Annotated in this window: 45 protein-coding genes and 2 tRNA genes; 28 read left to right on the top strand and 19 right to left on the bottom strand. The window is 39.7% G+C overall.

Annotated features, from left to right (window positions below):
* Nucleotides 1–533: 533 nt before the first annotated feature.
* The 3 genes from ACIQXP_RS00765 (at nt 534) to arr (ending at nt 3,136) form a co-directional block, all read left to right on the top strand.
* A complete protein-coding gene (locus ACIQXP_RS00765; RefSeq protein ID WP_387504378.1) occupies nt 534–926 on the top strand; it encodes a hypothetical protein in 393 nt (130 codons plus the stop codon).
* Nucleotides 923–2,092, top strand: coding sequence for a hypothetical protein (locus tag ACIQXP_RS00760; protein WP_387504379.1), 1,170 nt, complete (start codon nt 923–925; stop codon nt 2,090–2,092). Before ACIQXP_RS00765 ends, ACIQXP_RS00760 begins: the two co-directional genes overlap by 4 nt.
* Before the next feature lie 603 nt (nt 2,093–2,695).
* Nucleotides 2,696–3,136, top strand: a complete 441-nt coding sequence (gene arr / locus ACIQXP_RS00755; protein WP_387504515.1) for an NAD(+)--rifampin ADP-ribosyltransferase — start codon at nt 2,696–2,698, stop codon at nt 3,134–3,136.
* Nucleotides 3,137–4,235: 1,099 nt separating this feature from the next.
* Here arr and ACIQXP_RS00750 read toward each other — a convergent pair.
* Both ACIQXP_RS00750 and ACIQXP_RS00745 read right to left on the bottom strand, forming a co-directional pair.
* The gene (locus ACIQXP_RS00750; protein ID WP_293744893.1) at nt 4,236–5,582 is read right to left on the bottom strand and encodes a hypothetical protein; all 1,347 of its coding nucleotides are present in this window, start codon (nt 5,580–5,582) and stop codon (nt 4,236–4,238) included.
* Nucleotides 5,583–6,659: 1,077 nt separating this feature from the next.
* Nucleotides 6,660–7,334 carry a hypothetical protein gene (locus tag ACIQXP_RS00745; protein ID WP_387504380.1) on the bottom strand — a complete coding sequence of 225 codons (675 nt, stop codon included), beginning with the start codon at nt 7,332–7,334 and terminating at the stop codon, nt 6,660–6,662.
* 154 nt (nt 7,335–7,488) lie between these two features.
* On the opposite strand from ACIQXP_RS00745, the gene ACIQXP_RS00740 reads away from it, so the two are divergent.
* Nucleotides 7,489–7,818, top strand: coding sequence for an ORF6N domain-containing protein (locus tag ACIQXP_RS00740; RefSeq protein WP_472977850.1), 330 nt, complete (start codon nt 7,489–7,491; stop codon nt 7,816–7,818).
* A gap of 268 nt (nt 7,819–8,086) precedes the next feature.
* On the opposite strand, the gene ACIQXP_RS00735 is transcribed toward ACIQXP_RS00740, so the two are convergent.
* The 3 genes from ACIQXP_RS00735 to ACIQXP_RS00725 form a co-directional block, all read right to left on the bottom strand.
* A complete protein-coding gene (locus ACIQXP_RS00735) occupies nt 8,087–8,521 on the bottom strand; it encodes a GNAT family N-acetyltransferase (protein ID WP_293744890.1) in 435 nt (144 codons plus the stop codon).
* Nucleotides 8,522–8,615: 94 nt separating this feature from the next.
* Complete coding sequence (locus ACIQXP_RS00730) at nt 8,616–10,853, bottom strand: S41 family peptidase (protein ID WP_387504382.1); 2,238 nt, start codon at nt 10,851–10,853, stop codon at nt 8,616–8,618.
* Nucleotides 10,854–11,016: 163 nt separating this feature from the next.
* Nucleotides 11,017–11,241 (bottom strand): helix-turn-helix domain-containing protein, encoded by a 225-nt coding sequence (locus ACIQXP_RS00725; protein ID WP_387504383.1) that lies wholly within the window; start codon nt 11,239–11,241, stop codon nt 11,017–11,019.
* Between the two features lie 330 nt (nt 11,242–11,571).
* Between ACIQXP_RS00725 and ACIQXP_RS00720 the strand changes: the two genes are divergently transcribed.
* The gene (locus ACIQXP_RS00720) at nt 11,572–12,483 is read left to right on the top strand and encodes a HEPN domain-containing protein (protein ID WP_387504384.1); all 912 of its coding nucleotides are present in this window, start codon (nt 11,572–11,574) and stop codon (nt 12,481–12,483) included.
* A 4-nt stretch (nt 12,484–12,487) separates the two neighbouring features.
* Nucleotides 12,488–13,075, top strand: a complete 588-nt coding sequence (locus ACIQXP_RS00715; RefSeq protein ID WP_387504385.1) for a hypothetical protein — start codon at nt 12,488–12,490, stop codon at nt 13,073–13,075.
* 100 nt (nt 13,076–13,175) lie between these two features.
* On the opposite strand, the gene ACIQXP_RS00710 is transcribed toward ACIQXP_RS00715, so the two are convergent.
* The 7 genes from ACIQXP_RS00710 to ACIQXP_RS00680 form a co-directional block, all read right to left on the bottom strand.
* The gene (locus ACIQXP_RS00710; protein ID WP_387504386.1) at nt 13,176–14,198 is read right to left on the bottom strand and encodes a hypothetical protein; all 1,023 of its coding nucleotides are present in this window, start codon (nt 14,196–14,198) and stop codon (nt 13,176–13,178) included.
* On the bottom strand, nt 14,183–15,739 hold the full coding sequence (locus ACIQXP_RS00705; protein WP_387504387.1) for an ATP-dependent nuclease: 1,557 nt from the start codon (nt 15,737–15,739) through the stop codon (nt 14,183–14,185). Before ACIQXP_RS00705 ends, ACIQXP_RS00710 begins: the two co-directional genes overlap by 16 nt.
* 53 nt (nt 15,740–15,792) lie before the next feature.
* Complete coding sequence (locus ACIQXP_RS00700) at nt 15,793–17,232, bottom strand: hypothetical protein (RefSeq protein WP_387504388.1); 1,440 nt, start codon at nt 17,230–17,232, stop codon at nt 15,793–15,795.
* 480 nt (nt 17,233–17,712) lie between these two features.
* Nucleotides 17,713–19,026 (bottom strand): gluconate:H+ symporter, encoded by a 1,314-nt coding sequence (locus tag ACIQXP_RS00695; protein WP_387504389.1) that lies wholly within the window; start codon nt 19,024–19,026, stop codon nt 17,713–17,715.
* Between the two features lie 7 nt (nt 19,027–19,033).
* Complete coding sequence (locus tag ACIQXP_RS00690; RefSeq protein WP_387504390.1) at nt 19,034–20,749, bottom strand: IlvD/Edd family dehydratase; 1,716 nt, start codon at nt 20,747–20,749, stop codon at nt 19,034–19,036.
* Nucleotides 20,750–20,870: 121 nt separating this feature from the next.
* Entirely contained in the window at nt 20,871–21,707 is an 837-nt protein-coding gene (locus ACIQXP_RS00685; protein WP_387504391.1) for a fumarylacetoacetate hydrolase family protein, read from the bottom strand.
* Nucleotides 21,708–22,449: 742 nt separating this feature from the next.
* Nucleotides 22,450–23,340, bottom strand: a complete 891-nt coding sequence (locus ACIQXP_RS00680; protein ID WP_387504393.1) for an AraC family transcriptional regulator — start codon at nt 23,338–23,340, stop codon at nt 22,450–22,452.
* Nucleotides 23,341–23,902: 562 nt separating this feature from the next.
* On the opposite strand from ACIQXP_RS00680, the gene ACIQXP_RS00675 reads away from it, so the two are divergent.
* Both ACIQXP_RS00675 and ACIQXP_RS00670 read left to right on the top strand, forming a co-directional pair.
* A complete protein-coding gene (locus ACIQXP_RS00675; protein ID WP_387504395.1) occupies nt 23,903–27,076 on the top strand; it encodes a SusC/RagA family TonB-linked outer membrane protein in 3,174 nt (1,057 codons plus the stop codon).
* Between the two features lie 13 nt (nt 27,077–27,089).
* Entirely contained in the window at nt 27,090–28,640 is a 1,551-nt protein-coding gene (locus tag ACIQXP_RS00670; protein WP_387504396.1) for a SusD/RagB family nutrient-binding outer membrane lipoprotein, read from the top strand.
* Nucleotides 28,641–28,691: 51 nt separating this feature from the next.
* Here ACIQXP_RS00670 and ACIQXP_RS00665 read toward each other — a convergent pair whose 3' ends face one another.
* A complete protein-coding gene (locus ACIQXP_RS00665; protein WP_387504397.1) occupies nt 28,692–29,936 on the bottom strand; it encodes a glycoside hydrolase in 1,245 nt (414 codons plus the stop codon).
* A gap of 236 nt (nt 29,937–30,172) precedes the next feature.
* On the opposite strand from ACIQXP_RS00665, the gene ACIQXP_RS00660 reads away from it, so the two are divergent.
* From ACIQXP_RS00660 to ACIQXP_RS00630, 7 genes are all read left to right on the top strand, one after another.
* Nucleotides 30,173–30,796, top strand: a complete 624-nt coding sequence (locus ACIQXP_RS00660) for a Crp/Fnr family transcriptional regulator (RefSeq protein ID WP_387504398.1) — start codon at nt 30,173–30,175, stop codon at nt 30,794–30,796.
* A gap of 60 nt (nt 30,797–30,856) precedes the next feature.
* Nucleotides 30,857–31,654: a sulfite exporter TauE/SafE family protein gene (locus ACIQXP_RS00655; RefSeq protein ID WP_387504399.1), complete on the top strand. Its 798-nt coding sequence runs from the start codon at nt 30,857–30,859 to the stop codon at nt 31,652–31,654.
* 69 nt (nt 31,655–31,723) lie between these two features.
* Nucleotides 31,724–33,127, top strand: coding sequence for an MBL fold metallo-hydrolase (locus tag ACIQXP_RS00650; protein ID WP_387504400.1), 1,404 nt, complete (start codon nt 31,724–31,726; stop codon nt 33,125–33,127).
* A 127-nt stretch (nt 33,128–33,254) separates the two neighbouring features.
* Nucleotides 33,255–33,818, top strand: a complete 564-nt coding sequence (locus tag ACIQXP_RS00645; protein WP_293744873.1) for a YeeE/YedE family protein — start codon at nt 33,255–33,257, stop codon at nt 33,816–33,818.
* Between the two features lie 13 nt (nt 33,819–33,831).
* Nucleotides 33,832–34,332 carry a DUF6691 family protein gene (locus tag ACIQXP_RS00640; protein WP_387504402.1) on the top strand — a complete coding sequence of 167 codons (501 nt, stop codon included), beginning with the start codon at nt 33,832–33,834 and terminating at the stop codon, nt 34,330–34,332.
* Nucleotides 34,333–34,392: 60 nt separating this feature from the next.
* The gene (locus tag ACIQXP_RS00635; RefSeq protein ID WP_387504403.1) at nt 34,393–34,731 is read left to right on the top strand and encodes a MarR family winged helix-turn-helix transcriptional regulator; all 339 of its coding nucleotides are present in this window, start codon (nt 34,393–34,395) and stop codon (nt 34,729–34,731) included.
* 14 nt (nt 34,732–34,745) lie between these two features.
* The gene (locus ACIQXP_RS00630) at nt 34,746–35,273 is read left to right on the top strand and encodes a GNAT family N-acetyltransferase (protein ID WP_387504404.1); all 528 of its coding nucleotides are present in this window, start codon (nt 34,746–34,748) and stop codon (nt 35,271–35,273) included.
* 367 nt (nt 35,274–35,640) lie between these two features.
* On the opposite strand, the gene ACIQXP_RS00625 is transcribed toward ACIQXP_RS00630, so the two are convergent.
* Complete coding sequence (locus ACIQXP_RS00625; protein WP_387504405.1) at nt 35,641–36,879, bottom strand: site-specific integrase; 1,239 nt, start codon at nt 36,877–36,879, stop codon at nt 35,641–35,643.
* Between the two features lie 265 nt (nt 36,880–37,144).
* Here ACIQXP_RS00625 and ACIQXP_RS00620 point away from each other — a divergent pair, with 265 nt between their 5' ends.
* On the top strand, nt 37,145–37,555 hold the full coding sequence (locus tag ACIQXP_RS00620; protein WP_293744868.1) for a response regulator: 411 nt from the start codon (nt 37,145–37,147) through the stop codon (nt 37,553–37,555).
* Nucleotides 37,556–37,789: 234 nt separating this feature from the next.
* Here the strand turns inward: ACIQXP_RS00620 and ACIQXP_RS00615 are convergent, their stop codons facing one another.
* Nucleotides 37,790–37,969 carry a hypothetical protein gene (locus ACIQXP_RS00615; protein WP_293744867.1) on the bottom strand — a complete coding sequence of 60 codons (180 nt, stop codon included), beginning with the start codon at nt 37,967–37,969 and terminating at the stop codon, nt 37,790–37,792.
* A 493-nt stretch (nt 37,970–38,462) separates the two neighbouring features.
* Here ACIQXP_RS00615 and ACIQXP_RS00610 point away from each other — a divergent pair, with 493 nt between their 5' ends.
* Complete coding sequence (locus tag ACIQXP_RS00610) at nt 38,463–39,191, top strand: YoaK family protein (protein ID WP_387504406.1); 729 nt, start codon at nt 38,463–38,465, stop codon at nt 39,189–39,191.
* Nucleotides 39,192–39,350: 159 nt separating this feature from the next.
* Here the strand turns inward: ACIQXP_RS00610 and ACIQXP_RS00605 are convergent, their stop codons facing one another.
* Nucleotides 39,351–41,285, bottom strand: coding sequence for an LTA synthase family protein (locus ACIQXP_RS00605; protein ID WP_293744865.1), 1,935 nt, complete (start codon nt 41,283–41,285; stop codon nt 39,351–39,353).
* A gap of 394 nt (nt 41,286–41,679) precedes the next feature.
* On the opposite strand from ACIQXP_RS00605, the gene ACIQXP_RS00600 reads away from it, so the two are divergent.
* The 8 genes from ACIQXP_RS00600 to ACIQXP_RS00565 all read left to right on the top strand — a co-directional run bounded on the left by ACIQXP_RS00600 (nt 41,680) and on the right by ACIQXP_RS00565 (nt 52,824).
* Complete coding sequence (locus ACIQXP_RS00600) at nt 41,680–42,357, top strand: response regulator transcription factor (protein ID WP_387504407.1); 678 nt, start codon at nt 41,680–41,682, stop codon at nt 42,355–42,357.
* Nucleotides 42,354–43,619 (top strand): sensor histidine kinase, encoded by a 1,266-nt coding sequence (locus tag ACIQXP_RS00595; protein ID WP_387504408.1) that lies wholly within the window; start codon nt 42,354–42,356, stop codon nt 43,617–43,619. Before ACIQXP_RS00600 ends, ACIQXP_RS00595 begins: the two co-directional genes overlap by 4 nt.
* Before the next feature lie 355 nt (nt 43,620–43,974).
* Nucleotides 43,975–44,787, top strand: a complete 813-nt coding sequence (locus tag ACIQXP_RS00590; protein ID WP_387504409.1) for a phosphatase PAP2 family protein — start codon at nt 43,975–43,977, stop codon at nt 44,785–44,787.
* A gap of 33 nt (nt 44,788–44,820) precedes the next feature.
* Nucleotides 44,821–46,068, top strand: a complete 1,248-nt coding sequence (locus ACIQXP_RS00585; RefSeq protein ID WP_387504410.1) for a TolC family protein — start codon at nt 44,821–44,823, stop codon at nt 46,066–46,068.
* A 2-nt stretch (nt 46,069–46,070) separates the two neighbouring features.
* Entirely contained in the window at nt 46,071–46,997 is a 927-nt protein-coding gene (locus ACIQXP_RS00580) for an efflux RND transporter periplasmic adaptor subunit (protein WP_387504412.1), read from the top strand.
* 2 nt (nt 46,998–46,999) lie between these two features.
* A complete protein-coding gene (locus ACIQXP_RS00575; RefSeq protein WP_387504413.1) occupies nt 47,000–50,023 on the top strand; it encodes an efflux RND transporter permease subunit in 3,024 nt (1,007 codons plus the stop codon).
* Between the two features lie 247 nt (nt 50,024–50,270).
* The gene (locus ACIQXP_RS00570) at nt 50,271–51,623 is read left to right on the top strand and encodes a Gfo/Idh/MocA family protein (protein WP_387504414.1); all 1,353 of its coding nucleotides are present in this window, start codon (nt 50,271–50,273) and stop codon (nt 51,621–51,623) included.
* A gap of 115 nt (nt 51,624–51,738) precedes the next feature.
* Nucleotides 51,739–52,824 carry a phosphotransferase enzyme family protein gene (locus ACIQXP_RS00565; RefSeq protein ID WP_387504415.1) on the top strand — a complete coding sequence of 362 codons (1,086 nt, stop codon included), beginning with the start codon at nt 51,739–51,741 and terminating at the stop codon, nt 52,822–52,824.
* Between the two features lie 751 nt (nt 52,825–53,575).
* Here ACIQXP_RS00565 and ACIQXP_RS00560 read toward each other — a convergent pair.
* Genes ACIQXP_RS00560 through ACIQXP_RS00550 form a run of 3 tightly spaced genes read right to left on the bottom strand, consistent with a single transcriptional unit; the run spans nt 53,576 to nt 55,130 of the window.
* Nucleotides 53,576–53,743 (bottom strand): type II toxin-antitoxin system antitoxin, encoded by a 168-nt coding sequence (locus ACIQXP_RS00560; RefSeq protein ID WP_090986935.1) that lies wholly within the window; start codon nt 53,741–53,743, stop codon nt 53,576–53,578.
* A gap of 2 nt (nt 53,744–53,745) precedes the next feature.
* Nucleotides 53,746–54,267 carry a hypothetical protein gene (locus ACIQXP_RS00555; RefSeq protein ID WP_387504416.1) on the bottom strand — a complete coding sequence of 174 codons (522 nt, stop codon included), beginning with the start codon at nt 54,265–54,267 and terminating at the stop codon, nt 53,746–53,748.
* 5 nt (nt 54,268–54,272) lie between these two features.
* Nucleotides 54,273–55,130: an SPFH domain-containing protein gene (locus ACIQXP_RS00550; RefSeq protein ID WP_090987012.1), complete on the bottom strand. Its 858-nt coding sequence runs from the start codon at nt 55,128–55,130 to the stop codon at nt 54,273–54,275.
* A gap of 190 nt (nt 55,131–55,320) precedes the next feature.
* Here ACIQXP_RS00550 and ACIQXP_RS00545 point away from each other — a divergent pair, with 190 nt between their 5' ends.
* The 3 genes from ACIQXP_RS00545 (at nt 55,321) to ACIQXP_RS00535 (ending at nt 57,668) form a co-directional block, all read left to right on the top strand.
* Complete coding sequence (locus ACIQXP_RS00545; protein WP_293744906.1) at nt 55,321–57,327, top strand: HD family phosphohydrolase; 2,007 nt, start codon at nt 55,321–55,323, stop codon at nt 57,325–57,327.
* An 81-nt stretch (nt 57,328–57,408) separates the two neighbouring features.
* Nucleotides 57,409–57,495: transfer RNA gene (locus ACIQXP_RS00540), tRNA-Ser, on the top strand.
* A gap of 99 nt (nt 57,496–57,594) precedes the next feature.
* Nucleotides 57,595–57,668, top strand: a tRNA-Pro gene (locus ACIQXP_RS00535).
* Nucleotides 57,669–57,671: the final 3 nt, after the last annotated feature.

Genomic DNA, 57,671 nt, shown 5'->3' with positions numbered 1-57,671 from the left:
TTTTTTGTTTTGGATTGGTTAAAATTTGAATAAAAATCTTTAACACGCGGCCGAATCTTATTTTCCTGTCAAGAAGAAGTCATCTGGCTTGATCTGCAACTTCAAGTTAATTGCCTCTTTATCAATTCCAAAAGCAAATCTACTCCTTGTCTGCTTATATTGCCCCTAATAGATTATACATTCTGGCGCTTACAAGCAATAATATCAAAAACAGTTCAACCTTCATCATAACTACTGCATTAGCGTAAATAAAATTAAAAATACCGACATGTAGGTATTCTCAATCGAAATAACATATTGTAAATTAGAAAACTAAGAATTAACAGATTAATTTTAAGTAATTTACAATAAAATACTACCCTGCCTGGGTCGAAAATTTTTAAAGGGGATTACCTTATTTAAAATACATTGTGAGCTGTAAAAAATTAATGCCTGGCTTCTTTAAGTTATCTTAAAAATAAATTGCAATTACTTAATAAACACCTTATGCCTAAATAGTTAACTTTATTTAATCACTCTAAACAACCCTCAAAATGTCAAATACTTACAACATTGGTACAAGTAATGGCCAAGTCAGTCTATCAGTAGACATCACAACTGTTGGCCTTGCCGCTAGCAGAGCAAGCGTTTTAATAGTGTCTGATAATAGTCCCGGAGTTCCCGTGGCCCATTCAGTAGATGCAACTGGCGATATTGCCAATCAAGCCATAGGTAAAGGTACTTTCTTGAAAGGAAAACGACTTACCGTATTTACCTTGGTAAATCTGACCGGTACCGACCCCGAAAGTCGAGCAACCGAAGCAGCAGCAATAAGAGGCAGCTACACACTTTCAGGAGGTAATGATGGTACCAAAACCTTTAATAGTCCGTTAAAATCCTATCAAGATCCTAGCTGTTATGTTATTTTTATTATCGACCTTGTATGAAAAAGTTCGTGTTCACTCTGGCATTAGCAGCGGTATGCTGTAATGCCATCGCGCAAAGTTCTTCAGAAACTTCAAGCAAATCCAGTACGCTTAAAAGTTTAAGTGTACCGGTTTCGCCGGCATTTTCACTTACCGATATCACACCTACCTTGGTCCAAAACCCAACCACCCCTAAATCGTTTGCATTAGGTGTAGTGCAATCCGTTGCAAACGGTGGCTCATACTTTCCTGATAATTTTTCAGCGCAATTTGCGCCGGTTTGGTGGGTTGATCCCGAAGGGATTAGCATATATTCTTATTTAGGTTTAACGCGGCCAGAATCCGGCAAAGTTTTAGACGATACCAGGCAGAATATCTTCTCCGGATTGAAATTCACTTCCCTTTCGGTTGGTTTTATAAATAAAGACCTTATCCCTGACAATATAGAAAAATCACAAAAAGTTTTCTCAATAGGTGCCCATACGACCTTATTGAGGGCATATCATAAAGATCACACCAAAGCACTTAATAGCGCAATTAACAGCTGGCATGAGCATGCACTGGAAGACATCTCAAGCAATCAGGATTTAATTGATGCTATATCCAGGCTCAATGCCAGCGATAAAAACTACCAGGATCAGATAAATGCATTAACAGAGAAAATAAGGATCAAGCTTTCAGCTCCCGATCTTAAGACAATAAATGATCTTATTATACAAAAACCTGTATTTGCATGGGACGTTTCTGTTGCTACTGCCGGATATGGTATCAGCAGTGATGCGATAAAAATAGGCCGTTCGGGTGTATGGACCGGTTTATCGCTTAATTTGAAACTGGATAAAAAAGCAACTAACTATTTTTCTATAAATGCATTGGGCCGCTATCTGTACGATCGTTATCAGGTAAATGACGAAAATGTAATCGGGAAAGCCCATAATCTTGATGCAGGGGGCAATTTAGGGTTTGAACTCAACCGATTAAATATTGCTGTTGAATCGTTATACAGATTTACAAATGGGGTTTCTGATTCAAAAAACAGGACTGTAGGTATGATTAGTGTGAAGGTATCGGACAATATATTTATCAATGGAACTTTCGGCAAAGATTTTTCAGGGCCAAATAAGCTTATTTCCCTTTTTGGAATTAACTGGGGCTTTGGCAAAGAAAAAGTTGCCTTACCCGAATAAATAAACTGGCGGGTATCAAATGCCCGCTCGTTTATTTATTAAATTTAAAATTCAGCTATATCCTTGTCTATCTGTAGAATTCCGCTGGGCTCTACTGATTAGCAAATAGAAAAGAGTCTGTGACGCACTTTTATTTGAGTTTATAAGTTCAATTTTATTCTAATGCTTAGAACTACGCATAAAGAAAACGAACAGTCAGAGAAAGTTAAAACTATTTCCCTGAGATTATATCCTACAAAATAGGGTAGGGCATTGTAAAAAGCAATTTTTGCGTTATTTTGTTGAAAATCTTCAAATATGGAATTTAGTCCCAACCATCCTCTCATCATGCTTTTAATGAAAGGTATGCACCTGAATGAAACCGGGAATGCAGAAGAAGCCGCTAAAACATTCCTCCAGGCCTGGAATGAAGCAGCAGACGATTTTGAAAAGGCTATCTCAGCCTGGTACATGGCCAGCCTGCAAACCGCTATTCCCGGTAAAATTGATTGGTATAAAACGGCATTAGAGCATGCCTTGAATGCCGGTAATGAATCACTAAAAGGATCTTTTCTAACGCACATATATTCGTCCCTTGCTGATCATTATCAATTGCTCGGCGATATGGAAAATGCAGAAAGGTATGATAGCTTAGCTTCAGCATCCATAAGCCAACCTATTGATAAAGGACCTTTTTATCATGGAACAAGGGCAGATCTCCAAATTGGAGATCTTTTAACCACAGGCCGCACTTCCAACTATCAGTCAGAACTGGTGATGAATCATATTTACTTTACGGCCTTGGTGAACAGCGCCGGACTTGCAGCTGCGCTGGCGCTTGGAGAAGGTGCTGAACGGGTTTATATCGTTGAACCCACAAACAGTTTTGAGGATGATCCGAATGTGACCAACAAAAAGTTTCCCGGGAATTTAACGCGTTCTTACCGTACCCAGGCACCGTTAAAAATTATTGGTGAGGTAACAGAATGGTTAAAACAAACACCTGAGCAAATACAACAATGGCGCAGGAAGTTGGCTAATAATAGAGGAGAAATTATTAATTGATGACACTTAGATGATATGGTTTTCATGATGTTTTTTCGAAAATAGTATTGGTTCGAAAACCAGTGTATCATAAAAAAAACCACACATTGAGAATGATAAAATTTAGTCTACTTAAGTTTTGTTATGGATGGTTCGGTAAGAATGTTTTGGGGGGCTGCGGTAATTAAGCCGGAAGATATTTATTATCAGAATATATGGATTGGCAGAAGAAATTGGTGGTGAATTTATTCTACTACTACAGATAGATCTATGTAATAAGCGAATTAGTCTACCAAATTATGGTGACAATTGTTTATACTTTGGTATTCATAAGGATGATTTGAAATTTAAAAACTTCAGTAATACAAATCTTGTTATCCAGAGTACTTAAAATCATACATTCAATTATATTTACGACGCTGGTGTGTATTTCAGTAAAAGTAAAAAGCAGAAAAAATAAGGCTAAAAATGTCCAAGAATTAAATCCGTAAAAGAAATCTTAAGTTGGTTGAGAACATTAAGGTTCATGCTTCACTAGTGCATCTAGGGTTATTTTTGTTATGGAACTATTGATAACTAGTAGTGGTCCAAATAAAGCATTTGGTGATTTGAAGTAAGCTTTAATGTGAAGATATTGAATCATTGGAAGGACTTTCCAGATATAATTGTAAGATAGACGTAATCATATCCTTCCAGTTGTAAATACAATCTTTTATGGGCTCGGCTTATTTCCAGGCAATGATCACCTGCTTATCATTTGAGCAAACAAATATTATTGGCGGAGAGGGCTGTACAACAGGAGTCAGTATGTCGGTTGGGACTAAAGGTACTTTCTTTGACATATTTCTATAAAGGAATTTTGTAATAAATATTATGCTGGCAGCAGCAGCTTTTACTTCAAAGGGATGATTAACAAATGGAAATCATTTCTTTTTGGTTTTTATAGCTAATTGTTTTTTGCCCTAAACTTTCAACCAAAACAAAATTTAATATAATAAGAGTTTTTTAGTGGCCCTTTAATGAAAAACTAATTATTATAATTCTATCTTGATGTTCCTCGATATGAATACAAAAAAGGGATGATCTTTCGACCACCCCTTAACCAAACAAACTAAAATTATTAATTTGCAGGAACCAATGTCGGCTCAAAAGGATTATAGGGATCCCATGGGCCTAATGGTGCATCTGGATTATTTGTGGCAGTATTTATTGCAATCACAACACCGTTTGATACTTGATAATATTTGTTAGTGGATAAATCCTCTTGCAAAATATAATATCCATCAGGTAACTTCCGAGTTAGTGAAGAATCGAAATAGTAAAAATTATTGCCTGCATATATTCTAGTTGTGATAAATGGTGGTCTATAATTAGATCCAATATGGGTGTACTGATTTGTGTAATACACGAAATCTGTAGTTAGTGGTGACGGAAAATTATATGTTGGTGTTACACCACCTCCTGGCAATGTACCTCCGTCTACGCCATTAAACATATCGTCGTTCAGAACTGCCATGCTCGTTTTAATAAGCCTAAGCGTGCTTGCTGAAATTGCAGCTTGCAAACCTCTAGAAATTCGATCATATTGGCCACTTGAGTCTAAGGTTCCTGCCATGTATTGATTATATACTTGCCAACCCCAAGATAATAAATAAGCAACCAGATCTACTTGTACAATCGGCGTTTCAGGATCGTCAGGAGTAAATGGCGGGAGTAACAAATTACCAGTTTTATCAATAGACATCAGCTTATGTTGAGCAACTTTGGATGCAATAGGAAGTACTTGAGCGGTATTAGAATGCCAATATTGGTTTGAGCTTATTGCTATCTCCAAGGCTCCTAAAAAAGCTTCACCTTCATTTATATCCCAAATTATGTTAATGTATTTATTCTTAAGTTGGTTCAGTTTGTTTGAAAAATAAGGTCCGGCGACGGATTGATTCATGTTGAGCGAATATCCGTCCATAAAGATATCCTGAATTTCCTTGATCATTCCTGCCTCTCTTATGCTTAAGATATTGTTTTGTCTCAAGCTTAAAACTGTGGAATCAACTTTTGAATCTATCTGTTGTGAGGTTTGAGCATATACAATGGAGATGACCTTAGGAACAACTTCAGTGATTATACCCCGGCCAGATCCACTAAATTCTGGTTGGGCAAGGACATAATCGTAAATTGCATTGTTCAAATTTTTGACATCAGAGGATTGATAATACGAAAGTGTAGGCGTCGGATTACTTGGTATTGTAGGAAACAAAGATTGTTGAAGATTAGGTCTAAAACTGTTTCCTTTAACCTTAAGTGCTACAGTCACGCCGTCATTATGCATTCGCCCTACAACACTTGTAAGTCTTTTTAGATTTCTGTTGTACCGGTCCAGATCGGGGCTCGATATTTTGTCCATTTCCTTTTTGCAGGAAATAATGGTCATGGCAACGCCAAGCATCATCAATAGATGTTTTTTCATAATAAAGTTTAAGGATTAATACTTAATAATACAATATATTGTTAATTAATATTTGTTTAATGTAGTATTTTCGTTACGGGTGAATTTTTCAGAACTGCAGGTCATTTCTAATCATTACAAGTAGGCCTATTTATTTTAGCAGGCCGAGTCTTAGTTGGTATTTCGATAAAAATGGCCGCCCGTTCCGCATTTAAACTGTTACCCCATTTCAATTTTAAATGATCACGTATTCAGGGGCAAACTGGCCGTTCTAATCTTTCGATCAGCATTTTTCGCGACTGGCTTTCTGGAATAATTTTCAATTTCTGCTCAAAACAAAGACTCCCGGGGATAATCTGCAATTCGGGATGGACTATGGTCACTCCAACTTTAACAACCCTGAGCGACAAATGAATTCTGTTCAAGACTGCAATAGTTAAAAATTATTCTACTTCAATGTCGGCTACTTAAAAATAAATAACCTTGAGGTCTTTTAGAAATAAGTAATCATTATCCTATAATTACTCTATAAGAAAATTCATTGTTTTTATAAGAAAGGAACAAGATCTTAGTGATTTTGAACATTTTTGCTTAATACAAAAATGCATTTCATTAAATGTGAAAAGCATAAAAAATAATAAGTCGTTAAATATCAAATAAATAACTTATATTTGTTTAATAACAAATTGTTCTTTAAAGTTAGTCATATCGTATCAAAATAACTGGTGCCCAGTTTGGTGCCCACTCAGAAATGACGATTAACTATTATTTATAACTTGCTCATTTAGTACCAGTTGGATTATTTAGTTATTATCCCAGCGGGATCACAGAAACCTTCAAGCCTAAAGCTTGGAGGTTTTTTGTTTTTATACTGGCTTGACTTCGAGCAGAAGGGGAGACCGGGTTCGATTCAGGAAGGCTGCGGCAATGTGTTCGGGCCAATGCAAGCTTGATCACACCAAAAGACTATCAAAATGTAGAAAACCCTGCAATCGAACGATTAGCAGGGCTTTTTGCTTTTAGGGAATTGCCAAAATTCGCATGAATTCACAAAAATTGGTGAGTGATTCGGTGAGTAAGGCAAACTGGTTAATTGAATTATTTTTTTTGAAACTTTTCAATATCTGCTCTGATCGACTTTCCCTCAGCGCTATTTCTTAACCTTGGAGATAGCATTGCTAGCATCGCTTGAGGTGTGTTTCCGAATACTTCTTTAATTTTTTCGATGGGGAGCACCTTCAAATATTTAGGTACAGACTTTAAATAATCCAAGCCCACGGGTGAATCTGGATATTTTTTAATGAACTCCGCCAGCTTCAATTGTTTCGCGTTTCCATTCCCGTCCAGCTCTTTCACCTGCTTATTCAATTGCCCCTTCCCCGATATTGTAAGATAATTCATCTCTTGTTCTTTGAGGATATTCAGATCCACATCTTCAAGTATAATAACTTTTAACTTTGGGGTTCCGCCAGGTACCCAAGTCTTATTGCGTAGATTTTTTTCAATATCCTCTACCTTGATGTCACCACGGGCATCTAAAAATATTAAACCCCAACGCAGTAGTTTTTTCTCAAGATCAACGGCAGATGAGAATTTAAAACTACCGTTTATTAATGGCACTTTCATAAAAAGATCTTTGTCGCCTTTGCTGTAAAGATAGGCGTACTTTGACCCATTAGGTTCTTTTACTTTGCCCTGGATGTCAAATTTGATCTGCTCAGCGAATAACCCGGTACTGCTTAAGAGCATACATAAAAAAAATAAAGTTCTCATAATGTTACTACTAATATAAAAGCTAATATAAACTAATTATTTAGTTTTATTTATTTTTTTGGCAAAATGTGTAAGTACGTCTCGCATTGACACTGTTACACCGTTTTCAAAATAAGATGTTTGCGCTGATCTTAGGTCAGGATTTAAAAACTTGATGTTCCAAAATGGAACATCAAGTTGGGGCGGAACACGAAAAGCCCCCAAAGTATTTACCGAACAAGGTGTAGCTATGCTTTCTGGCATACTTAACAGTGACAGGGCGATAGCGGTTAACATTCAGATCATGCGCATATCTACCCGGATCCGTCACATGTTTATGGATAATACAGAAATCCGTTTGGAGATTGAAAAAATCAAGAACAAGCTAGACAATCAGGATAAAAATATGGAGATCGTATTTCGTTATCTTGATCAACTTCTTGAAAAACAGGAGCAGCCTAATCCTACATGGAAAAGGATTGGATATAAACCCGATGATCTTTAAGCATTCGCGTTAAGTTTTAAGGTCCAAAATTGGTTCTAAGATGCCAATTTATGTATAAGATTTTAAGAGATTAAGTTGAAATATCCTTTCTCTAACAACATCTGGATGGTTCTCTGGTTCTTCATTTATTAAATTTGCATTAGCTTCACCAAATTTGAAATCTATTGTATCAATCATATAGGTACTGATATTAAAAATATGATTTTTATCTTTATATGATAGATACCCAGGCAGTTCGTAGATGGCACAAGAAGCATTTAAGGCATCTTTATCTACAAATCATTTCATCATGAAATACAGTTTGCCCAATTGTAATGAAACCCAATCGTTCGTATAAAGCCTTAGCCCTATTGTTTACTTTAAAAACCTGTAATTTGATCTGTTTCGACCTTGATCTTGCCTGCTCAATTAATTCACGCAATATTTTTGTACCTAAGCCCTTACCTTGAGCATTTTGGCGCAAGAGAAGGCTTTGAAGGTAAATATTTGTATCATCTTCTGAAGTCACCATAAGCCCAACAGCCTCATTGCTTTCATCAAAAAAGATCTTAGTTTTTTCAGGATTGAAGTCTTTAATGTGAAATTCTAGCTGAACGTCATCATCCCAACCCCATATTTGCGCTATATATGGCTTGATTGATGTTTTTTTGATTTGAAAGGCTAAATTAAAATCAGCATTTGTAGCATTTCTAAAATGTATCATACCTAAAGATTATTTATTTTCGTATAAATCTTTATCAAAAAACTCGCTCAAGCTCACGCCAAAACAATTTAAGAAGTTGATCCACAATGGCTATCTATTGGTTGATCACCTTAATTGCTCGTTCCAGCACTTCGTCTTTTCCATTTTTTATACCTGTTATAGTTGGCCTTACCACAATGTCAGGAACGATACCCACACGTTGTGTTTCCTTTCCATTTGGATAGTAAATGCCAATGCCTGAGATCATGGTTCTAAGTCCACCAGGTAAAAAGATAGTCGAAACATTGCCGTCGGCGCCAGCCGTCGTACTTCCAACTATAGTCGTATTTTTTACCGCACGGAACGCCATTGCCGTATATTCTGCCTGACTTTGCGAATTCTCATTGACAAGTACAACCAGCTTACCCTTATATTTGTTATTGTCGCTGGTGATTTTATCCCCTTTCCGAAAAACAAATTCACCCGGGTTATCTGGATTTCCTGTTGAGAACTTTGCAAATGAAGTGGGTTCAGTTACGAAATAAGAACCAAGGGAAAATGGAACAAATGTATTTGGATAATTACGGATGTCGATGATAATACCTTTTGTTTCTTTAAAAGTCTTTTTTATTTCCGGAATGTCTTCTTGTTTAATGTTGGCAAGCGTAATATAGCCGATATTTCCAGGCAATAACTTAAAACATTTTTGGCTGCTATCTACCTTGTACCAATGGTACATGCGTAGATTCTTCCGCTCATAGGTTGACACGTTAACTTGTCGTTTCTGACCGTCAGAGAGGTAATTTAAGGAAATCGTATTGTTTGGACTACGTAGAAGGTCTATAGACATATCTCTAAGCCTGGCCGCGCTATTAGAGGCAGGATAATAAGGTTTTAAACTATCAACCAATGAATTAATTGTCTTACCATTAACATGTGTGATTACATCGCCGATTTTCACTTTTGCCAATTCTGAAAATTCTGGATTAAAGTAATCGACAACCACCAATTGGTTCTCCACAAATTCTGCTTTAAAGGCTGCGAACCTGGTTCCCCTTAGCGCATTACTTTTTTCCCGTCCTCCCCATAAGTTTGCGTGGGTGTCGTTCACTTCTCCAATCAGCTGTGCGGCTATAAGTTCATACGAGAGTTTGTCGTTAGCATTCAGGAACTTTGGGATATACTCCTTCAGTACAGTATCCCATTTTTTATCGGTAATATGCCTGTAGGGGAAAAAATAATTAATCATGTTCCAGTAACGATAGAGAGATAATAACCTAAAGCCGGCATCCGGATTGGTCGATCCTGAATAAGGATTCTCATTGGAGAAGTTCGGATTTCCTATACCAGGTTCAAGTGAGATATAGTAGTTCTTGCCCTGGTTTCTATTGTTGTAAAGATCGTTAAGTTGATTTTTTAAGTTGGCTGATAAGCCTGTGCTATTGATCCAGGATAAATCTGGTTTTAATACAGCATTGGCCGGGGCGGCTTTGCAGGTTTTACACACCGGCAGCACACCATAATTTTTAATCCAGTTGGTAAGCAGATTATCCCGCTGTTGTTTGTTTTGCACTTTGATGTAATCTGGCAGGAGCCTAAAAAGTTCGTAGTCCCAGTTATATTTTCCTTTTGCAATTTCTGGATGATGATACTTTATAAGTCCCCAAACTTTTCCCAAAAGCTCAAGATTATCAATTAAATCTTGATTTAATGTGGGGAAAGTAACTTTCGAACCATCATCAAAAGTTTTATCTGCTTGGGCAGCCATAATTTCTTTTTGGAAGGTCTTTATTTTTGGATCGCCTAATGCTGTTCCATCAATGGTGATCTTTAGATCGTCCAGCCACATTTTTCCTTTACCTACCAATAGGCCGCCAAGAACTATTTTTTTGGTTTCTTTTGGATTAAGTGGCAGATTTATTTCAAAAGGAGCCCAGTCGGTAGTTCCTGTAACACCTCTGTTAGACATATTATCGAAAGCTATCTGTGGATCTATACGGAGCCATAAGCCCGCATACCCCTCAGTTACGTTCTCTGTTTTGATGAAACCCGATAAGCGAATAGACTTGCCCTCATAGTTGGCGGGAAGGGTTATAGACAGCGCTCCAAAATTCTTTTTGCTACCGGTATTCTCAATAGCAGCAGAAAACTTACCGCTTTTCTTCTGCACCGAGTCTACGTAAACTTTGTATGCTGCATCTCCAAATTTTATCCATTGTGAAGGAAAGCCGTTTCGGTGCTGTTCGAAATCTAGGTTTAGTGTTTGTGTTACCTTGAGTTGCGCAAAAGCATGCTGTAAAAATGAAAATGCGAGCAGTATCGCAATGGTTAGTTTACTTGGTTTTGAAAGCATTGAGTTTTTAAATTAAAGTTTTATGCGACTTTGGTAGACATTAAATTATTTAATTTTTGAATCAAAAAGATATCGTTCAAATAAAAATGAAAAAATATTCGTGTTGAGATAGATAAATTTAGTTGAATTGTGATTTAGTACTTTTCTTATATAAATATTTGATTTACTCTGGAAAGAATTCCCTTATTGAACAGCCCAAAATTTCCGCAATCTTTTTCAGGTGATTGATGTTATACTTATCATCAGTCTTAGAACGTTCGACATTACCCACAAACTTAGGATTCAGATCCATGGCTACCGACAGTACAGCTTGCGTTAATCCAGCTTGAATCCTTTTCTCTTTGACTCTATCAATAACGTATTGTTCTATTTCTGTAAGTTGCGCCATTTAATAGCTAAGTAAGGAATAAATAAAAAATATTTGCCGTGCTATAGCATGGTAATTGTTTTTTGTTTATATTAGTATCGAAATATACAATAGTAGTTATAAGAGTCTTGCGGTTACAAAATCTGAAGCCGTCAACGCAAGACAGCAGAAAAATACCATATCTATGGCTGGATGTGCTATATTTGCATATCTGCATAGATGTGGGATCTGCTGTAAATCCATGTTGACGTAAGGCTTCAGAAACTTTTATGTAACCATGGTTGGCAGATCCCACATTTATGATTATGCTCATCCTAAGACTCATTTGAAAGAAATTTAAATGAGATCAATATGGAACCAAAATTATCACCAGAAGCCGAGCATGCTGTCCATTTCAGGGCGTTCATCCATCGGCTCGCCCGGAAGTTCAAACCGCTCCAGATCTTCAGCTTTTCGCAGAATAGTTATATTCTTACTTCCCAAGGCTGTTTTACTGACAATCAATGCCATTTTAAATATGACTATTGCTTATTGGTAGTTACCGAAACGGCGACCCGAATAGATTATGAAATGCAGGATTTTGCCAATGCCGATTATCAGCATGGAACAATTACCATTATCGGCCACGGCAGGCAATCGGTTATCGACGCAGTACAGCAAAACAGCCGCTTTTTTATGAGTGTGCTGAGCTGTGGAAAACTGCTTTATAGTAAGAATGGACTGTTAGACCATGATCCAATACCCGCATTTATCCCCACAAAGGGCGCAATCAAAGCAATTAAACATTATGAACACCGCATACCGCTGGCTGATGGTTTTCTGACGTGTGCATCTGAATGTTTGGAGAAGCAACAGTTCGCAATTTGTGCCTTTATGCTCCATCAGGCCGTAGAACAAACTTGTATCTGCCTGTTGAGGATTCATATTGCCTACCGTTCGGAGTTCCATAACCTTTACCGCCTGCTCCGTTTGTGTACCTGCTTTTCTGAAAAGCCTTTTCAACTTTTCCTATCCACTGCCGAAGATGAGCGGCTATTTAAAATCATGGCAAAAAGCTATTCTGGTTCACGCTATAAAGATGATTTTACGGTTTCCCGGCAAGATGCGGAGCATCTTTATCAAAAGGTTGCTTCTTTTTTATTGCTGGCCAAAGAGATGTGCAACGAGAAAATAGAACTGCTTGTAAAATCGGCAGCAGATGATGCCGCCTTAAAAAACACCAACCAGATACAGATCGAAGAAGTTTTACAGACCAATAGGTAAGGCGATGAAGAAGCAAACAAAAAATACAACAGATAACAGGATCGTTTATCTCAACCAGGATGAAATAACAGATCCGATAAAGGTGTTACACGAGTTTTTTAGTCACGCATGGTTGCCCGACCATTTGAAGATGCTGAAACGCTGGCGAAACGATGCCGCATTTGAATCCGAAAAATCAAAAAAATGTAGCCCAGCCTTCCTGGTATATCATTACGAACTGACCATAAAGCTGATCGAGGCGGCCTGGCTCTTAAAAAAACGTAAGTCTGGCAAACTTGACTTTGATCACAAACAGGAAATTGAAATTGCAAAATGCTACATCAAAACGGAAAAGAAGAAGCTACGGGACTATCCTGAAAACCTGAGTATTCGGGAGATGGTAAAGCCCTCATCTGTACTCAAGAAAATGTTCAGGATCTATCAGCTGGACGGGTACAAAAAAATCCTGCACACCTGGCTCCCCGATGCGCTGAACACCTCTTTCATGGAAGAAAGGCTGAGCAAATTTGAAGTCATTATAGTTTACGAGCAATTGGTGAAGCTGATCGAGGCTACGTGGTTGATCAGGGAGAGGATAAAAGAGGGTAACTAAAACTTATAAATGTCATATCTATGATCTCAGTTATGGAATGCCTAGGTAATGCGTTAGGAGACTAAGCTATAGAGCCAATCGGGTGGTGTGGTTCATATTACTATTTCACTTTTAGCGTCTTGAAATATTCTTCCGGTACCATATAAAGATTGCGTTTAGCCCTTGAACAGGCAACATAGAATTTGTTTTTTGTTGAAGCGGGCAAACTATTTAGCTTTTCTTGTTTTAAGCACTCCCAGGATTTCTTATTGAGTACAATACACACATCCTGATATTTATCTTCTCCCTTACACTCGCCCCAATTTTTGGAAAAGCAGGAATACTTCCTTTGGTCGTTGTAGAAAAGCTTGACGACAGTCTCATCGTAATAAATTCCTAAAGCATCTGACTGATCTTCTATAACCTTTATTGAGGTATGGTCTGTCCGATGTGATTCCATATGGATTCCTATATTTTCGGTTATGTAGTTGCAAATTGTTGGACTACACCTATGGCTTTTTATCAAACTTGTCGTATCAACACTAAGGCCCATTTTTTCAAAAAGCTTCACATATCCCTTGTAATCATCATGTAATGAACGATTCACTACACCATCCCTACTGGTATCAAATGTATGCTGATAAAAATCTCCAACAAACAATATGTCCAAATTGGCGAGAGAAATATTTTTTAAAAAGTTAAAGTCATTGCCTGCGAAATCTTGGATTTCGTCAAAAAAAACGTTGTCGAAATATTTAGATATGCGATTATTGATATCTTTTACTATTTCTCGTTTTTCAAGAAGTTTAGCAATTCTGTTACTATAAAGCCTCTTGAATTTATCGATATATCGTGCATCATCCTGTGCAAACTTATTTGGATTTGGATTCCAGTTGATGCCCTTGGCACGATATTGAAAACCTAAAAAGGGTCGATAACAAAAACCATAAAGAAAATTAAAATATGATAAGAGCCGAATATTCTCCGGAAAATATCCAAACTTCCTAATAATGCCATTGCGCAGATTATCAATGTTATTTACAGTGTAGGTTACTATCAACGATCTTTTTTCCAAACAAAGCTTAGATAGGATCAAAGTTGTCTTTCCTGAGCCAGCGACTGCAAAAACTACTCTTTTATCCATTTTACGGCATCTTTGATGTAGCTTGGCGCAACAATTGCGTCTGATTTTTTATCAAGAAGTTCGTATGCCACATCAGCTTTGTTCTTTAGCATATACTCCTGGACGCTAAGTTTTTTCCAGCCTCCAGAAAACATGCTATCGCATATAGCCTTATTGTCTTCATAGACGCATATCTCAAATGTAGATCGGTTATTATCGGGGTCATAGAATACTTGGATTATATCTGATACATAATCTTTGTAAGCCTCTATGCAAGTGGTTTGATGATCGGTATCATTGTCCCTAATTACCGCTGTTTTGATTTTAAGCAGTTTAGCGATATCAAGATATCTTTTAAAACTTGTGCCTCCTACAGAAATAACATGAACATCAGAGTCTTCAAGGCTATTGCCTTCCTGCTCGAAAAATGCTTCCATCAGAATGTATTCTGCATCTCCTTCTACCAAAATGACTTTCTTTGAGAGAATAAATTCCATAATGTTATTATCCGGAGCTTTTATGAAGAATTTTGCGGTGTCAGATGGTAATTGTTTCAAAAGTACGGCTAGCGAGCTATTGCTATTCAGAAGGATTGAATTTCTGAGATCGAGCCTTGTACTGATCATATTGCTGTGAGTTGTTATCAAAAGTTGCTTGCCAGAAGATTCCCTTATTCTGCCGATCAATTTTTTCATATTAATATGGCTGAGATGGTTTTCAGGCTCTTCAAGAAGAATAACATCAATATTTTTACTGTTCTTATTCAAGGCAAATTCTGTTTTGATAAAACACTGCCTGCCCTTACCCTTATTTTCAATATTAATATTACCCTCTGTCAGCATCAAGTCTGTTTCTAGGTTTGCTTTGTGCGTGTTACGAACTCCAAAAGCATATTGACTCAACCTGCTATTTAGCTCTGCCAATACGTTACCTTTAAAAGAATCCTTAAACTTTCTGTACTCGTTTTTATGCTTATTCTTTTCTGAATCTCTTGTATTACTTGAGTACATCGCCTTAACATATTCTCTTGTAGCATATTCGTTATTGATCTGAGAATTGTCTATTAGAATCTGCTTTAAAAACTTTCTAAAACCGGTATAGCTTTCGCCTGAGAATGTTTGGAAGCTTATTGTATAATATTCAAAAGGGAAAATAGCATCATCGTGGGCTATTATTTCGCTGATTTCCCTACTTAGCAAATCGTTTGGAGCACAGGTCATCCGCAAGCCATCGCAAATTGAACTTTCAGAATTATTGTTTCCGTTTAAATCAGGATCCTTTTGATCTTCAAGATATATTTCTACAAAAAGAACTGGGAGCTCAACATAATCTCTTCTAGAGGAAAGAAACTGTTCAACCACTTTGGAATTGAACAGACTTTCTAGACCAATAGTTTCTACTTTATTTTTACTTCCGCTTGCTACTATATCTATAGCCGTTAAGATCGAACTTTTGCCGGCCTCGTTGTCCCCAATCAATAAATTTATTTCAGGTTGAAAAATGATAGAAAATGTTTCGAACCTTTTGAAGTTTTGTAGTCTTACTTTATGAATCTGTGCCATCTTTGAGAGATTAACTAGTTGAATTTAATAAAACAAACCCATGAAACTAGAAATTAAAGATTTGATTTTAGAAAGAAGGTATTAAGCGCCTTCCTAAGCTTTGGGTTTTTCATTTCTAAGGCGCGATGTAAAATCTCCTCTGGACCTATAAATCTGAACACATTTTTCCCGCTGCCAACTTTTAGTTCTTCGATTCTCTTTGATGCATCTTCGTCAAAACCCGAGGTAGACCAATATTCAAATTCTATTTCTTTATTTCTTTGAGCGTCTTGCTCTTTGATCCATCTCTTGAAAGCTGGAGCTTTTACTCTCACCCAATTATTGACATCAGCAACTTGCGTTTTAGCTACACGTGCTTTGCATTCTGCAATGATAATCTTATTTCCAAAACTTGCACGGATATCCATTTCGTGAATCGCCTTGTCTTCAATTATCTCCCAACCTAAATCTATACTAGCTCCCTTAAATAAATAATAGTGTCCCGCAACATATTCGAATAAAGTGCCTTTCATATTTTTGAGTAGACCTTCATTATATTTTCTAAGTTCGGTAATAAGGTTTAAATACTTATTTGGGTCATTAGCTAAACTTGCGGCCGCATTTGTCAAAACAGTGATAAGATCATTCAAAGTTTTAGCGTAATCTTGACCGAAGAGTTCACCAATTAATCCAACGACTATTCCTTTTTCTTTCAGATACATAAACCCTTCATGATCTAGGTTGTCGACAAGGAGTATTGGCATGACTCGGGATGCATTTTTATAGGTCTTGATAATTTCAATCTTCTTTATGAAAAAATCCAGATCTTTCTTACGTGTAGGTCTACCAAGAAGCACATCTGCAATAACGAACCCAAATTCTTTTCCCGTTTTAAGTCCATTTAATGGGCTTATTCCTTTGAAAGCCCATCGGAAATTTCCATGTTCCCCAAATAGTTCCGCCGACTCGTAGGACACCAATCCAATATTTTTAGCTTGGTTTTTAAAGTTGTCGAGAACGTATAATTTGATTATGTTGAGAGTCTTACTTAAAAAAAGATTTAGACCTTTATATCTTAATCTAGGTGCAAAGGAGTATTCATCCTCATTAAAGACTAGGATTTTCTCTTTTACAAATTTTTGAAGCACCTCTTCAAACGTAAAATGTGAGGCAACAGGATTGATAGGATAATTCGCATAAGTTTCTAAAAACGATCGATCCAAACTTCCTGAGTGATACCTTAACGCATTCAAAACGTACCAGTATTTTTTACCATGCATTTCCATTTGCTTAGCCAAAAGAGAAAGTATTGCACCATCTTTAGCTTGGTCTGGCAAGAATATTAAGGACTGATTACTTTTAAAGAAGCCTTCAATTCTTTCTAGAGTTTGGTCTCGAGAGACTCTTTGGCTAGCAGCATTGATTGTAATACCTTCTGATTTTGCTAACTTTCTTGCCAAATCGCTTGAAATCATCGGTCCATTGTCAAGCAAGATATTCCCAATCGCTGTCATATCACGCAATATATACAATACTTATTTAATGGTTTATAGATTGAATTAATTTTTAAAAAAAAAATGATTATTTTGCTCGAAAAGCTACATTTCAAAATGTCACATGATTTTATTAGTTGAATAATAATCCAGTTTTGAAAAAGTTCCAGCAAATAGATTGAATAGGATAGTCACTCCTTTCTAGAAGGTAGTTGTGAAGATAGATTAGTAAGTTATTAATAAACTAGATATTACTCGTGAAAAATAGTAACTGAACTTCGGTATATATAAGCGATTTAATTCTTAGTTTTCTAGTTATAAAAATCTCAAATTTAAACTATACCAATGCAACTAAAAATGCATTAAAAGGTGAGCGATTAAATGAGTTCGCAATAAAACTTAATTTACAGTTATTAAATGATAATTGCTGGACTATGTTTAAATGAGCATTTTCAAACTAAAGGCTATCAAAAATACACCCCCCCCACAATCCCCAAATTTTCACTTCACCTGATCCAATATCAATATCCCAATAATCCCGATCACGGATACCAGGGTTTCCATCAGCGACCAGGATAAAAAGGTTTGTTTGATGGATAATCCTAAATACTCTTTGAACAGCCAAAAAGAGGAGTCGTTTACGTGAGAGCAGAACAGGCTGCCTGAGCCAACGGCGAGTACCATTAAATTGGGGTCGGCACCATGAGGCCCGATAAGGGGGTAAACGATGCCCGCAGCCGTGAGGCCGGCAACGGTTGCCGAACCCAGGCAAAGCCTTAGCACTGCGGTGATTAACCAGGCCAATAGCAAAGGCGGTAGCGTTAATCCTTGCAAAATGGCTGCAAGGCTATTGCTAACGCCAGTTTCTACAAATACCTGTTTCAAAATGCCTGCGCTGCCGATGATGAAGAGGATCATGGCGATATCTTTTGCAGCTTCGACATAAATGGCCATAATGTCTGTCAGTTTTTTACCTAACCTTATCCCGAGGGTATAGGTTGCAATACAAATGGTGAGTATCATGGCCATGGTTGGGTCGCCAATAAACCTGGCAAAATTTACCACAGTTGTGTTGTTGCTACATAGCCTGCTGATTAAGGTGGTGCCTAAAATGATGAGTACCGGTAACAATGCAGAAATGATGCTATTGGTGATGCCCGGCAATTCATAATCGGGTAAGTCATCGGCCTTTAGGCTAATTGTTGGCTTAGATCGCATATTCATTAATGCTTTTGCAAAAACAGGACCTGCAATAATGATAGCCGGTATGGCCACGATTAAACCATAAATAAAGGTTTTGACCAGATCTGCATGAAACTGGGTGACTAAAGCCATGGGCGATGGATGCGGCGGCAAAAATCCATGCATCACAGATAGCGAGGCCAGCATGGGCAACCCCACATACACCAACGGTAACTTATAGTTGTAGGCTACCGAAAAAATAATGGGGATGAGCAATACGAAGCCAACATTGTAAAATAAGGGGATGCCTACTATAAAACCGGTTAAAGACATGGCCCAGGTGATGTATTGATAACCGAAGGTGTTTTTTAATACCGTGGCTATTTTTTGCGCAGCACCGCTAAAGGCCACGAGTTTGCCGAGCATGGCCCCCAAAACGATGATGATGGACAAAGACCCTAAGGTGTCGCCCAATCCCTTATTAACCGTTTGCGGAATACGGGTGGCGGGCATACCTGACAATAAAGCGGCCGTTACCGATACGATTAAAAATGCAAGGAAAGTATTCACTTTTGCCCAGGCAATTAATAGTACCAGCATCACGATACAGCCAGAAAGAATCAGTACATCCATGTTTTTATTAATGGGAGTCTCTGGTTACGGTTGGGCCCGAGCCACCTACCAAAAAGTCTAAATCGGCACCTTTATCTGCCTGCTGCACATGTTTAATGTAAAGGTTGGCATAACCACGAGTAGCAAGGAGAGGAGGCTGTACCCAATGGCTTCGCCTGATGGCCAGTTCTTCATCACTTACTTCCAGGTGGATGCGTTTGTTGGCTACATCCAGTTCAATGATGTCTCCGTTTTCTACCAGTGCTAAATTGCCGCCAATGGCCGACTCTGGCGATACGTGCAGTACAACCGTACCATAAGCCGTACCGCTCATTCTGCCGTCAGAGATCCTGACCATATCGGTGATGCCCTTATCCAGTAATTTTTTAGGTAAGGTCATGTTGCCCACTTCGGGCATACCCGGATAGCCAACCGGACCAACTGTTTGCAAAACCATTACACACGTTTCATCGATATCCAGATCAGGGTCATCTACCCGCGCATGGTAATCTTCAATATCTTTAAACACAACGGCACGGCCCCGATGCTGCATTAAAGCGGGCGTGGCTGCAGATGGTTTTATTACGGCTCCGTTGATGGCAAGATTACCTTTTAATACGGTAATTCCGGCTTCGGGAATAATCGGCTGTTCAAATTCATAAATCACTTCCTTATTGTAGTTTATTCCACCACCAGCAATATTTTCGGTATGGGTTTTTCCGGTTACGGTCAGGGTATCCATTTTTAACACCGGTTGCATTTGTTTCAAAACTGCAGGTATGCCGCCGGCATAGTAAAAATCTTCCATCAAAAATTTACCTGAGGGCATCAGGTTAACCAACAGTGGCATTTTGCTGCCAATATCATCAAAATCTTCTAAGTTGAGCGGTACCCCCATACGCCCGGCAATAGCGGTAAGGTGAATGATAAAGTTAGAGGAACCGCCCACTGCGGCATTTACCTTAATGGCATTTTCAAAAGCATCGCGTGTGAGTATTTTGGAAATTTTCAGGTCTTCTTTAACCATTTCAACTATTCTCCTTCCGGATAGCTGGGCAAGCCTTTTCCTGCGCGAATCAACTGCGGGTATAGACGCACCCCCCGAAAGGCTCATGCCCAGGGCTTCTACCATGCAGGCCATTGTGGAAGCCGTGCCCATCGTCATACAGTGGCCCGGACTACGCGACATGCAACTTTCTACTTCTGCGTATTCATCATAAGTTATTTCACCTCTCTTTAAGTCTTCCGTCAGCTTCCACACACTGGTTCCGGAGCCGATGTCCTCGCCACGGTATTTTCCGTTCAACATGGGGCCGCCGGGCACCACAATGGTTGGCAGATCTACACTGGCCGCGCCCATTAGCGTAGAAGGGGTGGTTTTATCGCAGCCCGTTAATAGTACCACCCCATCAATAGGGTTTCCCCTGATCGATTCTTCCGCATCCATACTGGCGAGGTTACGGAACAACATAGCAGTAGGTTTTAAGAGCGTTTCGCCTAACGACATGATGGGGAATTCGAGCGGAAAGCCTCCGGCCTCCAATACCCCGCGGCGAACACTTTCTGCAATATCACGCAGGTGGGCATTGCAGGGCGTTAGTTCCGACCAGGTGTTACAGATCCCGATCACCGGCCTGCCGTCAAACATGTCTTCGGGCATGCCCTGGTTTTTCATCCAGCTGCGGTAGATGAGGCCCATTTTATCTTTTTTTCCAAACCAGGTTGAACTTCTATATGGTTTCATATCCAGAATATACTTGTTGTGCTATTTTCAATTTTTTTTGGCTGGTGAGCGTATTGATTAACCAATCGTTTCACCCGCGCCGGGGGAGGTGAGGAGCCAGGCATTGGTTTGCCCGTGTTGATCAGGCAACTACATTGATCAGTGAGCCAATCTCCGAAATGCTTATTTTTACCGTATCTCCGCTTTGCAAAGTGAAATCATCGGCAGGGATGATTCCTGTACCGGTCATTAAATAAGTTCCATGAGGGAAATCTAATTCCAGAAACAGGTAATCAACCAATTCCTTGTGTTTGCGTTTCATCTGGTTAATGGATATTTCCTCCTGAAAAACGACCGCATCAGCTCTGGTTATTTCGATGCTGATAAGGGTGTCAGGATCTATCGGTTTTTCCGGCACCAGAAGGCAGGGGCCTAAAGCGGCTGCTCCATTGTACGATTTTGCCTGCGGCAGGTAAAGCGGATTTTCGCCCTCAATGTCTCTCGAAGATACATCATTGCCTATGGTATAACCTTCTATGGTGCCTGCCGAGCAGATAAATAGGGTCAGTTCCGGTTCAGGCACATTCCATTTAGCATCTGCCCTGATGCGGATATTTTCTCCCGGACCTACCGTACGGTAAGCGGGTGATTTAAAAAAAAGCTCGGGCCGGTCTGCATCGTATACCCTGGCATAAAAATCGCCACCTTTTGCATCTTTTGACTCTTCTATTCTGGCTTCCCTGCTCCGGAAATAAGTTACACCAGATGCCCATACTTCCTGGTTACCGATGGGTGTTAAAACAGCGGAATGGGTGAGGGCCTGTAAATCTTCGTTAGGTTTAAGATTTTGCAACTCGTTACTTACTACTTTAAAGAGATTACTCCTGTTAACGAATGTATCCCAGTTTTTTTCTCCGCTTAAGAAATATTGGTTATGGTGATTGATAATAATCCCGCTCGAGGTATTATAGATTCTCATAATGATTTGGTTTAGATTTTTTGGATAGAAAATGAGCTTTAAACTTACTTTACATATCCAGGCGGTAAAATTGAAAGGCAAATAAATGCTTTTAAAGGATATTTACACCATCATGTCAATATAATACAATAAAATGCTGCGATACTAAAATTATGGGTTTGTACGGGCTGATTGATTAGCAATTGACTATAATTTAAAACTGATTTTGACTCACCATACACCAAACGATTTAGCCATTGCTTTGGCCTACTTTGTGGCCACAATTAATTATAATATTTTTCTTCCGCTCTATGCCGCGGAGGCATGGTACTTTGGAGCGCCAAAGTACCCAAAGCGCTTCGTCAATCCAGCAATGAGCCTTTTGCACAACCCCATACGCATCAAAAAAACAGTGGCACTTCGTTTTGTGTTCAATATTCTTTTAAAATCAAATCATCGTAATGAACACAAAACCACTGCGTTTCAGGTTTGTTAGTGCTAATTTAACTTAACTGCAACTGTTTTTTGATTTCCCTGGCTCTTGGGATTGACAGTGTTCTTCGCTAAAATCAATGCATTATTAAAGTTGGCTAGCAAAACGCCTAAACCATTCATAAAAAGATGTGTCCACACGGTAGATTGCTTCGACAGGGAAATTACTTTTAAGATAGGTGAAAAAATTAATCAGCTACTGAAAACGCAGAGATCAAGTAGGAAATTAAAGTTTCCGTGTTTTTCGTGCTTCCGTGGCAAACATAAAGGGCTACTCAGCAAATTTCTTCTCTTCAGTTTTAATATAATTGGACCGGTAATCCATCGGATTTTTTTTCGTAAGTGCTTTAAACTGATGATAAAAATGAGAAATATTGTTGTAGCCGCAGGCGTATCCCACCTCCGTCATGTTAAATTCCTCTTCTACCAGCAATCTGCAGGCATTTCCAATCCTTACTTCCATTAAAAACTGGATATAGGTTTTTTTGGTCTTGGATTTAAAGTACCTGCAAAACGAGTGTTTTCCCATGTTAATTAATGCAGCTACATCTTCTAATGCCACTTTCTGGTGATAATGATTAAAAGTATATTCAAAAATGGTATTAATGCGACTCTGGTCGATGCTGTTCACTTCCAGGTTAAAGCCATTTTTTGATATAATTTCGTATTCTTTCGTGGCCGCTACGATTTCTAAAGCAGACAATAAACTGATTAATTTACGTGAAGGCGATTCGTTAAGCATTTCTTCTGCTATTTTCCCAACCTTTCGTTTAGTGGCGCCTTTTAAACGTAAACCCAGCTTGCTGGTATGGAGCAGTTTAACAATCGGACTGATTTCGGGAAGACTTAAAAATGTATCGCCCCATACGTTGTTTTGAAAAAGAACCACGATGGTTTCGCCTATTTTATCGGTATCGTTTTCCAGATATTCCTGTTCGCACCGGAAAGTATGTGGCAGGTTTGATCCAAATAAAAATACGTCACCATTTTTAAAAGGGCCCACATAGTCGCCGATCAGGCAGGTGCCGTAAGTTCTTTTAACCACCAATAGTTCGCATTCGGGATGATAATGCCAGGCGCTTAATATCGCATGTCCGATATCTTTACGGATATTAAAAGAATGCTCCGGGTTCGGAGTAGCCTTTTTTAAAGTAGCCTTCATGTTTATAATTGGTTAACGATAACATGAAATTAAAAATTATGTACAATATAAATGCATATCATGAGCAATTGTTGCTTAGGTATGTTAACAACGCCAGGTTTTATTATTTGTACGATAGATTGGTGTTATGCTGAAGAATTTTTATAAGTGATTGATATACAAGTATATTTTTGATACTTCATTAAATCAGAAGAAAATTCGGAAAGATCCATCTATGTTAATATGTTACAATTTTTTGCGGTAATACTGAAATTGCTTTTCAGTAAAGTTGTCTTTATTTGCTTAAGTAACAGAACTGTTTCATAACCAAATATAAAGCAAAGCAATGCCTCTATTTTTGCCTGTTTCTTTTAAATCAGGTATTTGACTAGGCACGTTAGCCTTAAACGGTTAGAACAGCGACTAAACCGACTAACCAATATTCTGATATGAGATAAACTTACTTAAAATCCCAACTGCGGCACCTTGCTGCTCATACGGCTTATGTTCTAAAAGGATTATCCGACATAATCTAGCGATAGATATGCTGCTAATTAAAAAACCAATTCTAACCAAACTATAAATGATGAAAAAAAAATTACTTCCACTGGTATTGACTTATACCGTGTTAACGTTATTCCTGCTTTTCGAGCCCATAATGGCATCAGCTGGTGGGCTAAGCAATGCAGTTTTGAATAAATCTGCAACAAGCAAAAAATTAACAGTTGCTTTTATCGGCATTACAGGTAAAGTTACCGATGAAAAGGGCGTAGGTTTACCTGGCGTAAGCGTAGCTGAAAAAGGAACGCGGAACGCTGTTGTAACCAATACATCAGGCGGTTATACCATAAATGTGGCCAATAACAACGCGGTATTGGTGTTCACATCTGTTGGTTACAAACCCGTAGAAATAACCGTAAATGGAAAAACCGTAGTTAATGTAGCTATGGAAGCAGTTACAAATGCTTTGAACGAGGTGATCGTAACCGCGCTCGGTATAAAGCGGGAAGCGAAAAGCTTGGGTTATGCAGCTCAAAAAGCCGATGTACAGGCATTACAAACCAACCGTACCACCAACCTCGCCAATGCACTTGAGGGCCAGGTGGCTGGATTGGACGTATCTCCACCAGCTGCAGGACCAGGTGGAAGTACCAAGATCCGTTTGCGTGGACAATCTTCTTTCACCGCAGATAATTCACCGCTCATCGTCATTAATGGTTTGCCCATGTCGCAGGGCGCAAGCAGTAGCAATGGTTATACGCAAAATGTAGACCAGGGAGATAACCTGCAAGGAATCAATCAGGATGACATCGAATCGATGACTGTGCTGAAAGGATCTACTGCTGCGGCTTTGTATGGTTCGCGTGCGGTTAACGGCGCGATTATTATCACCACAAAATCGGGATCTAAAAATACTGGAATTGGGATTGATTTCAATTCTAATTTTACCATCAACCAGGCACTGGATTTTACAGATTTTCAATATGAATACGGACAAGGGGAGAATAATATTCGTCCGTCATCACAAGGTACGGCGCAAAGTTCTGGCGCCTGGAGTTTTGGAGTACCATTTGATAATGTACCAACCTATCAATTCGACGGTGTTCAGCGTCCGTATGCGCCAGTTAAAGATCGCATAAAAACGTTTTTTAGGCTTGCACCATCATGGAGTAATACCGTGGCCATTTCTGGTGGTAATGATAAAGGAAGTTTCCGCGTGTCGCTTGCTAATCAGGATGCGCAGGGTATTGTACCAAACAACGATTTCCACAAAAAGATATTTAACGTGGGTATTAACTATAAACTCACTGAAAAATTATCTGCACAGTTTTACGTGAACTACGATCACCAGTTTAATAACAATCCCCCATTGGTAGGCGTACAGGGCAACTCCATTCCAACATCAATTTACAGGTTGGCTAACTCCATCTCTTTCGATGTACTTAAGGCAGGCGCAATAGATGCCAATGGAAATGAAACACCAACATCAAGGTTTGCTACGATTACCAACCCATACTGGATCTTGGCCAACCAGTTTCAACGACAAACCAAAGATCATTTGTTGGGTACAGCTGTAGTCCGCTACCAGTTTTTCGATTGGTTGTATTTGCAGGGCAGGGCCAATATGGATCTTTTGCAAACCACTTATGAATCTAATACACCGACTGGTACGCTGGCTGTATCGGCCGCGCCAGCAGGACTGTATAACGGTAGCTATGGAATAAACACCGCAAGTACACGCCAGAATAATTTTGACTTTTTGCTGGGCGGCGGACATAAATGGAATGACTTTTCATTTAATGCAACCGTGGGTGGCAATAATTTTCCTTTAACCACGTCTACATTTAGCGAGTCGGTGACTAACTTTTACATCAGGGGGTTATATACCATTGGTAATGGTGTTACAGCAAATTCGACTTACAATTTGACTAAACAAACCGTTAATTCATTGTATGGTACTGCAGAATTTTCTTATAAAGACTTATTCTTCTTAAATATTACCGGCCGTTCAGACTGGTATTCGGTACTATCCAGAGATATAGATCATTATTTCTATCCTTCAGTTAGCGGAAGTTTCGTTTTCTCGGAGTTACTTCCAAAAGCAAAATGGTTGAATTTTGGAAAGTTGAGGCTTGCTGTCGCAGAAACAGGAAGTGCCCAGGGTATTGGTCCTTATAATGCCTTAACATTTGCACTTGCTCAAAATTCATTTAACGGGCTTCCACTAGGCAGTATAAACGGTACAGCCTCCCCAAATACTCAAATTAAGCCCTTTGGCGTAAATGAAAAAGAAATAGGCATCGAGTTACGCATGTTCAACAACAGGGTAAACCTGGATGTAGCTGCCTACAATAAAAAAACAACTAATCAGGCCGTGCCAATCAGCCTGTCTGCAGCAACCGGATACAGCACCACACTGGTCAACTTAGGCGGTTTAGAGAACAAAGGATTAGAATTTAACCTCGAATTAATACCGGTCCAAAACAACAAATTTACCTGGAAAACGGCTTTTAACTCTGCTTTCAACTCTTCAAAAGTATTATCCTTAGCGAACAACCAATCTCAACTGGTAGTGGGCAGTCCTGAGTTTTTTGGCTCTATTGTAGACGTAGTAGGATTACCGCTTAACCAGATCAGAGGGGCAACCTATAAACGGGATGCTGCGGGAAATATCGTATTATCAGGAGGCAAGCCGGTAGCAAGTGCTACACCGGTTAATTTTGGCAGCGGCCTGCCTACAGCAACAGGCGGCTGGTTAAATACATTGAATTACAAAGGTTTTACTTTTGTTGCCCATGTAGATTATAAGGCAGGAGGTAAAGTGCTCTCCAGTACCAGTTTAAATTTATTAAGAGAAGGTTTATCAAAAGAGTCTTTACCTGGCCGGCAGGGTGGCGTAATTTTTCCCGGTGTAAATGCTACCGATGGATTACCCAATACCACTGCCGTAAATGCAGAAGATTTTTACGCCAGTTATCGTTCAACGAATATTTTAGACCCATTTATTTACAGCTCAAGCTTTGTGAAGTTAAGAAACCTTTCTTTAGGGTATGACTTATCCAGATTTATCAATAAAAAATATGTGAAAAGCATGGTGCTTTCTGCGGTATGCCACAATGTACTGATCATCAAGAAATATACACCTAACATTGATCCGGAAGCAATAGCGTCAAGCGGCGATAACCTAACCGGGTATGAGCAAGCATCGTTACCCACAACACGTACATACGGATTTAACTTAAATATAAAATTCTAATCCTATATAAAATATGAAAAATTTAATTAGAATTATAGCCATTATCATCTGCTTTCCAGTAATTTACAGTTGTAACAAAGGCTTCGATAAACTGAATATTAATCCAAATAATCCAACGGAGCTCGATGCAGCATTCTTATTTACCAGCGCACAATTTGGCACACATGGCGCAACAATGGAAACTGAGCCAACGATTGTGCAGCAATTTGTAAATCCGTTTTCGGGCGTTACCTCAGCATTTAATTTTAACCAGGTAAACCAAACTTACACGGTGCAAAAGTGGAATGCAGAATATACCGGTACCAATACCGGCGCAACAAGTTCTTCAGGCCCAGTTCAATTACTGGTACAGATCCTAAGCCAGCTTAAAGGCAATGCTGCAAGAACAAATTTATATAACGAAGCCAGAATCTGGAAAGCATACCAGTTTATGATGCTGGTAGACACTTACGGAAACGTACCGTACAGTGAAGCCGGACAAGCCTATCTTTCAAATGTGCTTATCCCTAAATATGATAATCAGGCAGTGATTTATACCGACCTGATTAAAGAAGTTACAGAGGCAACTGCAGCCCTTGATCCTGCAAAGGATATCGTAAAAGCTGATGTATTTTACGGTGGAAACATCGCGCAATGGAAAAAACTGGGTTACTCTTTGTTACTTCGATTGGGTATGCGGTATAGTAAAATTGATCCTGGAAAAGCGCAAACGATTGTGCAGGCTGCGGTAGCTGGTGGTGTAATGACCTCAAATGCCGACAACTGTTATCTGAAATACAATACCACTTATGTGAATCCGGTAAGCCAGAGCATTACTGCGATAGCGAATACCTATTATTTGGCGGCTCCATTTGTAGATCAACTCAAAAACAGCGGTGATCCCAGGTTGAAGTTTATAGCTGGTAAATATGCAAATCCATTGGCCGCGCCTACTACAGTACCAGATACCACATCGGCCAATCAATTCGGACTGCCTATTGGATATAGCAGTGCTACTTTACCTACTGCACCCGGATTTAGAGGTGCCAATGGTTCAGGCTTTAATTATTCGCAGGTGAATTACAGTATTTTCGGTAGTTTAACCGCCCCTCAATTTTTTATTACCTACGCGCAAACGCAATTCCTGCTGGCAGAGGCTGCTTTTAGAGGCTGGTTAACCGGTGGCAGTACCGCTGATGTATATTATGCGAATGGCATTCGTGGTGCAATGGACCAATGGACAACCTACAACGCGGCGGCAATTATCCCCCTGGCTACGCAAAATGCATTTATTAACAATCCCGTTAATGCTTATAATTCGGCAAATGCACTCAACCTGATCAACACACAATATTGGGTAGCTTCATGGGGCAATGGTGCCGAGGCATTTGCCAACTTCAGGAGAAGTGGTTTCCCGGCTTTATCGCCCAATACCATCCCAGGACAAAGTATTACCGGAGGTTTTGTTCGCCGGTTTGTTTATCCAACGCTTGAGCTTTCTGCCAATTTAACCAATTACCAGGCAGCCGTTGCAGACAATGGCGGGCCAGATAACATGGATACCCGCATTTTTTGGGATAAATAGAAATGAAAGAGCCTGTATCATAACTGATCAGGCTCTTTTTTGATGAAAGCGTTAGTAAGAAACTAATGTCGTTACGCTGGAAGGAGCTAAATTAATTCCGAAGTTACTGCCGGTGACTGCAAAACTGTTGGTACTAAGGTTGGCTGAACTAGTTGTAAAATATCGGTTGAAACCAGAAACGCTGATGCCACTGAAATTAAAGCTTTGATAAGTGGTTGCTGCATTTTGGTTGATGATCACAACAACTAATTTTGTTCCGCTTTTATAGGCTGTAGCATATACACCTGTTGAAGGATTTTCTGAACAAGCTATTTTATTAAAACCCGGGCGTACATATCTGGCATATTGAGCCATCACATAACCAACTTTTTGAATATTTCCGCTTTCACTGATCGGGCCGTAACTTCTTCTGATGTACCACCATACATAGGCACTCCATCCGGAATTCATACAGTCGTGTATTTCTTTTGCAGCAGTCATGGCATTTGACCAGTCGTCTCCACTGATAGTTGAGTTTGTATAGTGTTCCGTCATCCATACAGGTTTGCCAATGTTGCCCAGGTTGTAAGGGGTCTTGCCATAGATATGTCCGCAAACGAAGCTGGTTTTGGCTTTTGCAGTAGCATTGCTCAGGTAAGTGTTGATGTAGCTTTGGTTCATCTGGAAAGGTTCCGGTGCCATAATAGGAGCACCACAATTGCTTCCCTGCGCAGTAACAAAGTCTGCTACTTCCGGAGCGGTGAGTTCCATAGATTCATAATTAACTTTGTAATCTGGTTCATTTGTCGGACTAATGGCAGCAAGCCCGCCTACCGCCGTATTAAATGCACTTAAATGTGCAGCATAATTTGCGTAAGATGTGGTTTTTATTTTGCCACCTACAATACTCCCATTGGTCTTCATTGATGCAGGTGCTGACCAGGCGGAGGCAATTGCCGAGCCACCGAACGACTTGCAGGCATCTATGGTCGCTTTTTCAGCAGCAAATTCTGAACTGGAATTAGGAACCCGAACCCGGACTATGCTGAGTCCAATGCCGCTTGTAGGCGAGAACGCGGTATTTCTTTGGGTGCTCGTCAGGTCGCCGGTCCAGGCCACGATATTTGCTCCGCCAAAACCCTTGATCGTTTGTTGAACAGTACCCGCATCAATTGTTGCGGTTGCTAAAAGATCGGCATTGGCCGTTTGTTCTTTCTTTGCAATAATTTCAGAACTGAATTCAGGCTGAGTCTGGTTTTTAGCGCAGCCAGCCAGCAATAGCATTGCAATAGCTACTTTAAATAGATTTTTTTTCATGGTGATGTGTAATTTAAATATTTGGTTATGTGGTGTTTACCACTAGAACTAATTTAAATGAATTATGGGTCAGGAAATGTAACGGATGTTTATAATTGAGCTATAAATGTTGAATAAAAATCTGCCTGCAGCATAAATAATGATATTGTATCGGTGTAAATTGGGATTATGCAATAATTAATTTACTGGTTACAATATGACAATGCCGCTACGAACCAAAATCGTATTTTTGAAAAATGGATGGTCTGGAACAAATAACAGAATTTAAGTCTTCGCCCGAACTGGTTGAAAAACTATATCAGCATAGCATACTCAAAACCTACCAGGCAGGAAGCATCATCGTAAATGATAATTCCCATATCCGCTCAATTCCGATTGTGACCAAAGGAACAATGAAAGTAATGAGGACAGAAGAAGATGGGAGGGAAATTTTATTGTATTACATCAAAGCAGGTGAAAGCTGCATTATGTCGTTTTTGGGTGGCTTGCACAACGAAACCAGCAAAGTGAAGGCAGAGGTAGAAGAATACGCGGAAATTCTATTTTTGCCGATCGACAAAGTTTCACTCTTCATCAAAGAATATCCACAGTGGCTGGATTACATCTTTCGTTTATATCACAAACGTTTTGAAGAACTATTGGAAATTGTGAATGCCATCTCCTTTAAAAAAGTAGATGAACGTTTATTGAATTTGCTTAAAAAGAAAGCTGAGCTTACATTATCTAAAACCATTCAAATTACCCATGAACAATTAGCCAACGAACTTGGTACGGCCCGTGTGGTGGTTTCAAGACTATTGAAACAACTGGAAGAAGATAGGATTGTTCTGCTGGGTAGGAATAAAATATCCCTTATGTAACTAAAGTAGCTGTATTTGTTTTTGAGTTGGTGCAACTTTGCTGTATCAATTCCCAAAACAATGGACATAGCAGGTTACATCGCTTCAGTTTTTATCGGTATCTCCTTAGGTTTAATCGGGGGCGGCGGAAGTATTCTTACCGTTCCTGTTTTAGTTTATTTGTTTGGTGTTGATGCTGCTCTGGCAACCACTTATTCTCTTTTCATTGTCGGCGCAACAAGCGTAATGGGCTCCTTTTCCTATTTTAAAAAGGGATTGGTCAACATCAAAATGGCAGCCGTGTTTGGTGTTCCATCTATCATTTCTGTTTTTCTTACAAGGGCCTATATCATGCCGGTTATTCCCGCCCAAATTTTTAGTGCCGGAAGTTTTACCCTCACCAAAAGTGTTTTTTTGATGTTGATTTTTGCCGTACTGATGGTTGTCGCTTCATACAGCATGATTAAAAAAGACCGACAGGCAGGTGATGGTACACCGCAGAAACAGAAGTTTAACTATCCTTTAGTTTTTTCAATAGGTATTCTTGCAGGCATAATTACAGGTTTTATCGGTGCAGGTGGTGGCTTCTTAATTATTCCGGTACTGGCTAATTTGCTGAAACTTCCAATGAAAGCAGCTGTTGGAACGTCACTCCTGATCATTTCCACAAATGCTTTAGTAGGTTTCGTATTTTCAATTGCCCATACCGCTGTTCATTGGCATTTCTTGTTAACCATAACTTTTATCGCCATTGCCGGTATTCTGATCGGCAGTTTTCTGTCTGCAAAAATTGAAGGTAAAAAGCTCAAACCCGCTTTCGGTTGGTTTGTGCTGGCAATGGGCATTTATATCATCATCAAAGAAACATGGTTAAAATAATGGGTAGCTCAATAAAAGGTCAATCAGATCATTAAGTAACAAAATAATTAATCATTAAAAATAAGTCTTATGTTTTTTCAACACGTATTTGATAAAAGTTTAGCGCAAGGCAGTTATGTAATAGGCTGTCAGGCTACGGGCGAAGCCATCGTAATAGATGCGAAAAGAGATATCGATGTATACCTGGAAATTGCCAGGCAGAATAATCTTCGTATTACACATATTGCCGAAACTCACATACACGCAGATTTTCTTTGTGGCTCAAGAGAATTAAGTGCGGTTACAGGGGCAGGCATGTATCTTTCTGATGAGGGAGGAGAGGACTGGCAGTACCAGTTTCCGCATATTGGGCTCAAAGATGGCGATCTGATAAGGGTAGGGAATCTGACTTTAGCAGTTTTGCATACGCCCGGCCATACACCCGAAAGCATTAGTTTTTTGCTGACCGACCATCCGGCAACCGACAAACCGGTGATGGTATTTACAGGTGATTTTGTATTTGTAGGCGATATTGGCCGTCCTGATTTGCTGGAAAAAGCAGCAGGGCTGATCGGTACAAAAGAAGCAGGTGCTAAACAAATGTTCCAGTCGTTGAAAAAGTTTGCTGCATTACCCGAATACCTACAGGTTTGGTCCGCTCATGGAGCAGGTTCAGCTTGCGGAAAGGCTTTGGGCGCAGTGCTCAGTTCAACCGTAGGTTACGAGAAAATCCGCAACTGGGCATTTCAGTATGATGATGACGAAAAAGCATTTACAGATCTGCTTTTAGCAGGCCAGCCAGAACCGCCCAAATATTTTGCGATGATGAAACATTTGAATAAGGTTGATCGTCCATTATTAATCGAAGTACCCAAACATCAGAAACTATCCGGCTCAGCGCTCTTAAAAGCTTATCGCAACGGATTGAAGGTGATAGATGCAAGAGATAAGATAAATTTTGCCAAAGGTTTTATTCCTGGCAGCCTGAACATTCAGGGCAATAATTCCTTTTCAACATGGGCGGGTTGGCTGCTTAATTATCAGGAACAGTTTGTATTGGTCTGTGATGATTACCAAATAGAAGACCTGACCCGAAAATTAATGCGTATTGGTCTGGATAACATTTACGGTTACATTTCGGATGTGAACGATTTGGGGATTGCGCTGCAGGCTGCTGATGTGATCGCTATTGACGAGTTTAAAACATACATCAACAATGAAGATGTTCAGATTATAGATGTACGGGGTGTGAGCGAATATGAGGCCGGCCATATTGAAGGGGCGAATCATGTTTTTGTGGGAACCCTTCCCGATCATCTGGATAAAATCAGTAAAGATAAACAGGTAATTATTCACTGTCAGGGGGGAGACCGTTCGGCAATAGCTTATTCTATACTCGCAGGAAATGGTTTCAAAAACGTGAAGAATTTTTCGGGAGGTATGAATGAATGGCTGGCTTCTGAAGGGAAAACAATTGCCTCTGAATTCGATTGATAATTCAGCTTTAAATGGCCACTATAAAATATTTTCAATTCAGAGAATAGATCGAAATTAATCGCTTTAAAGCACTATTTTTAACAAATAATTACCGAATTCAGGTTAATAATTAATAATTTAAAAAATGATAGAATTTATAAAACATCCCTGGGCATGGTATGTAGCGGGTCCGTTAATTGGTTTAACCGTTCCTGCATTGTTGATTGTCGGAAATAAATCATTCGGCATCAGTTCATCACTACGGCACCTTTGTGCGATGTGTATACCGGCCAATATTCCCTTTTTCAAATATGATTGGAAAAAAGAAATGTGGAATTTATTTTTTGTTTTCGGTATTTTTCTGGGCGGTGCAATAGCTGTTAACCTTTTGGGCAATCCTAATCCTGTTGAAGTCAATCCAAAATTATCTGCCGAACTTGCAGGTTATGGTATTACCAACTACAATAATATGGTGCCTGAAGACATTTTCAACTGGGAATCACTCCTTACCCTGAAAGGATTTATATTAATGATCATTGGCGGTTTTTTGGTTGGTTTTGGAACACGTTACGCGGGTGGTTGTACAAGCGGACATGCCATTATGGGCATATCAAACCTACAATGGCCATCATTGATTGCTACCATCTGTTTTATGGTCGGCGGTTTCATTATGGCCAATTTTATTTTACCTCTTATTCTATCACTCTAAAACCGTAAAAAAAATGCAAGATCGTACCAATACCGAAAGGGAATTAAAACCTTCTGAGTCGGATAAAATATGTGTAGATAAGAGTCCTTTGCAGCAAAATTGGCTTCACAATTTAAAATACCTGATTATCGGGATTTTCTTCGGCATCATATTCGTAAAGTCAGAAGTCGTTAGCTGGTTTCGCATACAGGAAATGTTTCGTTTACAGTCATTTCACATGTACGGAATAATTGGTAGCGCCATTCTCGTCGGTATGCTTTCCATCTGGCTGATTAAGAAGTTCGATATCAGAACCATTTCCGGCGGACCAATTACCATTGCGCCCAAAACATTCAATAAAGGTCAGATTTATGGAGGTTTGATTTTTGGCTTCGGCTGGGCCATTACAGGAGCCTGCCCGGGTCCGTTGTTTGCACAGATCGGAGCTGGCGCAACTGTTATTAGCGTTACACTTTTAAGTGCTATTGCAGGCACATGGGTTTACGGACATTTCAGAGATAAACTTCCTCATTAAATACGGATAGTAGGTTGCCCATAAAAATGTGGTTAGCAATAGGATTTTACTACCCAAACTTTGCTGGCGCAGCAACCAAATGCCTCAGAAATTATTGATGCCATGCGAATTGATAAGAGTTATTTAAGCCGGGTATTAAACAAGTTTGAAAAAAATAAACTGATCATTAAATCGAAATCAGAAAAAGACTTCAGGGCAAGTCGAATATGTTTAACTGATAAAGGAATGAGGGATTTAAATGCTTTAAATGAACTGGCAGACCAACAACTTGATGCATTGTTAAAAAAATTATCAGCCACAGAAAGCAAACAACTTGCCCTGCATATGAATTCGATAATCGAAATTCTTGATCAAAAATCTGCGGGCCAGAAAAGTGAACAGGACATCATCAGAGACTAAAAATACTTGAACAGATGACCATACGGATAGCCACATTTCAAGACATTCCGGAACTGAAAAAACTTTTAGACGATTCCGTGCGGAGCTTGAGCAAAGATTATTACACCACAAGCCAGATTGACAGCGCCCTTAAATATATCTTTGGTATAGATTCCCAATTGATTGACGATGGAAGCTATTATGTTGTTGAGTTAGATGGAACTATTGCTGGCTGCGGTGGCTGGAGCAGGCGAAAAACTTTGTATGGAGGTGATCAGCACAAGGAACTGTACGATACTTTGCTCGATCCCACAAGGGAGCCTGCCAGAATCAGGGCTTTTTTTGTTCACCCGGATTACGCAAGAAGAGGAATTGGCCGTAAAATCATAGAACTTTGCGAGAACGAAGCTAAAAAACACGGATTTTCCAGTCTGGCGCTCGGAGCCGCACTGCCAGGTGTACCGCTTTATAAAGCGATGGGCTTTAAAGAAATGGAGCAGATTGTTGAGCCGCTGTCTGATGGCGAAAAACTGGAGCTGGTAAGTATGATTAAAAACATCTGATTTAAGCATAAAAGGATTTTTCTGGTATTATCCTGTAATGTCCGAAGCTACCCATCAACTGAGGTTGATAAATAAATCCATTTGGCTCAAAAGATTTATGGAATAAGAAATCAAAATCTGCATTGCGATGCTTGAACAGAAAACGGAACCTTTTTTCGGGGCGATAATTTGGAACGAATAAACAGATGGACCGATGCTTACGGGCCGACAAAATATTGATGTTAAACGATAACTTTTTGCCGCAGGGCCCGCAATGAACGAAGTTTAAAGTGCTACGCCTGTTAGTTTTGTTTTACCTCAAACATTGAATTTCATCCAATCTCCGTGATTAAGGACTATCAGTAACAATTGAATAAGGTAGCCTTCTCTAATCCTGAAACTTGTTTTTGTAAGCTTCTTCGAAATATAGCCGTAGTGAAGATATGCGCCCGGTATCAATGTGGTTAATATAACGTTGGAACATCTGTTCGGAACTGTGCCCGGTTGCTTCCATCAGCAAAGAAGTGGGTATTTTGCCGTAAAAATTAGTTGCAAAGCTCCGTCGGCCGATGTGGCTGGTAACGGCTTTCCATTTAGGGATCATGCCGGTAACAACCCTGAAACCTGTTCTTTTGCCAATGCTGATCTGTGTATCGAAACCCGCCTGGCGAACGATCTCTTTGATCTGCTGGTTATATTTTTTAGGAGATACCTTTTGCGGGAAGTTACCATTGTTGTTCAGCTTGATAACCTGTACCGCTGGATGAAGAGGAAGTATCACATTGCGCAACGTCTTCTTTTGTACAAAAGATATACATTCCATGCCCTCCACATCCTGTATTTTGGAAGTGCTAAACTCCATAAAATCCGATACCCTTTGGCCCGTGTAGCAGCTGATGATCAGCCAGTCTCTTGCCGCTTGTAAGTTTTTTGGCAGTTCCATTCGTTTGATTTTGACGAGTTCATCTTCCGTAAGGGTTACAAAAGGCCTTTGCTTTCGCTCCTTTGGCAGTTCCAGTTCATATGCAAAGGTGCGTATTCCACGTTTTTCAAGGTGATTAAGTACAGTTTTAATAAAATTTACGGTGCGGTATGTTGTACTGGTGGCAAAAGCCTCGCGTTTGCAGTAGTTAAGAAACTCCTTTACAAAAGATCCGTTAACCTCACTGATCTTCAGGTGCCGCATCAGGTGGCCTTCAAAACGCTCTAACAGGTTGTAAAAGACCAAATATCGCCTGTGCGTAGATTTACAGATCAGGTGCGATCTGGCAGCGATGTAGTTTTCCATATGCCACAACAGGCTTTCTTCGGGGCATCTGGCATTTTCCGTTTTCGCAGCTTCACGGATGTTTTTTGAAAGCGCTCTAAGGGAGATTTTATCGAAATTCCAGGATATCGACTCCAGGTAGCCGGCTATTTTAATGCGTAACCTGTTCAGGCCATGATTAAGCTTTTTACAGCGCTTCAGATAAATATTATGTGGTCGCTGCTGCTGCTGGTCCCACAATTCTTTAGCAATACGGAAGGGCGTTTGTAACTGATGCAATTGTCCGATGGAATTATGTAGCTCCAAAAGCAAAACGCTTGAGTTGGGTTTATCCAATAAATTAAACGAGATGGTGATCATGGAAAAGATATGTTGCTAATTTTCAAGCAAATTAGTAAGAAAATTGGTCTTTTCCAGACTACTGTTTGATACGCAAATATAAAAAAAAGTTAAACTAAACAAAAGCTAAAACCCTCTGTTTTAAATAAAACAAGTTTTTTTAACAAAAATATTTCATTTCAAAAAAAGCATCCTGGTGGTGCTTTTTCCCATTTAAACAAGCTGGTAACCAATTGTAAAAATATTAATACTAGTCTGGAAAAGACTAAGATTAAACGCTTCAAAAATGGAACATAGACCAGTTAGCAATTTAGCAAAAATAAGGTTCGCCATAGCGGACGATTCTGAAATTCAGCATTTATTTATTGATGCTTTTGCGAAGCGGGTTGGCGGGTTTGATCTGGTGTTTTCAGCACTTAACGGTGCAGATCTTTTAGATGGACTGGGCCAGTTAGAGTGTCTGCCTCAGCTATGTATTCTCGATCTTCATATGCCTGTTATGGACGGCATTGAATCTGCCAGACAACTTAGGGAACGTTATCCTTCGATTATTCTGTTCGGTTGCACCGCAAGTGAAGATCCCGGAGAGATTGTGTGCATGCTCGAAAATGGGGTCCGGAAGGTGTATGCTAAGAAACATGCCGAACAAATATTCTGGGATTTCCGTCATCAAATAGGGGTATGTACACCACAATAATCAAACAGCTTTTACCAATGCAAATGTTTTAAATGATGCGGGTTTAGGTTCCGGATTCAAGGTTAAAATCGATCCTTGAAAATCTCTGATGTTAAAAAATAAAAAGAGCATGGATATAAAAAAAATAATCGTATGGGGAGGTGTTTGGCTAAGTGCCCTTATCTGGTTCCGGTTTTTAATCTATTTGATCGCTAAATATATCTTCTAAGTCATATGCATATCAAAAATCAAAATTTAAAATGCCCCTGGTGTAAAAAAACGGGCGAATGCGAAAGAACACATCGACCCGCCGCCGTAAAACTGTTCCTCCCGTTTATCAAGGCCCGGTTCATCTGCCTGCACTGTCTCCGGAAATTCAGCGTCATAAAAAATGCCAGATAATACCTGGTATATCGGAATCTGTCTGTAATGCATATCCTTTGTATTCTTTCGATAAAGATTTTAGTAGCTAAGCTACATGAGTCAACAATCTGATGTTATTGCTTTAGATGGGTAAATTACTGAATACGAGTGATATGGATGAATCACTGATACCTTAAAATAGTATCAACCTTCCTGGTCAATTCTCCTGAGGTACATTTAATACATCAGGCCATGTGCAGCGTTTCCCCGAAAATTCGTTCGGGGAATACCATCAATACCATCCGGTAACGTTTAAATTCCAGGAATATATGTTTTGCCCAAAAGTAAAATAAAACTTCAACCGGTTTTTAAAGTCACCTGTTCCGGCAGGCACTAACAATTATTGCTCATTTATTCGAAAAAACAGATCATTAAAATCAAAGCCTGTATAATAATTACAGATTTTTTACCATATTGATTTCCTATTAAGGCTGCTAATTTCAATCTTGCACAGCAAATTGAATTTCAGCATAATATCTGCCACATTTTTTTCAATTTTTACAGGATGTTAAGACACCTCGGTGAAAAAAGAAGTTTCAGCCATAACCTACGTTTGGCCGTTTTGTTATGCCTTAATGCAGGTTTTGTTAATGCAGCCGGTTTTATTGCTTTCGCCGTGTTAACCACTAACGTAACCGGTCATGCCGCATTATTGGCTGTAAACCTGGCTAAAATGGATCTGCGCGCTGCAGGGGTGGTAACACTCTGGCTCACTCTTTTTCTTTTTGGTGCATTTGCTTCCAGTTGGTATATCGGAAGGATCGGCCGTAACCGTCCATTTGCTTATACGGTACCCATATTATTTATCATTGCAGTTATGCTATTCGTGGCACTGGCTGGTGGCAGCTATAACCATTCCCTGTCTGAAACGGAATATTTGGCTGGAAGCCTCCTGCTTGCCATGGGTATGCAAAATGCGCTGGTTTCGGTAGTGTCGGGCGCAGTTGTTCGTACTACGCATCTCACTGGTATGTTTACAGATTTAGGCATCGACCTTTCTGTTGCTTTATTGTCGCGAAAAAACCTGAACAATGTACTTAAACGCCGCATATTGCTTAAACTGGCGATTATCGTCTCTTTCTTAACAGGAGGTGTGATAGGAGGAGTTGCCTATCTGAATATTGGTTTTCACGCTTTTTTTGTACCGGTAGGATTTCTATTGGTCGCGTTATTTTACGATTACTTCCGAATACGAATTAAAAGGGCAATTGTTCACCAGCTGCACAAAAGTTAAGCTGGCGCTCCAGGTAACCAGCTTTATCAACCAAAACCTGGTATTCCAGGTTTTGATCTGCTACCAATCGGTCCCAACATGCGTACCTTAGGTGCTAATGATATCGCATTAACCCCATTCAAGATCAGCCAGCCAATACTGATGAACACGTGATTAATGCTACTTTTTAGCTTCAAAGCCGTACAAACCATTTTGGTATAGGTACGATGCCATTTGATAATTGGATATCGCTTCATCAGTCAATCTCGGGTTTGCCGGTATGGCTACAGCACCGCCATTGGTAAAATCGGGCCTGTAGGTAGCCACCTTTTTTTGCGGATTTAAAATAACCAGGGTTTTGTTTTTGATGTATCCCAAACTCTGGTAGGTGCTGATAAAAGCCCGTTCATCACTATCCTTCATTTTAAATACATCCTGGCCAAAAAACTTACTGCTGTAACTGAAATTCAGATAACCCAGGATAGTAGGGCCAATATCAATCTGTGCAGTAAGTTTTTCGAATTTGCCTGGTGCGATATGTCCTGGACTGTAAAAAATCATTGGAATATGGTATTTATCAACCGGTAACTCTACTTTACCCGCACTTGATGCACAATGGTCGGCAACAACAACAAATAAGGTGTTGGAAAACCAGGGTTTCTGTTTTGCTTCGCGTATAAACTTGCCTATAGCATAATCAGTATATTTAACTGCACCTTCTCTGCCGGTATGAGATGGAATATCGATCCTGCCTTCAGGGTAAGTGTAGGGACGGTGGTTAGAAACCGTCATAATATGCGCGAAAAAAGGTTTTTTGTTTTGATAGTCCTTATCCAGTTCGCGTAACGAAAGCGTAAATAAATCTTCATCGGCCACACCCCAGATATTCGAGTAATGAATTTCTGAATCCTGAAGCGCACTTCTATCCGTTACCTGATAACCATTATTAGAGAAAAACTCGTTCATGTTATCAAAATATCCATAACCCCCGTAAATAAACCTGCTGTTGTAGCCTTTTGAACGAAATATGCTGCCTAAAGTAAACAGGTTTTTATTATCAGGTCGTTTTACAATGGACTGGCCTGGTGTTGGCGGAATACAAAGCGACAACGCCTCTAAACCCCGTACGGTACGCGTTCCGGATGCATATAAATTATCGAAGAGCAAACCTTCTTTGGCAAGCGAATCGAGTTGTGGCGTAATATGTTGCGTATTGCCAAATGAGCCTAAAAATTCAGCGCTTAAACTTTCTACACTAATCAGTACCACATTCATTTTGTTTTCGGTACCCGTGCTGCTAATGGCTCTGGACGTATTTTTAAATTCTCCTGCTACAGTTGAGTCTTGCTGAAGTAAATTACGCAAAATGCTTTCTGCTTTTTTGAGCGGTAGCGTTTTATAGAAAGTGTTAAAATCTAACTGATTATTCCAAAAAGCAAATCCAAAATCGTACATCCCATTGCCCGAAAGTTCATTTACATATTGGTTTTTGCTCAGGTACTTTAGTTTGTGGCTTACACCAAAATAGGTGAGTACCGGTAAACACAACAAAACCAGGGCTGTTGCGCTGCGTTTGGCAAAACCTGTTTTATGATAGGTTGAGGCAGTGATTGGTTTTCTCAACCCGTAAACAACCAATAAGGTAACCACAACCAAACCTACCATAATGCTGTTTATCGGGTACGATTGGCGGATATTTCCAATAACTTCTGTGGTGTAAACCAGGTAATCGACCGCTATAAAATTATAACGGACTGAAAATTCTTCCCAAAAGAACCATTCTGAAATGGCATTGAAAATAAGCGTAAAAACAACGAAGAAAAAGTAAATGAACAATAATACCCTGTTAAATTTGCTGGCATACCATTTGGAAGGCAGCAGAAATAGGTAAATTACAATCGGAATGATGGCGAATGATGCCGCTGCAAGATCATAAAATAGGCCAATAAACAGAATTTTAACGAGATTAAGTATCGACCAATCAATAGCAGATGCACTATAAATTAAGAGGGCCACTCTGGTCATCAGTGAGATACTGCACAATAGTACGGTAACTAAAAAAACTGGTCCAAATCTGTTATTTAGTAACTTATTGGTTTTTTCTTTAATGCTCATAGTTAATGATGGATCCAAAATTTGAATTTTACTTGACAGTTGTTAATGTTAAGTAATGGGCGAAGGTAGTTTTCAATTCTGAAGAAATCCTGAAGGTTTGGTTAGGCTTAAAGATATTATTAAAGTAAGACATTTAATAATTTTTTAATCTTATTCTAATCTAAAGTATTATCCATTAGCAATATAACAAAAGCTTATCTTTTTACCATCATCAAATAAAAGAGTTCGCATCAGGCCAAAAAAAGGGTAGTTATACTACAGTTTTCCTTCAGGATTAGCAGATAATATTGCTGTATTTACCGGGAAGCAGATACATTAATTTTCCAGAATGTTAATGGTATTTTTAATTTTCAGGTTTAAATGATTACTTTATGTATAACGAAATAATTAACCAATGAAAATTTTAGTCATTGAAGATGAACCCGCTTTATTAGAGAGTATTTTGGCTTATTTTACTGGCGAAGGGAATATTTGCGAGTATGCTTCAGATTTTGCCGCTGCCAATGAAAAAATATCACTTTATAGTTATGATTGTATTCTATTGGATTTGGGCCTGCCCGGTGGGGAAGGGCTGGAGCTTTTAACCAGGCTTAAACAGCTAAAAAAAAGAGATGGGGTATTAATTATTTCTGCGCGTCACTCTTTAGACGATAAACTAACAGGATTAGACCTTGGTGCAGATGACTATCTGGTTAAACCTTTTCATCTGTCAGAGCTTAAAGCACGCGTAAGTGCTATTATACGCCGGAAGAATTTTGATGGCAATAATGAGATTCTTTTTAACGAGATCACTGTCGATGTTTCGGCAATGAAAATTACCGTTAAAGGCAATCAGGTTATACTCACCAAAAAAGAATTCGATCTGTTGGTGTATTTTCTTTCTAACCGTAATAAAGTGGTGACTAAAAATGCGATGGCAGAACATTTATGGGGCGATGAAATGGACCTCTCAGATGATTTCGACTTTATTTACACCCACGTTAAAAATCTCCGTAAAAAGTTGATTGAAGCAGGATCAGCTGATTATCTTCGCTCTGTTTACGGAATAGGCTATAAATTTGGCGATGTATGAAACTTTCCTATCGTTACAACCGGGCTAATATTTTAACCTCTATTGTGGTGCTTATCATCACTGGGTTTGTTTACTATATTGTCATCCATTTTATCCTGACCGAAAAATTAGACCGGGATTTAGTCGTGGAAGAGAATGAAATTAATCAATACATCAATACCTATCATAAACTCCCTTTACCGGCAAGCTATCTCGATCAGCAGATATCATATCAAACCCTAAACGGGATTAGTTCAGAAAGAAAGTTTCTGAATACGATTTACTTTAACCCAAAGGAGCGCGAAAATGAGCCTGCACGAAGCCTCGTGACCGTTGTACATGTAAATGGTAAAGCCATAGCAGTAACCATAACCAAATCGAGGGTAGAATCCGAAAACTTGATCAGGATCATTCTCTTGATAACACTTGCAATTACAGTTGTTCTGCTGGTATCCTTATTGCTGATTAACCGATTTGTATTGAACAGACTCTGGCGACCTTTTTATGCTATTCTAAATGGGATGAAAGCTTTCGAAGTGGCACGAATGGATGCCATTGAGCAGGAACCAACCAAAATTGATGAGTTTAACGAGCTAAATAAATCTGTAAACGCCATGGCCGAAAAGGTGAGGCAGGATTATAAGGAACTTAAAAGTTTTACCGATAATGCCTCGCACGAAATGATGACCCCACTAGCCGTAATTAATTCTAAACTGGACTCTTTACTGCAAACAGAATCGTTTACCGCGCAACAGGGCGCATTATTGGAAGACATTTATCACGCCACAGGCAAATTATCAAGATTACATCAGTCATTACTATTGTTGGCCAAAATTGAAAACAACCTGATTCCGGATCTTCAGCAGCTCGAACTCAAAGAAATGGTAGAAGATAAAGCCCGTCAGTTCCAGGAATTATTGGATAAAAATAGCCTGATCCTGACCGCAGATCTTTCCCCGGTTGTGGTTACTATGAGCCGCTATCTGGCAGACATACTGTTGAATAATCTTTTCAGCAATGCAGTACGGCATAATGTAACCGGTGGGTACATTTTTATCAAACTAGATCAACGCAGCTTAAGTATTTCCAATTCAGGAAAACCTCATCAGATACAAACAAAAATTTTCGATCGCTTTTCTAAAGCTAAGGATTCTGATGGAATGGGGTTAGGTCTGGCCATTACCAAACAGATCTGTAATCTCTACAACTTTCGCATTGATTATCAGGAAGAAAACGGCGGGCATACTTTTAAAGTCTGTTTTAATGTAGAATTTTCTTCCTGAGTCATAATTTATTTGATAAAATCAATATGAATGACAGAGCCGCTGTCAAATTACCTGTTGCAAATCTGATTTAGAAGCTAGCGTTCGACTAATACTTAAAAATTAATATACTTTATTAGGACAAATTGCTAGCCGTTTCGTCATGCTGAATTTATTTCAGCATCTTTCTTGTTAAACCGCCTTGCTATAAAGACCCTGAAACAAGTTCAGGGTGACGGCCGTTCATGCAAAATTACCAAAGAACCCAAATTAAAGCACATTATTAATCGAACCCAGATTAGAAAATAGTTTGCCTCCACCCATATCTTCAGAATTTCTCCATAATTCGATCATAGTTTTGATTAAAATTTATACGATGAAAAGGTTTTTAGGAATGCTGTTGATAATGGTAATTTATACCGGTCAAACTTATGCCATTACCATTATTCAGTCGATCCAAGGTGCAGATTCGCTTAAAAATGTTCCTGCAGATTCGTTGGGGAGATGGTATGCGGGTAATCCGATTCCGAAAAAAAGATTTCAGGCAACCGCATTTATTGCGCCTGTTTTACTTGCCGGCTATGGTTTTGCAGCGGTTTACGATCATGGCGCATTAAAACAGCTGGATGTGAGTACCCGGGCAGAATTACAGGAAGATCATCCTTTATTTGCAGCCCATGTTGATGATTACATGCAGTTTGCGCCTGCTGCAGCGGTTTATGCGCTTAATTTATCGGGCATAAAAGGTAAACACAATTTGTTTGATGCTTCCATGTTATATGCTACATCAGCTGCTATTATGGGTGTTTCTACCCATTTTGTGAAACAGGGCGTGGGTAGAGAACGGCCTGATGGGTCGGGGACAAATTCTTTTCCGTCAGGACACACCGCCTCTGCATTTATGGCCGCAGAATTTCTGCACCAGGAGTACAAAGATGTTAACCCGTGGATAGGTTATGCTGGTTATTTTGTGGCCACGGCCACCGGAACATTGCGGATGTATAACAATAAACATTGGTTTAGCGATGTGGTGGCAGGTGCCGGATTCGGGATTGCTGCTACAAAAATATCTTATCTGGTGTATCCCTACATCAAAAGCCTTTTTACCACCAAAAAAGAAGGAAATTTTACTTTCATGCCCTTTCATCAGCAAGGGAGTACGGTGTTAATGCTTTCGGGCAGATTTTAATATTTTCTATATTTTTTGAATTGAAGTCACACCATGAATGTAAGGATTAAATATCTGGTTTTAGGCTTGATCACTTTTTGTGTAACGGGCGCTTCTGCGCAAACAGCCTCCAAAAATCTCGATTATTATCTGAAACAGGCTGAATCGGTTAGTCCGCTGCTTAAAGATTATCAAAACCAGCAGCGTGCTGTTGGCATAGATAGTCTGATTATCCGTGCTACGGCAGGGGCACAGGTTACGGCCAGTTCTACGGGCATGTACGCACCAACTGTTCGCGGTTACGGTTATGATGAGGTGCTTACCAACGGACAGGCGCTGGAAGCTTTACTTAATGTAAATTATGATCTGCTAAATAAAAAGCGGATCAACAATCAGCTCCAAAGTATTAAAATTCAGAGCGATTCCATCAAATATGCAAGCCAGCTATCCTTATACGATTTGCAAAGAGCCGTAATCGATCAATATATTTCAGCTTATGCCAGCCAGGAACAGGTTGGTTTTAACCTCGAAGTGGTTAAACTGCTAGAAACAGAAGAAGTATTACTTAAAAAACTAACCCGGAGCAACATTTACAGGCAATCTGAATATTTAACCTTTCTGGTGACGCTGCAACAGCAGCAACTGGTGCTTAAACAAACTGAATTGCAATTCAAAAATGATTTTGCCACTTTAAACTATCTGGCTGGCCTTGCAGATACGATCCCGGTTAAGTTAGCCGATCCAAAATTGCAGGCCAACTTTAATATTACTAATCAGGTTTTTTTTAATAAACTTTTCGATATTGACAGTTTAAAAAACATCAATCAAAGAAACGCAGTACAGTTTAATTACCATCCCAAATTAAGCGTGTATGCAAACGGTGGTTATAATTCTTCATTTGCGCTGCAGCCCTATAAAAACTTTGGCACCAGTGTAGGTTTCACTTTCTCTGTTCCCATTTACGATGGACATCAGAAAAAGAAGCAGTATGAAAAGCTCAGCTTGGCAGCAAAAACAACCTCAGGATACCGTGACTTTTTTACCCGGCAACAGCAGCAACAATTGCAACTTATCCGTCAACAGATTAACCAGACTAATGCACTTTTTCCGAAAATTGAAGAGCAGATCCGTTTAAGTAAAGGTTTGATAGAGGTAGATAGCAAACTGATGCATACAGGTGACCTGAAAGTTGCTGATTTTGTCATTGCAATCAATAACTACATGGCAGCTCAGAACCTGTTGAGGCAAACCAATATTAACCGATTAAAACTAATCAATCAATTAAATTACTGGAACCGATAACCATGAAAAATATACTAAAATTGTGTTGTGGACCTATCGCCATATGGTTTGTTTTTTCGGGGTGTAACCATTCAGCCCCTGCAGATACTCAGGATGAGCCTTCGCCAATTACTCCCGTTCAGGTAACTACTATACGCGATAGTGCACTGGCAGAATATGTGGAGCTTTCGGCAGTGTCAGCCTATCTGGAGAAAAGTTTTGTAAAGGCAAACATCAATGGTTATGTAGAAAATACCCGGGCCGTATTGGGTAAGCAGGTAAGCAGCCATCAGCTATTATTTAGTTTAATTACCAAGGAGGCAAAATCGATCGGCAATAGTGTAAATAAACTGGATGCCGGGTTTAAATTTTCAGGTATCTCCAGTATCAGAGCCGATCAGGCCGGGACAATTATCCAGGTAAACCATCAAAAAGGAGATTATGTGCAGGATGGAGAAGCTTTGGCTACCATTAGCAACAGAAATAGTCTTGTTTTTCTCCTCGATTTGCCTTACGAATATCATCACCTGATCAATCAGAACAACAATGTGGATATTTTTTTACCAGATGGAACCAAAATGATCGGAACAGTTTCAGGCACAATGCCTGCGGTAGATTCGTCGGCACAGACCCAACGTTATATTCTTAAAGTGGGTTCAGCTCAAGATATTCCGGAAGGTTTGATTGCAAAGGTGAGGTTAACTAAAATTAAACATGAACAGGCCCAGGTATTGCCAAAATCGGCCATATTGGCTAACGAAACTGAAGATGAGTTTTGGGTAATGAAACTCATTAATGATTCAACAGCGGTAAGAATCAATGTGAAAAAAGGCATCGAAAACCAGAATACCATTGAAGTTCTTGATCCGAAATTTTCGAAGACCGACCGGATCATTACAACCGGAAATTATGGAATTGCCGATACGGCTAAAGTCAAAATCCAGAAATAGCCATGAATAAGTTTTTTATTTCCCATAAAAACCCTATCCTGGCCGTGTTGCTCATGATCCTGGTGGGCGGCATATATTCCTTTAACCAGCTAAAAACAGGGCTTTTTCCTGAAATTACATTTCCAAAGATTAAAATCATTGCCGATGCAGCATTACAGCCGGTTGATAAGATGGTGGTTACCGTATCCCGTCCTTTAGAAAATGCCGTAAAACAAGTGCCCGATCTTCAGTTGGTAAGGAGTACCACCAGCAGGGGCAGTTGCGAGCTTTCTGCATTTATGAATCCCGGCGCCGATATCGATCTCAGTCAGCAGCGCATAGAATCGCAGATTGCTAAAATTAGTGCTTCATTGCCGGCAGGGGTTAATATCTCGGTAGAAAAAATGAATCCTTCTATCCTTCCGGTAAGTGGATATAGTTTAGAAAGCCATAATTATTCATCTGTTGAACTGAAAAAAATCGCCACCTATACCGTAAAACCTTTTCTTTCGCAGGTTGATGGAGTTTCCGAAATCCGCGTAATAGGTGGTAAGAGCAAGGAATACTGGCTGGAGCTTGATGTACAAAAAATGCAGACGCTGGCTATCACTCCAGATCAGATCAGCACGGCACTCAGCCAAACCAATTTTATAAAATCCAATGGCTACCTGGCCGATCATAACTACCTCTACCTGTCTGTCACTGATGCTACGGTAAAAAACAAAAGCGATCTGGAAAATCTGGTATTGATCAGAAGGGGTAACCGGATAATCAGGGTAATGGATGTGGCAAAAGTCAATATTCAGCAAAGCGTAGAATATACCCGCATCAATGCCAATGGTAAAGACGGTATCCTGATTGCCGTAATTAAACAGCCTAATGCCAACCTGGTCGATCTTTCTAACGAGATGTTTACCAAAGTGGAGCAACTGAAACATATCCTGCCTGCCGGCGTAAGTATAAAACCATATTATATACAAGCAGATTTTGTTAACGAATCGGTAAAAAGTGTACGCGATAGTTTATTAATTGGTTTGGCATTGGCTATTCTGGTCGCCATTATTTTTCTCAGATCGCTCAAGGCAAGTATTACCATTTTAATTACCATACCCATCACACTTTGTTTAACCGTAATCGTCCTTTATTTTATTGGTTATTCGCTCAATATCATGACACTCGGTGCTATTGCAGCCGCTATCGGTTTAATTATCGACGACGCCATCGTCGTGGTCGAGCAAATTCACCGTGCACACGAAGAGCATCCGGAAGAACTGACTATGCAATTGTTGAGTAAAGCCGTTGGCTATCTTTTTCCGGCTATGCTTGGTTCATCAATTAGTACGATAGTGATTTTTATTCCATTTGTATTGATGACCGGTGTTGCGGGTGCTTATTTCCAGGTAATGACCAATACCATGATTATTACACTGGTTTGTTCTTTCTTTGTGACCTGGATCGGTTTACCCGTAATTTATCTTTTACTTACCCGAAAAGGGGGCAGCCACGCGGCCTCCGGTAAAAAGCTAACCGTACACGAGGTCAAATCGCAAAATTGGGTCCCTTACTTTATTCAACGACCTTATATAACCATTGCATTTATACTGATACTGATCACATCGGTTATATTGATTTTCCCAAGATTAGAAACCGGATTTCTCCCTGAAATGGACGAGGGGAGTATTGTGTTGGATTATGCTTCGCCTCCAGGGACTTCGCTCGAGGAAACCGATAGAATGCTAAAAGAAGTAGAAAAGGAAATCGTTAAAATCCCCGAGGTTGAAGCTTATTCGCGAAGAACGGGAACGCAGATGGGGTTTTTTATCACCGAACCCAATACCGGCGATTATCTGATTCAACTGAAACATAACCGTACCAAAAGTACAGATGAGGTGATTTCGGAGATCCGTAAGCACATCGAAAATACACAACCCGCCTTAACCATTGATTTCGGGCAGGTAATTGGTGATATGTTGGGCGATTTAATGAGCACGACCAAACCCATAGAGGTGAAAATTTTTGGCAACGACCAGGAAAAACTGCAGGTTTTGGCTAAAAAGATAGCCGATCTGGTTGCACATGTTGGTGGTACCGCCGATGTGTTTGATTGCATTGTACATTCAGGGCCAACTGTAAATATTCAGCCTGATTTTAACATGCTGGCACAGTACGGTGTGAGTCCCGCATCCTTTCAATCGCAGCTCCAAACCGCCATGCAGGGAACTTTAATTGGCGATTTATATGATAAGCAACAACTTTCACCCATCCGCATGGTTTATCCCGGAAGCAGGACCTTTAGCGTGGCCGATATCAACAAGCTTAAAATTTTCTTACCCAGTGGAACTGCAGTGCCTATACAGCAGATGGCCAGGGTTGATCTTAAAGCAGGGAATGCCGAAGTAGAAAGAGAAAATTTGCAGACCATTGGTGTAGTTACGGCAAGATTGGATAACCGCGATCTGGGCAGTGTAATGAAGGATTTAAAGAAAACCATAAATGCCAGTATAAACCTGCCATCGGGTTATCATATCGAATATGGTGGCGCATATAAAGAACAGCAGCAATCTTTTTCTGAACTGCTTACCATTCTGATCGCCTCAGGTTTATTGGTGTTTAGTGTAATTTTGTTTCTTTTTAAGGATTTTAAAATTGCCTTCCTCATTTTATTAATCTCTGTTCTGGGTATTTCCGGAAGTTATTTAGCCTTGTTTTTAACCCATACACCACTCAATGTAGGCAGTTATACCGGATTGATTATGATTGTAGGCATTATCGGCGAGAATGCCATATTTACCTTTTTACAGTTTAAAGAATCGCTTGTGGAACAAAATGTTGATGATGCGATAACCTTCGCCATCTCTACACGGTTAAGGCCGAAGTTAATGACAGCCCTTGGGGCGATTATTGCCTTAATGCCCCTGGCTTTAGGTATTGGCGCAGGTGCACAATTGCATCAGCCACTGGCTATAGCGGTAATTGGGGGCTTTATAGTAGCATTGCCTTTATTACTCATTGCTTTACCAGGTTTGATCAGGAAAATTTATATATAAAGGCACAAACCTGGATTATAGATGGTGCCTTTTGCGGAAAAATAAGATTTATTCCCAAAATTTTCCCTAATCCATTCTGCTAAGGAAGGTGAATGGAAAGGGCATTTTTACAAAAATTGTAAAATGCTGTCGCTGATAAAATGGCTTATAACAGGTTAGTCAATCGTTTGCGCGGTAATTGATCTTGTAATCCCCAATAGCTTGTGTTACTTTTAAAAATACAAATCAACAAAACCAAAAAACACCAATGGAACGTAGAGAATTTATCAAAAATGGCACATTTACGGCTGCGGGTTTAACCATCCTGCCAACCGGAAGTTTATTTGCATCATCAGACAGTGGAAAAGTAAGACTAGGTTATATCGGGGTAGGCGCACGTGGAATGAGTCATATTTCTGAAGGGGCCTTGAGAGATGATGTAGAAATTGTTGCCATTTGCGATACCCAGGAAAGCTCACTTAAAATTTGTCGTAATTTTATCGCTAAAAAAGGCAGACCTGCAGCAACAGAATATACCGGAGGCTTAGATGCTTATAAAAAACTTTTAGACCGTAAAGATATTGACGCCGTAATTATTGCAACACCATGGCAGTTTCACCGTGACCAGGCTGTTGATGCCATGAAAGCGGGTAAATATGTAGGCTGCGAAGTCATTGCAGGTTTAACTGTAGAAGATCACTGGGATATTGTAAATACCTCTGAAAAAACAGGTATGCCTTACATGACTTTAGAAAACGTTTGTTACCGTAGAGATGTAATGGCGGCTTTAAATATGGTTAGGCAGGGACTTTTTGGCGAATTGTTACACCTTGAGGGCGGCTACCAGCATAACTTAAGAAACGTACTGTTCAACAATGGTAAAGATTATTATGGTGGTGGGGTAGAGTTTGGACCTAAAGCCTTGAGCGAGGCGCAATGGCGGACACAATTTAATATCGATCAGGATGGTGATTTATATCCAACGCATGGAGCTGGTCCGATCATGCAATATGCCAATATCAATAGGGGGAATCGTTTTACAAGTCTGGTATCGTTCAGTTCTAAAGCCAAAGGTTTGGCCGCTTATGTAGAAGAAATGTCGCCGGGCCACCCCAATGCCAAAATCAATTATAAAAATGGCGATGTGACTACTACCATGATCAATTGTGCAAATGGCGAAACCGTTTTGTTAAGTCATGATACACACTTGCCACGTCCGTATTCACTCGGTTTCAGGGTGCAGGGAACAAAAGGACTCTGGATGGATGTAAACAAATCGGTTTATATCGATCACCAATCAAAGAAAGATGATGTATGGGATCCTGCTCAGGAATGGTTTGCCAAATATGATCATCCGCTTTGGAAAAAATATGAAGCAGAAGCAGTAGGCGCAGGTCACGGCGGCATGGACTGGTTTGTATTTAATGGATTTATCCAGGCAGTAAAACAGAAAAGACAAACACCAATCGATGTGTACGACTCGGTAACCATGAGTGTGATTAGTCCACTTTCTACAAAATCTTTAAAAGAGGGGAATATGCCACAGAAATTCCCGGATTTTACCAAAGGAAAATGGAAAGACCGAAAAAATACTTTCGCTTTAGACGATAGCGGTTTTTAGTCTCGGTTGCGGGTATTGCTTATGGCTTACCCGCATATTTTAATACGCAGCTTTATTCAGGTTGATCAGATGGTTTGCCTGGAATAATTTTTATTCAAATATATAATACCACCTTATGTTTCAGGCAGTTTTAGGTACTTACGGACTTCGCGCAGAAAAGTGTAAAATTGAACCCTTTGGCTCAGGTTTAATTAACCATACCTGGAAAGTTTGCCATGAAGGCTCAGCCTATATCTTGCAGGAGGTAAATAAAGCAGTTTTCCATCATCCTCAACATATTGCTCAAAATATCAGGGCAATAAAAGCATATCTGGATCAAACTGCTGCCGGATATTTGTTTATTGCACCCATTAAGGCCCTAAATGGAGATGATTTTGTAGTAGTCAACAATCATTTTTACAGGATTTTTCCATTTCTAGCGCATTCTTGCTCAGTTGATTTTGTACAACAGCCTGAACAGGCCTATCAGGCAGCCAAACAGTTTGGTCAATTCACCAGGATGCTCCGCGCCTTCGATGTACAAAAATTAAAACCCACCATTGAAGATTTTCATAACCTGCCCTTACGTGTAGTGCAGTTTAAAAAAGCATTAGCAAAAGCTGGTAACGAAAAGATTAAAGAGGCAAAGTTTGCTATAGAGGAGATCATCAGGCATGATAATATAGAAGCACAGTATGCGCAGCTGGTGAGTAGCGGCGCACTTCATTTGCGGGTGGTGCATCACGATACCAAAATAAGCAATGTTTTGTTACAGGCCGAAACCGGCGTAGGTTTATGCGTAATCGATTTGGATACGGTAATGCCCGGATACTTTATCAGCGATGTGGGAGACATGATGCGCACCTATCTTTCAGAAGCCAATGAAGAAGAAAATGATTTTAATAAAATCGTCATTAGAAATGATGTTTTTGCTGCAATTTATAAGGGCTACATGAAAGAAATGAACCAGGTTTTAACTTCCGCTGAAAAACAGTTCTTTATCTATTCAGGCAAATTTATGATTTACATGCAGGCAGTAAGGTTCATCACCGATTTCTTGAACGGTGATATTTACTATAAAACAAATTATCCTGAACAGAATTTGGTAAGGGGCTTAAATCAGATTGATTTATTAAACAAGTACGTGGCCAGGCAGCTGGAATTTGAAGAAATAATAAGCGAAATTGATCGAAATAAGGAAATAGTTCTAAAAAAATATTAAAATGATCGGCGCAATTTGAGGTGTCATGTTGAAATGCATAGGTTTGTTTTATAGCGTTTTATGGGTGATTTATTCTTCTTTGGAATAGTTCTTTGTATCTCTTACATTTATCCTGCGCAAACGTTTGATCAGTCATTGAGGGTCGGTAGATAAGAGTGCAGGTGTTTGTGCTGTAACCGTTAGTGCCTAAACCCGATCTGATGGCTACAGGTTTTTTCCTTCCAGTTTACTTCCCTTCTTATCCAGGATGGGTGCCCGTAGGGCGGGGTGGTTGATCAGCTCGTTATAAATAAGTTAGCTTAACACTTAAATTTCGTGACCGTTGGTTTAATCAATTTAGGTTTTTTGGAAATGAACGGTGATATGCGTTTCGCTTAGTGCAGTCCTGCTGTACGCTGTAGCCCTCGTACCTCGGGGCTGCCGCTGCCATCAGGTTTAATTACCTTGGCCGGTGCTGCTTCGGGTCTCTGAATTCCGGAACCAGTTTACTACCCTCCTTATTCAGGAGAGTTGGCCGTAGGGCGGGGTGGTTGATCAGTTTGATGTAAAGCGGTGGATTTTGCGTTAGGGATTGTAAGGGTATAGTACCGATCCTTTATCGGTACCGGAACGGAGCGCAGCGCAGCCCTGAGCCCGACCCCATCCCGATTTTTTCATCGGGATGGGGAACGCCCATATTATTTATCAGTTGGCAATCTGTATTTTACAGTTCGCAGTTTATCGTATTTAATTTCCAGTTAGCCTCTAAAATTTATTCTTCTTTTGCTTTTCCCTTTTTTCTTGATTTTAATGCCTGTGTTAACAGAAACTCGATCTGCCCGTTCGTACTCCTAAACTCATCGGCGGCCCAGTTTTCCACTTCTTTTAACAAAGCAGGACTAATTCTTAATACAAACGCTTTTTTATCTTTCTCCGCCATTCTTATTGTATTGCTTGTATATGATACCTTGTTTTTAAGTTGATCAGGAATAATTCCATTTCATCAATTCTATTTGAGCTGAACAGCAGTTTTTTGCCGTTTTTAAATTCCAGCTGCAAGCCCCTGTCTTTGTCGTTTAAGATATAGGCTTTATCATCAAATTTAAACCAAAGCCTGATTTTAACGCCATAGCCGCCATAATCACCAAACGCATCATATTTCGTGATATGGGCTTTCGCTATTTCATCCCATTTAAGGTGTTTTAATCTGGCTTTGAAGGGAAAATAACGATAATAAATTCCTTCCTCGTTGATCCGCAGTGTTAAAACATTTTGCTGGATGAGGTAAATAATGGCAAAAGGTAAAATTACGGCCCAAAGCGGTGCAAAATAAACAGCTTTTAAATCTGTAAAACTTATGCCTCCTTTGTCAAAAAGTACGATGCTTAATACAATGATGGCATCAACACTTACGAGGAGGTATAGCCACCACAATTTTAAATGCTGTTGCTCCTCAAATTCCATTTTACCTAATTATATAAAGTGCCGGTGTTTACCACAGGTTGCACATGGCGGTCGCCGCAAAGTACAACCAGTAAATTGCTTACCATAGCTGCCTTACGCTCTTCATCCAGTTCTACAATTCCTTTTTGCGATAATTTTTCCAATGCCATTTCTACCATGCCCACTGCACCTTCAACAATTAATTTACGCGCTGCAATAACTGCTGTAGCCTGCTGACGCTGTAACATGGCGCTGGCAATTTCAGGTGCATAAGCCAGATGCGATATCCTGGCCTCCAAAACCTCAATGCCTGCGCGCGATAAACGCTCATTCAGTTCACTCTCCAAAAGTTCACTTACTTTTTCGGCACCATCTTTTAAGGTAATGCTCGTTTCTTCTCCTTCAGCATGATCATAAGGAAAGATATTGGCCAGGTGCCTTACGGCAGCTTCACTCTGGATGTTGACATATTGCATGTAATTTTCGACAGAGAAAACGGCTTTAGCCGTTTCGTTTACTTTCCAGACAACAACGGCCGCAATTTCTATCGGATTACCCAGTTTATCGTTCACCTTCAATTGCTGCCCGTTTAAATTGTTTGCTTTTAACGATACCCGCCTTTTTGCGGTTAAAGGATTTACCCAGAAAAAGCCGTCAGCTTTTACCGTGCCCATGTATTTTCCGAACAGGGTGAGTACCATCGATTGATTGGGGTTGATGATTAAGAAGCCCGGAAAAAGCAGAAATACATCTATGGCCAAAAGTACGCCTCCCCAAATAAAGATTCCTGAAACAAAACAGAAAATGGAAGCGCCCAATAATGCTAAGCTTAGTGCAAAAGTTAAATAGCCAGATGGCGGATTGATAATTTTTTCTTGATACATAATTGATATTAATTTGATATCATAAAGTAAAATATAAAATCTGGTAATTGCAAACAAAACGCACAAAATGTATATTAGATAAAAATGTTATTTTTGACAATACTATAAATACATCGCTTTGGCCAAAATCAAAAGAAATTCGCATAAGATCCTTTACCGTAAATATTCATCAAACCTGAAATATGTGATGATGATATTTACCGTTTTCATTATTACGCTATTCCTGCCCAAACAGCCCCGGTTTAGATATGAGTTTGAAAAAAATGCAGTATGGAAAAACAAAGATCTGATTTCGCCTTTCAGTTTTGCTATTTTAAAAACCAATCCGCAGGTTAGTGCAGATAAAAAGAATGCTTTAAAAGATATTCTGCCCGTTTACCAGCTGGACAGGAGTGTTACGGACAATGCATTGGAAGAGTTTGCGAATGAATTTGATGTGAAGTGGAGGTCGAAACAGCTTAGCGAGAAAGAGCGGGATACTTATAAAAGTGCGGCCTACAAATTATTGCAGCGCATTTACCAGAAAGGTATTATTGGTCTGAATGTGAAACACCAGGCAGGCGGTAAAAACTATGATTTTTCATTGGTTGAAAACAATGTGTCACAGGAGAAAAATACACAGGATGTTTTTACTGCTGAATCGGCCCTGAATTTTTTTAAAGATAATTTTAAGGCGCCAAATCAGGTTATGGGCGATTTAGTGGCAAACCTGGCCATTGATCATATTACTCCAAATATCATATTTGATGAACGGTTGACGCAAACCATACAGGATAATACGGTGAACAACATTTCCACTACCAAAGGGATGGTGCAAAAGGGGGAGCTTATTGTTGCCAAGAACGATGTGATTGACGAGGAAATTTATCAGAAACTGGAATCTTATAAAGCTACTTACGATGCACAAACCAAAACCATTGGCAGCAGGGCACTGGTTTACTTAGGGCAGGTAGTGTTGGTTGGCTTTATTGTAACCATATTAATGTCCTTCCTTTTTCTTTTCCGGAAAGATATTTTTGCCGATAACCGCCAGCTTTCCTTAATCCTTATTGTCACCACAGGAATGCTGCTGGCTTTAACCTGGGCCATTAAGATGGAGATCCCAAGTTTATACTATATTCCTTTTTGTGTGGTGCCGATTATCATCAGGATCCTGTTCGATACCCGTTTGGCGCTTTACCTTCACATGCTGGTCATTTTAATTGCCGGTTTCTTTGTGGCCAATAGTTTCGAATTTGTGTTCTACCAGGTTACTGCGGGTATGGTGGCTATATTCAGCATCAAAAACTTTGTAAAGCGCGAGCGGTTTCTGGTTTCGGCCTTATTTATTCTGCTGGCCTATTTTGTATCTTTTGTAGGCATTGCCTTACTCCGCGAAGGTTCTTTCCGTGAAATCGAATGGGTAAATTTTGTCCCTTTTGTTTTTAGTGTATTGTTATCACTTCTGGCGTATCCGTTAATTTACCTTTTTGAGCGTATTTTCGGCATCACTTCGGATGTAGCGCTGATCGAACTCACCAATACCAATAATAAACTGCTAAGGGAACTGGCTTTTAAGGCACCTGGAACCTTTCAGCATTCGTTGCAGGTGGCTAACCTTGCTGAGGCAGCAATATTTAAAATTGGTGGTAATTCTGTGCTGGTTAGGGCAGGGGCCTTATATCACGATATTGGTAAGGTAGACAATCCACAATATTTTATCGAAAATCAGAATACCGCTGTGAGTCCGCACGATAAATTGCCTTACGAGCAAAGTGCGCAGATTATCATTCAGCATGTGCACAAGGGAATTGAAATTTTAAGAAGAAACCAGATTCCTGAAGCCATTATTGATTTTATCAGGACACATCATGGAAATACCCGGGTGGATTATTTTTATCAGTCGTTTTTGAAAAATACACCAGAAAAATTCGTCGACGAAAATATTTTCCGCTATCCCGGCCCTATACCTTTTAGCAAGGAAACCGGGGTGTTAATGCTTGCCGATTCGGTGGAAGCAGCCTCAAGAAGTCTGAAAAATCCCGATGCGCAGAACATAAACGATATCGTTGAGCGCATCATCAACTATAAATTGGAGCAAAATCAGTTAGATGACTGCGATTTGACTTTAAAAGATATTGAGACTATCAAATTGATATTCAAGACGATGCTGATGAGCATCTATCATGTGCGCATAGATTATCAACAAAATTTGTAATTTTTTTTTGTTCGATAACTTGTTTTACTATATTTGCAGACCTCAAAACAACGCCGGTAGGGCGGAAAAAGGAGGTTGAAAGGTGAGGTGCCTGAGAGGCCGAAAGGAACAGTTTGCTAAACTGTCGTACTGGTAACGGTACCGCGGGTTCGAATCCCGCCCTCACCGCTGAAATAAAAAAAATGGTAAATAAATGGAAAAACCCAATAAAATCCATATCTTTGCCAACCCTTAGAAATAAGGTTAAAAAAGATCGATACCAAAGTTCGGGATGTAGCGTAGCCCGGTATCGCGCCACATTTGGGATGTGGAGGTCGTAGGTTCGAATCCTGCCATCCCGACAC

Source organism: Pedobacter suwonensis, from assembly GCF_044762335.1.
Taxonomy (GTDB): domain Bacteria; phylum Bacteroidota; class Bacteroidia; order Sphingobacteriales; family Sphingobacteriaceae; genus Pedobacter.
Note: the sequence above shows the minus strand (reverse complement) of the source record. Positions and strands in the feature narration are given on the sequence as shown.

Excerpts from the sequence above, each read along its gene's own strand:
- ACIQXP_RS00765 (WP_387504378.1), top strand. The coding sequence starts at position 534 with ATGTCAAATACTTACAACATTGGTACAAGTAATGGCCAAGTCAGTCTA.
- ACIQXP_RS00760 (WP_387504379.1), top strand. The coding sequence starts at position 923 with ATGAAAAAGTTCGTGTTCACTCTGGCATTAGCAGCGGTATGCTGTAAT.
- arr (WP_387504515.1), top strand. The coding sequence starts at position 2,696 with ATGGAAAATGCAGAAAGGTATGATAGCTTAGCTTCAGCATCCATAAGC.
- ACIQXP_RS00750 (WP_293744893.1), bottom strand. The coding sequence starts at position 5,582 with ATGAAAAAACATCTATTGATGATGCTTGGCGTTGCCATGACCATTATT.
- ACIQXP_RS00745 (WP_387504380.1), bottom strand. The coding sequence starts at position 7,334 with ATGAGAACTTTATTTTTTTTATGTATGCTCTTAAGCAGTACCGGGTTA.
- ACIQXP_RS00740 (WP_472977850.1), top strand. The coding sequence starts at position 7,489 with ATGTTCCAAAATGGAACATCAAGTTGGGGCGGAACACGAAAAGCCCCC.
- ACIQXP_RS00735 (WP_293744890.1), bottom strand. The coding sequence starts at position 8,521 with ATGATACATTTTAGAAATGCTACAAATGCTGATTTTAATTTAGCCTTT.
- ACIQXP_RS00730 (WP_387504382.1), bottom strand. The coding sequence starts at position 10,853 with ATGCTTTCAAAACCAAGTAAACTAACCATTGCGATACTGCTCGCATTT.
- ACIQXP_RS00725 (WP_387504383.1), bottom strand. The coding sequence starts at position 11,241 with ATGGCGCAACTTACAGAAATAGAACAATACGTTATTGATAGAGTCAAA.
- ACIQXP_RS00720 (WP_387504384.1), top strand. The coding sequence starts at position 11,572 with ATGGAACCAAAATTATCACCAGAAGCCGAGCATGCTGTCCATTTCAGG.
- ACIQXP_RS00715 (WP_387504385.1), top strand. The coding sequence starts at position 12,488 with ATGAAGAAGCAAACAAAAAATACAACAGATAACAGGATCGTTTATCTC.
- ACIQXP_RS00710 (WP_387504386.1), bottom strand. The coding sequence starts at position 14,198 with ATGGATAAAAGAGTAGTTTTTGCAGTCGCTGGCTCAGGAAAGACAACT.
- ACIQXP_RS00705 (WP_387504387.1), bottom strand. The coding sequence starts at position 15,739 with ATGGCACAGATTCATAAAGTAAGACTACAAAACTTCAAAAGGTTCGAA.
- ACIQXP_RS00700 (WP_387504388.1), bottom strand. The coding sequence starts at position 17,232 with ATGACAGCGATTGGGAATATCTTGCTTGACAATGGACCGATGATTTCA.
- ACIQXP_RS00695 (WP_387504389.1), bottom strand. The coding sequence starts at position 19,026 with ATGGATGTACTGATTCTTTCTGGCTGTATCGTGATGCTGGTACTATTA.
- ACIQXP_RS00690 (WP_387504390.1), bottom strand. The coding sequence starts at position 20,749 with ATGAAACCATATAGAAGTTCAACCTGGTTTGGAAAAAAAGATAAAATG.
- ACIQXP_RS00685 (WP_387504391.1), bottom strand. The coding sequence starts at position 21,707 with ATGAGAATCTATAATACCTCGAGCGGGATTATTATCAATCACCATAAC.
- ACIQXP_RS00680 (WP_387504393.1), bottom strand. The coding sequence starts at position 23,340 with ATGAAGGCTACTTTAAAAAAGGCTACTCCGAACCCGGAGCATTCTTTT.
- ACIQXP_RS00675 (WP_387504395.1), top strand. The coding sequence starts at position 23,903 with ATGATGAAAAAAAAATTACTTCCACTGGTATTGACTTATACCGTGTTA.
- ACIQXP_RS00670 (WP_387504396.1), top strand. The coding sequence starts at position 27,090 with ATGAAAAATTTAATTAGAATTATAGCCATTATCATCTGCTTTCCAGTA.
- ACIQXP_RS00665 (WP_387504397.1), bottom strand. The coding sequence starts at position 29,936 with ATGAAAAAAAATCTATTTAAAGTAGCTATTGCAATGCTATTGCTGGCT.
- ACIQXP_RS00660 (WP_387504398.1), top strand. The coding sequence starts at position 30,173 with ATGGATGGTCTGGAACAAATAACAGAATTTAAGTCTTCGCCCGAACTG.
- ACIQXP_RS00655 (WP_387504399.1), top strand. The coding sequence starts at position 30,857 with ATGGACATAGCAGGTTACATCGCTTCAGTTTTTATCGGTATCTCCTTA.
- ACIQXP_RS00650 (WP_387504400.1), top strand. The coding sequence starts at position 31,724 with ATGTTTTTTCAACACGTATTTGATAAAAGTTTAGCGCAAGGCAGTTAT.
- ACIQXP_RS00645 (WP_293744873.1), top strand. The coding sequence starts at position 33,255 with ATGATAGAATTTATAAAACATCCCTGGGCATGGTATGTAGCGGGTCCG.
- ACIQXP_RS00640 (WP_387504402.1), top strand. The coding sequence starts at position 33,832 with ATGCAAGATCGTACCAATACCGAAAGGGAATTAAAACCTTCTGAGTCG.
- ACIQXP_RS00630 (WP_387504404.1), top strand. The coding sequence starts at position 34,746 with ATGACCATACGGATAGCCACATTTCAAGACATTCCGGAACTGAAAAAA.
- ACIQXP_RS00625 (WP_387504405.1), bottom strand. The coding sequence starts at position 36,879 with ATGATCACCATCTCGTTTAATTTATTGGATAAACCCAACTCAAGCGTT.
- ACIQXP_RS00620 (WP_293744868.1), top strand. The coding sequence starts at position 37,145 with ATGGAACATAGACCAGTTAGCAATTTAGCAAAAATAAGGTTCGCCATA.
- ACIQXP_RS00615 (WP_293744867.1), bottom strand. The coding sequence starts at position 37,969 with ATGCATTACAGACAGATTCCGATATACCAGGTATTATCTGGCATTTTT.
- ACIQXP_RS00610 (WP_387504406.1), top strand. The coding sequence starts at position 38,463 with ATGTTAAGACACCTCGGTGAAAAAAGAAGTTTCAGCCATAACCTACGT.
- ACIQXP_RS00605 (WP_293744865.1), bottom strand. The coding sequence starts at position 41,285 with ATGAGCATTAAAGAAAAAACCAATAAGTTACTAAATAACAGATTTGGA.
- ACIQXP_RS00600 (WP_387504407.1), top strand. The coding sequence starts at position 41,680 with ATGAAAATTTTAGTCATTGAAGATGAACCCGCTTTATTAGAGAGTATT.
- ACIQXP_RS00595 (WP_387504408.1), top strand. The coding sequence starts at position 42,354 with ATGAAACTTTCCTATCGTTACAACCGGGCTAATATTTTAACCTCTATT.
- ACIQXP_RS00590 (WP_387504409.1), top strand. The coding sequence starts at position 43,975 with ATGAAAAGGTTTTTAGGAATGCTGTTGATAATGGTAATTTATACCGGT.
- ACIQXP_RS00585 (WP_387504410.1), top strand. The coding sequence starts at position 44,821 with ATGAATGTAAGGATTAAATATCTGGTTTTAGGCTTGATCACTTTTTGT.
- ACIQXP_RS00580 (WP_387504412.1), top strand. The coding sequence starts at position 46,071 with ATGAAAAATATACTAAAATTGTGTTGTGGACCTATCGCCATATGGTTT.
- ACIQXP_RS00575 (WP_387504413.1), top strand. The coding sequence starts at position 47,000 with ATGAATAAGTTTTTTATTTCCCATAAAAACCCTATCCTGGCCGTGTTG.
- ACIQXP_RS00570 (WP_387504414.1), top strand. The coding sequence starts at position 50,271 with ATGGAACGTAGAGAATTTATCAAAAATGGCACATTTACGGCTGCGGGT.
- ACIQXP_RS00565 (WP_387504415.1), top strand. The coding sequence starts at position 51,739 with ATGTTTCAGGCAGTTTTAGGTACTTACGGACTTCGCGCAGAAAAGTGT.
- ACIQXP_RS00560 (WP_090986935.1), bottom strand. The coding sequence starts at position 53,743 with ATGGCGGAGAAAGATAAAAAAGCGTTTGTATTAAGAATTAGTCCTGCT.
- ACIQXP_RS00555 (WP_387504416.1), bottom strand. The coding sequence starts at position 54,267 with ATGGAATTTGAGGAGCAACAGCATTTAAAATTGTGGTGGCTATACCTC.
- ACIQXP_RS00550 (WP_090987012.1), bottom strand. The coding sequence starts at position 55,130 with ATGTATCAAGAAAAAATTATCAATCCGCCATCTGGCTATTTAACTTTT.
- ACIQXP_RS00545 (WP_293744906.1), top strand. The coding sequence starts at position 55,321 with ATGATATTTACCGTTTTCATTATTACGCTATTCCTGCCCAAACAGCCC.